A 56,377-nucleotide genomic window follows, 5' to 3' on the forward strand; every position below is an offset into this window, starting at 1 on the left:
CGCCCGGTTACATTCCGAACCCGGAAGCTAAGCCTTACAGCGCCGATGGTACTGCAGGGGGGACCCTGTGGGAGAGTAGGACGCCGCCGAACTAAATGTGAGAGAGACCCCCAACTCTGGTCGTAAGACCTGGAGTTGGGGGTCTCTTGCGTTTGCGTGCCGGACACGGATACCGAATATGGGATGAGGGGTCCGGTGGTCCGGTACTACCGTTGCCTCCATGAGTGTCCAGGTCGGGGATGATTATCTGATCCGGGCCATACGGCCCGATGAATGGGCGACCGTGCGGGGGCTGCGCCTTGAGGCGCTGCGGGATCCCGTTGCCCGGCTTGCCTTTTTGGAGACGTATGAGCAGGCCGTCGGTCGGCCTGACGTCTTCTGGCAGGAGCGGGCGGCTCAGAGCGCCGAGGAGGCGGGCGGGGCGCGGCAGTTCGTGGCCGTGGCAGCGGACGGGGCGTGGGCCGTCTCGCTCACCGTGCTGATGGAGGAGGCCGGCACCACGGACTGGGCCGGAGAGGCCGTGGATCGCCGGCAGGGGCATGTCGTCGGGGTGTTCGTGCGGCCCCGGCACCGTGGACGCGGGCTGATCGAGGCGTTGTTCGCGGTCGGCGTCGAGTGGGCCTGGGAGCGGGGGGCCGAACGGGTGCGGCTGTTCGTGCACGAGGACAACGGGCGGGCCCGGGGTGCTTACCGGAAGGCCGGGTTCGTACCCAGTGGGGTGACCACGGAGATGGTCGAGGGCGAGGGACGAGAGCTGGAACTCGTCGTGGAGCGTGCGGGAGGGCGCGGGTGAGCCTGACCGGCTCGGCTCAGACCGGTAGTTCGTGGTGGGGCCAGCGGGCGCGGCCCTGTTCGCGGGAGCGGAGGAGGGCCAGCGTAGGCAGGCCCTGGGCCGCCCCGGTGGCGAGCAGGTCCGGGAGCTGAGGCAGCGGCGCCACGGCCGCGACGTCGTCGAGGACGAGGGTCAGTGGTGGGTCGAGCCGACCGGAGGATGACCGTTCGGCCATGCGCCGGCCGTGCTCGACCACGCTTGAGACGAGGGCCGTCAGGAGCGGCATCGCGCCCGGAGCGGTCCTGGGGTCCTCGATGGATTCACCGACCACATAGAGCGTGCCCCCTTCGTCGACGAAGGAATCCAGGGCGAGTGCATCACTTCGGTTCGGGGTGCACGACTCGCGGATGTTGACCGTGGAGAGCGCGGCGAGAGCGCGACTCGTCAGTTCCTGGGCCATGTCGCGGCGTTCGGCGTGGGCGGTGAGGGCGGCTTCGAGTTCACCGGCTGCGCCGGGGGCCGCCTTGGGGTTGGTGCGCAGGGTGCGTACCGCGTCCTGGATCTGGGTGCCCTGGGTCCAGCGGTGGACGTGCCGGATGGTGCGGCCGTCGATGGCCGCCGCGTGCAGATAGCTGCGCAGGAGCGTCTCGGCCGTGTCCGCCAGGGCCTGGTCGAGTTTGGCCGTGGGCCTGACCGGGGCGAGCAGGGCGGCGGCCCGTTGCACGGCCGTCTGCTTGTCCTCGCAGCCCGTCGTGGGTGGCCAGTGCAGGCGGGCCGGTGTGTCGCAGCGGTGCGCGGGGTCGTAGAGGTGGGTGGGGCCGAGTTTGGCGCGGACGTCCTTCGTCTCCGACCAGACGGCCGGGTTGGACGTGACCACGAGGACCGGGCCCTCCGCGTCGCGTACGGTCCGGGCGGCGGTGGCCTGGCGGATCGCGGGTTCGGCGTAGAGCACCGGGCCTTCGGTGCGGGGCTGTTGCCACCCGGGGGATTCCGTGCCGACGGCCGCGGGGGCGGGCGCGGGGGTGTCCTGGGGTGTCGGTTCGCTGCGGGGTACGGGGACTTCGTGCCGGGTGTCGGGGGCCGGGACGGGCAGTGGTTCCGGTACCCGTCCCGGTGTGGCGGGCGCGGGAGGTGCGGCGGCGGTGTTCTTGGCTTGGCGGCGCCGGGCGCGGCCCGCCCGCCAGCGGGCCGTGGTGCCGATCACGAAGACGGTGAGGACGAACAGCACCATCAACTGGCCGATGAACAGCCCCCAGAACAGCCCATACCCGGACAACTGCTCGGGTGGTGTGCGGGGCCAGGCGGCGGCGAGGTCGCGCGGCGCGGCGATGAGCTGCCGCATCGCCAGCGGCGTACGGGTGACGGTGACGTCGGACGGCCAGGAGCCGCGGGCGAACAGGCCCGCCAGGCCCGTGGCCGACCACACCAGCACGGTCATGCCGAGGAGGAACGCGAGTATGCCCACCAGCAGGCCGTCGGAGACGCCTCCCTGGCCGTCCCGGCGGCGGTCCGGCTCGTCGCGCTTCATCTCAGTCTCATCTCATGCCACCGTCGATTCGGACGATCCGTCCAGGTCGCCGAGGTGCTGTTCCACGAAGGCCGCCGCTCGCTGCTCCGCCTCCAGTTCGGCGGCGCGCAGCACCTCGTCGTCGGCGATGAGGTCGCTGGACGACTCGGTCATGGCGCGGTCGGTGAAGACCAGGGGGCGTTCCGTCTCCGTGACCAGGTGTTTGACGACCTGGACGTTGCCGTTGACGTCCCAGACCGCGATGCCCGGGGTGAGGGTCGGGATGATCTCCACGGCCCAGCGGGGCAGGCCGAGGACGCGGCCGGTGGCGCGGGCCTCGTCGGCCTTCTGGGCGTAGATGGTGCGGGTCGAGGCCATCTTCAGGATCGCCGCGGCCTCCTTCGCGGCGGCGCCGTCCACGACGTCGGAGAGGTGGTGGACGACCGCGACGAAGGACAGGCCGAGGCGTCGCCCGAACTTGAGCAGCCGTTGGAAGAGCTGCGCGACGAACGGGCTGTTGATGATGTGCCAGGCTTCCTCGACCAGGAAGATGCGTTTCTTCCGGTCGGGGCGGATCCAGGTGTGCTCCAGCCATACGCCGACGATCGCCATGAGGATCGGCATGGCGATGGAGTTGCGGTCGATGTGCGACAGGTCGAAGACGATCAGCGGGGCGTCCAGGTCGATGCCGACCGTGGTGGGGCCGTCGAACATGCCGCGCAGGTCGCCGTCGACCAGTCGGTCGATGACCAGTGCCACGTCCAGGCCCCAGGCCCGTACGTCGTCTATGTCGACGTTCATCGCCTCCGCCGACTCCGGTTCGGGGTGGCGGAGCTGCTCCACGATGTCGGACAGCACCGGCTGGCGTTCGACGATCGTCTCGTTGACGTAGGCGTGGGCGACCTTGAGGGCGAAGCCGGAGCGTTCGTCCAGGCCGTGTCCCATCGCGACTTCGATGATCGTGCGGAGCAGGGCGAGCTGGCCGGTCGTGGTGATCGACGGGTCGAGCGGGTTGAGCCGGATGCCGTGGTCCAGGGCGGCCATCGGGTCCAGCCGGATCGGCGTTATCCCCAGCTCCTGGGCGATGAGGTTCCATTCGCCGACGCCGTCCTCGCCCTGTGCGTCCAGGACGACGACCTGGCGGTCGCGGAACCGGAGCTGGCGCAGGACGTACGTCTTCTCCAGCGCGGACTTGCCGTTGCCGGACTCACCGAGGACCAGCCAGTGCGGGGCGGGGAGCTGTTGGCCGTAGAGCTGGAAGGGGTCGTAGATGTAGCCCTTGCCGGAGTACACCTCGCGGCCGATGATGACGCCGGAGTCGCCGAGGCCGGGGGCGGCGGTCGGGAGGTAGACCGCCTGGGCCTGGCCCGTGGACGTGCGCACCGGGAGTCGGGTCGTCTCGACCTTGCCGAACAGGAAGGCCGTGAAGGCGTCCGTGATGGCGGACATCGGGTCCCGCATCAGTGCATCAGCCCCTACCTTCGGATTCCGGTGGCGAACGGGAGGGTGTTCACGAAGGCCCGGTGGTGCTCGCGATCGCACCACTCCAGCTTCAGGTACGACTTGCCGGCCGAGGCCCTTATGGTGCGCTTGTCGCGGGCGAGGGCTTCGGGGGTGCGGGCGGAGACGGTGATGTAGCCGACCAGGTTGACGCCGGCCGCGCCGCTGGCCAGGTCCTCGCCGCGCTGGTCGAGGCGGTTGTGGGCGGCGATGTCGCGCGGGTCTACCGTGCGGTTCATCTTGGCGGCGCGGCTGGCCTCGGCCTCGTCGTTGGTCTTCTCGGTCAGCATCCGCTCGATGGCGATCTCGGTGGGTTCGAGGTCCATGGTGACCGCGACGGTGCGGATGACGTCCGGGGTGTGGACGAGCAGCGGTGCCAGGAAGTTGACGCCGACCGGGGTCATCGGCCACTCCTTGACCCAGGCGGTGGCGTGGCACCAGGGTTCGCGGGTCGCCGACTCGCGGGTCTTGGCCTTGAGGTGGGTGGGCTCCATGGCGTCCAGTTCGGCCGGCCAGGCGTTGCGTTTCGTCATCGCCTGGAGGTGGTCGATCGGGTGGTCCGGGTCGTACATGGAGTGGACGAGGGAGGCGAGCCGGCCCTGGCCGAGCGGCTGGCGCACCCGGATGTCGGCCTCCTGGAGCCGGGAGCAGATGTCGGTCAGCTCGCGGGCCATGACGACGGCGAGTCCGGCGTCCCGGTCGAGGCGGCGGCCGGCCTGGGGGCGGGCTGCGCGGGCCATGGCGTGGGCCTCGGCGGCCAGTTCGCGGGAGTAGTGCATGCAGGCGACGAGGTAGGCGCGGTGCTGCTCGCTGCTGGTGGAGACCATGGACTGGAGCTGCTCGTAGGAGCGGGTCAGCCAGGGGAGTGCCTTCTCGTCGCCGCGCTGGGCGACGTCCTTGGCGTGCGCGTCCGGGTCGGCGGGCAGGGTGCGGGCGAGCATCTGGAGCCGGGTGACGAAGCCGTCGCCGTTGGCCACGTGCTTGAGCAGTGTGCCGAAGCGGTCGACGAGGGCTTCCTGGTCCTCGGAGTCGCGCAGTCCGACGCCGGGGCCCTCGATCTCGATGGCGGCGGTGACGGTCTTGCGGTCGGCGTGCAGGAGTACGGCGATCTCGTCGGGGCCGAAGGGGGCGGCGAGCCAGTTGATGCGTCCGATGCCGGGGGGCGGGCCGATCTCGACCTCGCGGCCGTCGAGGCGGGTGCCCGCCTCCATGGCGGCGGAGCGGTAGACGGTGCCCTGGCGCAGGGTGCGCTTGTAGCTGCGGTTGATCTCGAACCACTTGTAGAAGGTGCGGTGCTTGTACGGCACGTAGACGGCCCCGAGCGCGAGCAGCGGGAAGCCCATCAGCAGCACGATCCGCAGGGACAGGACGGGGACCAGGAGCCCGCACATCATGCCCAGGAACGCGCCGAAGATGATGAGCGCGATCTCGCCGGTCTCTCGGTTGCGGCCGATGACCGCGTTCGGCCGGGCACGGCCGATGAGATACGTACGGCGGGGCGTGACCGGATGGGACAGGTGGGACTCGGTCGTCAACGCCCTTCACCTCCCGAGCGGTTGTTGCGGTTGTTGCCGGCGTGCGGGGTCTTCGCCGGGCTGGGGGAGCGCGGCGCGGGTGCGGCGGAGGGGACAGATCCGCCGCCACCGTTCGGGGTGCGCGTGCTGTGCGCGGCGACTCCGCCGGAGACCGGGTTGGCCGGGCGGGCGGCGGAGCCGGACTGGCCGCCGGCCCCGCCGCCCCCGTTGCTGTCGGCGCGGGCGCTGTGGGTCCTGATGCCCTGGGCGACCAGGTTCGCGGGGGAGCTGATGACGGCTGCGGCCTTGCCCTCGGCGCCCTGCATGATGCGGTTGTTGCGGGAGGCGGCGATCTCGTCGCCGAAGCCGGGGACGAAGCGGTAGATCATCGCGCTGGCGAAGATGGCGAGCAGGATGATGGCCAGTCCGGAGACGACGGCGGAGAACGCGTCCGGGCCGCCGTCCGCGGAGAGGGCGCCGGCCAGGCCGAGCACGATGACGATGACCGGTTTGACGAGGATGACCGCGATCATGACGCCGGCCCAGCGGCGTACGTGGCCCCACAGGTTCTTGTCGACCAGGCCGGCGTAGACGACGGTGCCGAGGAGGGCGCCGACGTAGAGCAGGGCGGCGCGGATGACCAGTTCCAGCCAGAGGATGCCGGCGGCGAGGATGGAGACCAGGGAGACGACGATCAGCATGATCGGGCCGCCGCCGATGTCGGTGCCCTTGTCCAGGGCGCCGGCGAAGGTGCCGAAGAAGGTGTCGGTCTGGTCGCCGGTGGTCTTCGCCAGGACGTCCGTCACGCCGTCGGCGGCCGAGACGACGGTGTAGAGGATCAGGGGGGTGAAGGCGGAGGCCAGCACGGTGAGCCAGAGGAAGCCGACGGCTTCGGACAGGGCGCTGGTGAGCGGGACGCCGCGGACCGCGCGCTTGGCCACGGCCAGGAGCCACAGCAGGAGGGTGAGGATGGTGGACGCGGCGAAGACGACCGCGTACTGCTGGAGGAACTTGGGGTTGGTGAAGTCGACGTTCGCCGTCTCCTTCACCGCGCCGCCCAGCTTGTTGATGGTCCAGGAGGCGGCGTCGGCGCAGCCCTTGGCGAGGGAGGAGAGGGGGTCGAGGGTGGAGGTGAGGGGGTTGCTTGAGCCGGATCCGCCGGACTTGTCGCCTTGTTCGCAGTAGTCCTTGGCGGGGCCGCGGATCAGGTCGCAGGCGCCGTTCGACGGGCTCGGGTCGGGGCTGGGGGCGGCGACCGCCTGGGTCGCCAGCAGCACCGCGGTGGTCTGTACGGCTGCCAGCGCGGCCGTGACCTTGAGGAAGCGGTGGTTAGCGCGCATACGTGAACCCTCCGTACCCCTCGACAGCCTTCGTCATGTCGTCGGCGGTGGACGCCTTCTGGTCGCGGCCGACCGGGACCGGGCCGTCCTTCTGCTGGAAGTCGGTGACCTTCCAGTCGTCGGCGACCCACTTCAGTTCGTAGGTCGTGGTGTACCAGCTCTCGGACACCGGGTTGGTCGAGGCGCCGCCGGACAGGCCGAAGAGGGACGTGTACCAGACTTCGACGGTGGCGGTGTCGGCACCGGACGACGTGACCTTGGTGCCCACCGGGATGATCCGGGAGACGAAGGTCTCGCCCCGTGGGGCGCTGCCGTCCTTGGTGAGGCCGATGTTGGCCAGGAACGACTCATCGGCGTAGGCGCTGTCCAGGGCGGATTGTCTGCCGGCTGCGATGTCGGGGGCGTAGACGGTGTTGACGATCTCGTGTCGCCGGGCCCTGTCGAACATTTCGGCCGAGCCCAGCGCCACCGCGTAGTTGGCCGCCGCGCTCTGTGCTCCCTGTTCGGTGTGGGGGAAGCCGGTGGGGATGCCGGACGTCTTCGACCGGACCGGGGTGTCGCCCGTCGCCGCGGTCGCGGAGGTGGCCGGTTTGTCGCCGGAGTTGTCGGCCGAGGAGCCGTTCTTGCCGTCGCCGCGGTTCGCGAAGGCGATGGCGGCGATCAGCAGGACGACGACGCCGACGACCGTGACGAGGCCGCGGGAGGAGGAGCGGCCGCTTCGGCGGGCGCCGCCGTAGGGGTCGCTCTCGGGGAGCCGGGTGCGGGTCTGGCCGGTGTCGGCGTAACCGCCGGAGGGGTCGTTCTCGTCTCCGGGACTCATGCCGCGTACGCCCCCTCGATGTCGTACAGGAAACCCTGGTTCCGGACCGCGTGGAAGTACGACGGTAGCCGTGCTGGTTCCCGCGCGGGCGCGGTGTGGTGAGTCGACATCAGGGAAACGCAACCTCAGCCGGTGGGCACTGCGGGCGGGTGGGGTAGGGGGTACCGGGCGCGCCCGGGGCGGACAGGGAGGTGGGACGGGGGGTGTCCGGTCAGACGGCCATGCCGTACACGATCGTGAACAGGGTGCCGAGTGAGCCGATGATGAAGACCCCGGTCAGACCGGCGACGATGAGGCCCTTGCCCTGTTCGGCGCTGAAGGTGTCCCGGAGGGCTGTCGCGCCGATGCGCTGCTTGGCCGCACCCCAGACGGCGATGCCGAGGCAGATCAGAATGGCGACGGCCATCACCACCTGGATCATCGTCTTCGCCTCGTTGCCCAGGCTGCCGAAGGGGCCCCAGTCCGGAGCGATCCCGCCGATGATGGTGTTGATGTCTCCTTTGTCGGCCGCGAAGAGCATGTAAGTCACCGCCCCTGGTGGGTAGTTCCGCTATCCCCTGCGGTGTGCAGAGGTCAGACCTCATTGTCGCCGACGATGACGCTGTCGCATGTCGACTTGACGTCATTGGTTGGCGGGTTTCGTACGAATACCTCGTACGGTCACTCTGTGTATCACGGCAGGTCACGCCGGGCAATGAGGCCTGAGCGGAACCTGTCGTGCAGTTCCCTCGTTGACCCCTTTTACGACCTGGCGCGGTTGGTGACGGCCGGTCGGGTGAGAGGTCGTCACGATGTTCTCACGCGCGGGGAGATGGGCGGGGGCGGCGGCCGGGGTGCGGGCGGGGATGACGGAGGGGCCCCGGCGGGTGCCGGGGCCCCTGGGCGCGGTCGGGTTCAGCCGGTGAAGGCCGAGACGCCCTGCGGGGTGCCCACGCCGGTCGGGCCGTCGTAGCCGGACTGGGCGGTGCACAGGTAGCTGGGGCTGCACGAGCCGTTGTTGCCGCTCGTCACGTCGTTGAGGGCCGAGGTGCCGGCCTTCGCGTACGGGAAGGAGGCGGGGGAGCTGCCGCTGGAGGGGGTGCCGGCGAGGGCGTAGACGCCCGCGATGATCGGCGACGAGGCGCTGGTGCCGCCGAACGTGTACCAGCCGGCGGTGATGCCGTAGGAGTCGTAGACCGAGACGCCGGTGGCGGGGTCGGCCACCGCGGAGACGTCCGAGATCGTGCGCTTGGTGCAGCCGGTGTCGGTCTGCCAGCTCGGCTTGGCGTCGTAGGCGGAGCAGCCGGAGCCGGTCCCCTCGGTGCTGTTGGTCTTCCAGACGGACTCGGTCCAGCCCCGGGTGGTGGAGGACTTCGAGAGGGCGGTGCCGCCGACGGACGTCACGTAGCGGGAGGCGGCGGGGTATTCGGCGCCGTAGCCGCTGTCGCCCGCGCTGACGGTGATGGCGACGCCGGGGTGGTTGAAGTACGAGGAGTCGTACGACGTGTCGGCGGAGGACTCGCCGCCGCCGTAGCTGTTCGACACGTACTTCGCGCCCAGGGTGACGGCGCGGTTCACGGCGGTGCCGAGGTTGGCCATGGTCGGCGTGGTGGCCTCGACGAGCAGGATCTTGCAGTTCGGGCAGATGGCGGAGGCCATGTCGAGGTCGAGGGAGATCTCCTCGGCCCAGCCGGCGTCGGCGGACGGGAGGGAGGTCGTCGAGCCGGTCTGGCTGACCTTCTTGAAGCAGCCGTTGGCGGTGGTGCAGGCGGTCAGGCCGTAGTTCGAGCGGTACTTGGCGAGGTCGGCCTCGGCGTTCGGGTCGTCGTACGCGTCGACGATCGCGATGGTCTCGCCCGCGCCGTTGGAGGCGGCGGCGGAGGTCAGGCCGTAGGCCGACTGGAGGTCGGAGGGGCCGTAGCCGGACGGGGCGGCGGCGTCGACGGCCTGGGGGGTGACGCCGTCCGCCGCCGCCTCGGCCCGCTGGAAGGCGGTGACGCCGCCGGTGACCCGGAGCGCCTTGCAGGCCATCCGGCCCTTCGCGGGGGTGGCGCAGGCGTTCGTCCAGGTGACCTTCGCCTGCGTCGAGGTGCTCGCGGCATCGGCGTGGGCGGCGGTGCCGAGACCGGCGAGGACGAGTCCGACGGCCGCGGCGACCGCGGAACCTGTGCGGCGCCATCTGCCCTGTGCCGCGGCTCTGTTGCCGGGAGTCGTGCGCGGGTGGGTCATTCGCATCGTGCAGCCTCCTGGTGCTTCGGTGTGGGGGTGGAGCAGGAGCGGTACGTGCGGGTGCGGCGCCGCCGGTGCGAGGCGCCGACGGCGGACGGCGGTCCGGTACGACCCTTCCTTGTTGGGTACGCGACAACACCTGACGGTCGGAATCCTGACTTCCGCCATACCGAAGCGGGGGTGCGCGTTACGTCCCGATGGCGCCCGGATGGGACGCGGGTGGTTGCGGCTTTGCGCAACTCACAGGATGAGTGGGGGAGTTACCGGGCGAGGGGGAGGGTCAGCGGGGGCGCAGTCCGTGCATGAGGTGGTGGACGGAGTCGGCGATGCCGGCCAGGGTGGCCTCCGCGTCCAGGGCGCCGATGGCGACCAGCGCGGCGAGGCCGTGCAGGTTCGCGGCGGCGACCAGGCTGAGCCGCTCGGGATCGCCCGGCACGATCTCCCCCCGCTCCTGGGCCTCGGTGAACACCTGGATGAGGGACCCGAAGGACCGCTCGGCGGCGGCGGCGAGCAGGGCCGAGCTGTCGGGGTCGTGCTTGCGGGTGAACATCAGCTCCAGCAGCTCGGGATTGCCGATGGCGAACCCGAGGTAGGCGCGGCCGAGTTCGGCCAGCCGCGGTTCGAGCGCGGGGCCGGGGCGGTCGGCGGCCTCCAGTGCCTGGGCCAGCCGCTCGTATCCGGTGAGCGCCAGGGCGTCCAGCAGGGCTTGCTTGTCCTTGAAGTGCCGGCCCGGTGCGGCGTGGCTGACGCCGGTCTCGCGGGCCAGCTCGCGCAGTGACAGTGCGGCGGCCCCCCTCTCCCGCAGGGTGCGCTCGGCGCTGGTCAGGAGTGCGGCGCGCAGGTCTCCGTGGTGATACGGGCGGGTCGGGGGCATGCCTGCCATCCTAACTCGATGTTGACGATGCCATCTTTGTTGGCGCCGCCACTATTGTTGTCGTTGACATCATTGTTGGCAGTGCCTACTTTGGGGGCATGGCTGAGACGACTGACAAGACCGGATGGGACACGACCCGTCTTCCCGACCTCACCGGCCGGCTGGCCCTCGTCACCGGCGCCAACAGCGGCATCGGGTTCACCGCCGCGGACGCGCTGGCCCGGGCGGGCGCGCACGTGGTGTTCGCCGTCCGGGACGTGGCGCGCGGCCGGGCCGCCGCCGCGCGGGTGCCCGGCCGCACCGAGGTGCGCCGCCTGGACCTGGCCGACCTCGCCTCCGTACGCGAGTTCGGCGCGAATTGGCGGGATCCGATCGATCTGCTGATCAATAACGCCGGCGTGATGATGCTGCCCCCGCAGCGGACCAGGGACGGCTTCGAGATGCAGTTCGGCACGAACCACCTCGGGCACTTCGCGCTGACCAACCTGCTCCTGCCGTACGTCACCGACCGCGTGGTCACCGTCTCTTCCGGCGCCCACCGCTGGGGTCGTGCGCGGATCCGCTTCGACGACCTGAACTTCACCCGCGGCTACACCCCGCGCGGCGCCTACGCCCAGTCCAAGCTGGCGAACCTGTTGTTCACCCTGGAACTCCAGCGCCGCCTCGCCCTTGCGGGCTCCCGGGTCCGCGCCCTCGCGGCCCACCCCGGTTACGCGGCCACCAACCTGCAGAGCCACACGGGGAACCGGTTCATCCACACGTTCCTGCTGGTCGGCAACCGGTTCTTCGCCCAGGACGACAGGGGCGGAGCCCTCCCCACCCTCTACGCCGCCACTCAGGACCTGCCCGGCGCGAGCTACGTCGGTCCGGGCGGGCTCGCCGAGATGCGGGGAGCGCCGACGCTGGTGGGGCGTTCGAGCGCGGCGAGCGATCCGGCCACCGCACGGCGCCTGTGGACGGTGTCGGAGGAACTGACGGGGGTGGAATTTCCGTTGGGGGCCGGGGTGCTGGGGGAGTGATCCGAGGCGGGGGAGTGACCGGCTCCGGGGCGGGCATCCGGGTCGGGCATCCGGGTCGGGCATCCGGGTCGGGCGGGGATGGGTACCGGCACGGGAGACCGCCGCGGGCCGGTCCGGGGAGTGCCGTGCGCAGGGGTACGCACGCGGGCCGCGTACCCCTACGGTCCTGAGGTCGGGTCGGCCCTACGGTCCTGAGGTCGGGTCGGCCCTACGGTCCTGAGGTCGGGTCGGCCCTACGGTCCTGAGGACGGGTCGGCCCTACGGTCCTGAGGACGGGTCGGCCGTACGGTCCTGAGGTCGGAACGGGCCCGGCGGCCGGGCGGCGAGCGGGGGCGGGCCGAAGCTCACAGGAAAAACTGAGCCAAGACGGGGACCGATTCTCACCTTCGTCGGACAAAGTGGGGCCTGATGAAGCGCACCCCTGGCATCTCGTACATCTCACGCATCTCGGGCACCTCCGGCGCGTCGTCCGTGGCTCTGTTCGGAGCCATGGTGCTGCTGGCCGTCATGTCGGCCTCCGCGGCCGCCGTCGACGCCGGGCCCGGGCCCTTCGGCGTGACCGTGACGGCTGCCGCGGACGCGGAGAGCGCGCGGGTCGGGGCGCTGTTTCCGGCCGACCGGGTGTCCCCTCTCGTCAAGGGCCATTACTGCACCGCCTCCGTCGTGCACAGCCCGCAGGAGGACCTCATCGTGACGGCGGCGCACTGCGTGGGCGGGGACAGGTCCGACCTCGTCTTCGCGCCGGGTTACCGGGACGGGAAGGCGCCGTACGGGCTGTGGAAGGTCGGCAGGCGGTACCTGCCGGACCGGTGGTCCCAAGGGCAGGACGAGGACAGCGACGTGGCCTTCGCGGTCGTGGCGGAGCAGGCGGACGGCGAGGGGAAGGGCAAGGAGAAGGCGGACGGGGAGAAAGACGCGGACAAAAGGGACGGGGAGAAGGGGGACGGGACGGGTGCGGGGGAGCGGGTCGAGGCTGTGGTGGGGGCGAACCGGCTGGTGACGGGGATGGCGATCGGAGCGACCGCGGTGACCGTCACCGGCTATCCCGACTCCGGCGAGGTGCCGATAAGTTGCTCCAACCGGCCGTCCGCGCAGAGCCGTACCCAGCAGCGCATAGCGTGTCCCGGCTTCACGGGTGGCACGAGCGGCAGCCCCTGGGTCGACGGGAACCACGAGGTCGTCGGCGTCCTGGGCGGGCACGAGGAGGGGGGCTCCACCCCGGACGTCTCCTACAGCGTGGCCCTGGGGGCGGAGGTGGCGGAGCTGTACCAGGACGCGGTGCGCGGCGGGTGACGCGGGGGCCGCGGGTCGCGGACGCCGACCGCCGCCGACGAGGACGGCGGTACGGCGGCTTCGGTCGTCCGGCCGTGCCGCGGGAGCATCGGCCGTGCCGCGGGACCGGTCGGCCGTGCCGCGGGACCATCGGTCGTACCGCGGACCGTCGGTCGTGGCGGGGCTTGAGGGTGGGCCAACTGGGGGTATTGGTAGGGGTAGTTCAGGGCATTGAGGGCCGGGGCGGGGTGTCGGTCGGCGGTGTCTGGTTTGCTGTGACATGACGGCACGGTTGGCGGAAATGGTCATGAACGGCCGCTGTATGGGGGAGTGTTGACCCGTGCGGAAAGTATGGGTGGTCGGCGGGGCCGCGGTCGGGCTCGGACTGAGCTTTGTCATGCTGCTGGTCGTCGGGGTGTACATGGTGGCCGGGAACCTGGCGGGCGGTGTCGGCGCGGGCAGCATCGGGCTGGCCAAGGGTGCCGTGCCCGCCGCCTACTCGGCACTGGTGCAGCGGTGGGGCAACCTCTGCTCCGCCATCAACCCCGCGTTGCTCGCCGCCCAGCTGTACCAGGAGAGCGGCTGGGACCCGAACGTCGTCAGCGTGGCCGACGCCCGCGGTATCGCGCAGTTCATCCCGAGCACCTGGGCCACGCACGGCATCGACGGCAACGGCGATGGCAAGCGCGACATCTGGGATCCGAACGACGCCATTCCGTCGGCCGCCTCGTACGACTGCGAACTCGCGAAGTACGTCAAGGACGTGCCCGGGAACATCAGCGACAACATGCTCGCCGCGTACAACGCGGGTGCGTACCGGGTGATAGCGGCCAGCGGGGTTCCGGCCATCCGGGAGACCCAGAACTACGTCAAGACGATCCGCACCCTGGAGAAGAGTTTCGCCGCGCCCGTGACCCGGGTCGACCCGTCGCGGCAGGCGGCCGGCGCCATCGCCTACGCGCAGGAGAAGCTCGGCACTCCCTATCTGTGGGGTGGCACCGGCACCGCGCAGCAGGGCGGACGGTTCGACTGCTCGGGGCTTACCCAGGCCGCGTACGACAGTGTGGGGATCAAGCTGCCGCGGGTCGCCAACGACCAGTACAACGCCGGTCCGCACCCGGGGCGGGACGAACTGCTCCCGGGCGACCTGGTGTTCTTCTCGAAGGATCCGACCGATTCCCGTGCCATCCACCACGTGGGGATCTACGTGGGCGGCGGTTACATGATCGACGCGCCGAGGACGGGGGCCGTGATCCGGTTCGACCCGATCGACGGGACGGACTATTTCGGCGCCACCCGGGTCACCGCGGATGGCGCGAAAGCGCTCCCCACGACCGTATGAACCGAGCGTGAACCTACCCCCTGAGCTGCGGCGATGAGTCTCTCTTCGATAACGTCTGCGTGATCATTCGGTGGAGTGTGGAACGTATCAATGAGGGCCGTGCGTTCCTGAAGACGTAGTCGGGCGGACCGCGCGTGCGCACATCTACACACCACGGGGGTGGGCAGCGGCGACGCACGGGACGTGCGTCCGCGAGAGAGACGAAGGGGCCAGCGCACCATGGCTGTACTTGCCGAATCCGGCTCGAACCCCGACGTCGACCTGCTCTACGACATCAACGGACTCGCCAAGGACGCGCCCGGGTGGTTCGACCGGATCGTCGAGTTCGTGGGTGAGTACGGGCTGTTGGTCGCCATGGTGCTGCTGGTGGTGTGGTGCTGGTGGTCCGTGCGCCGGAGTTCCGGCAGCCGGGACGAGGCCGCCTCGTCGGTCGCCGCGCTGGTGTGGGCGCCGCTCGCGGCCGGTGTCGCGGTCCTGGTGAACGTGCCGATCCGGGGGTTCGTGCAGCGGCCCCGCCCCTTCCTCGACCACCGGGGGCTGGACGTCCTGGTCTCCGGCAAGACCGACTACTCGTTCGTGAGCGATCACGCGACGATCACCATGGCGCTCGGGGTCGGGCTGTTCGTGGCCAACCGCAGGTTCGGGATCGCCGGGATCGGGCTGGCTCTGCTCGAAGGTTTCTGCAGGATCTACCTGGGCGTGCACTACCCCACGGACGTCGTCGGCGGTTTCGCGCTCGGCACGGCCGTCGTGCTGCTGCTGTCCCCGCCGGCCACGGCGCTGCTCACGCCGGTGACGAAGGCGGTCGCCCGGTCGTCGTGGGCGGGGTGGCTGATCAGGCGCCGCGGGCCGGTGGCCGACCGGGGCGAGGCGGTGGTCCCGGGCGCCCGCAAGCCGACGCCGTCCGAGGAACGGGACCTCGCCGCCTGACGGACGGCCCCGTACGGCGACTTCGGCGGACGACGACCACGGTGACCGCGGTCAGGCGGTCACAGTGACTGCGGTCAGGCGGTCACAGTGACTGCGGTCAGGCGGTCACAGTGACTGCGGGTACGTGAAGAAGCGGTCCGGGTCGTACTGCTTCTTCACCTGGGCCAGCCGGGTCGCGGCGTCGCCGTAGTACGCCCTGCGCCAGTCCTTCAGGGTCGGGTCCGTGTAGTTCTGGTAGGCCGCGCCGGAGGCGTACGGCTTCATCGCGTCGTGGGCCCGGGTCAGCCAGGACTGGATGGTGGTGCCCGAGGAGCCCGCCGGCCAGGACGCGTAGTACTGGGCCAGCATGCGCGAGCGGCGGTGGACGAAGGCCGTCGCGGTGGGGGCGACCCGGTTGACCGCGCCGCCGAGCGCCGTGAAGGCGATGCTGCCGGGGCCGCCGCGCGCGGCGGCGATCTGGTTCAGGAGCGTTTGGATGCCGGCCGACGAGAGCGACCGGTCGAAGAAGTCCGAGCGGGCGGCGTACGTGTCGCGGCCCAGGGCGCCCTGCGGGGAGCGGCCCGGGGTGGAGCCGGGCAGATGGCACTGGGCCTCGCTGGAGAAGGACGAGCAGCCCGCGTAGATCTCCATCGCCTCCTCGTAGCCGCGGCGGCGCAGGGACACACTCGACGCGTCGGCGCCCACCTGGCCGGCGAGGCGGTCCACGGCGTTCTGGAGTTCGCCGTACGTGCCCAGGGAGAAGGCGGACAGGGACACGGTGAGGGCCCCGTCCGTGGAGCGGTCGAGGTGCAGGGCCGACCAGATCTCGTCGGGCTGGTCGGGGCCCCACTCCTGCCAGGCCCGGAACAGGGCGGCGGCCTTGGACCACGGCCAGGTCAGATAGCCGGAGACGGCCTGGGGCGCGGGGTGGGTGGCGAAGTGCAGTTCGGTGACGACGCCGAAGTTGCCGTTGCCGGCGCCGCGCAGCGCCCAGAAGAGGTCCTTGTTGGTCCGGGCGTCCGCGGTGAGCTGCTTGCCGTCGGCCGTGATCAGGGTGGCCGCGGTCAGGCTGTCGCAGGTCAGGCCGTAGGCACGGGAGACCACTCCGTGGCCGCCGCCGAGGGTGAGGCCGGAGACGCCGACCGTGGGGCACGAACCCGCCGGTATCGTCACGCCCTTGGCGGTCAGGCCGCGGTAGACGTCGATCAGTTTGGCGCCGGCGCCGACGACCGCCTGCCCGCCGCTCACCCGTATCCGGTTCAGTTCGGAGACGTCGATGACGAGGCGCCCGTTGCCGGACGACCAGCCCGCGTAGGAGTGGCCGCCGTTGCGTATCGCCACCCGCAGGCCGCGCGCCCTGGCGTAGGCGAGCGACGTCCGGATGTCGTCCGCGTGGGAGACATAGGCCACCGCGGCGGGCTTCAGCCCGTCGTAGCGGGTGTTGTAGAGGAGGCGGGCCGTGTTCCAGGACGCGTCCCCGGGGCGTACGAGGGGCCCGTCGAGATCGCGGGCGAGGGCGGTCCAGTCGGCGGGCGGTGTTGCGTTGGTGGTCTTCACCGAGGTGAGGGAGGATGTGGAGCCGAGGGGCGTGCGTGACGCGCTCGTCGTAGAACCGGCTGCCGGGGTCCCGGCGCCGGAGCACCCTGCCACCCCGATGGCCGTCGCCACCGCGGCCGCGCTATGTGAAATGAACGTACGCCGTTCCATGCCCCTTGCCCTTCATCGGCTTTCGTGGAGCGAGACGGAGTGCCGACTCGAACAGTTCCACGACCGTCGCAAACGTATGCATGCACGGTACTCGTCCGGTCATGTCCTTGCGTGGGCCACCTTGTACCGATATGGCGTTGGGACCTCGATGTGGCCTCCCCGTAAGCGTTCCGTGACCTTACCGGGCCGATGGCAGGGGTTCACCTTCCATTCATTTATGGCCATCGGCGCCTTCACCTGTTCTGCCTAATTTCGGCCGTACCCGGTGCGGAGTGCGGCATGAGCGCACAAGCGCACCACCACGACCTCGCACGCCGCCGACGGTGGCGGCTCCTCGGAAGGAACTCCCGAAAGTGAAGCTTCAGCGCAAGAACCGGCTGCGCGCCATCTCCCTCGGTGCTGTCGCCGTCTCCGGCGCCCTGGCCCTGACGGCGTGCGGCTCCGACGACACCAGTGGCGGCTCCAGCGACAACTCGTCCTCGTCCTCGGCGTCCGCCAACGCCAGCTCCATCAAGTGTGACGACGCCAAGGGCCAGCTGCTGTCGGACGGCTCCTCGGCGCAGAAGAACGCGATCGACGCCTGGGTGGCCGCGTTCTCGCAGGCGTGCGGTGTGCAGATCAACTACAAGGCGGGCGGCTCCGGTGCCGGTGTCACCTCCTTCAACCAGGGTCAGCTCGCCTTCGCCGGCTCCGACTCGGCGCTGAAGCCCGAAGAGGTCACGGCCTCCAAGAAGGTCTGCTCCGGCGGTCAGGGCATCGACCTGCCGATGGTCGGCGGCCCGATCGCGGTCGGCTACAACCTGGACGGCGTGGACAACCTGGTCCTCGACGCCCCGACGCTCGCCAAGATCTTCGACGGCAAGATCAAGACCTGGGACGACGCGGCCATCAAGAAGCTGAACCCCAGCGCGAAGCTGCCCAGCACGAAGATCCAGGCGTTCCACCGCTCGGACGAGTCCGGCACCACGGACAACTTCACCAAGTACCTGAAGGCCGCCGCCCCGGCGGACTGGAAGTACTCCGGTGGCAAGGCGTGGCAGGCCCCGGGTGGCCAGGCCGCCGCCCAGTCCTCGGGTGTGGCCGCCGGTGTCAAGCAGACCCCCGGTTCCATCGGCTACTTCGAGCTGTCCTACGTCGCCGACGGCATGAAGGCCGTCAGCATCGACACGGGTGCCAGCGCGCCGGTCGTCCCGAGCAGCGACGCCGCCTCCAAGGCGATCGCCGACGCCAAGGTCGTGGGCACGGGCCAGGACCTGTCGCTCGAACTGAACTACAAGACCAAGGCCGACGGCGCCTACCCGATCACCCTGGTCACCTACGAGATCGCCTGCGACAAGGGCAACAAGGCGGACACCCTGCCCGCCACCAAGGCGTTCCTGAACTACATCGCCTCGGAGGAGGGTCAGGGCAAGCTCGCGGGCCTCGGCTACGCCCCGATCCCCGCCGAGATCATCTCCAAGGTCCGCACCACCATCTCGGGCCTCAGCTGATCTGAGTGTGCGGCCCGGCCCGGGTTCTGTCCCGGGCCGGGCCGCACCGTCCGGTGCACCGCCGCCATGAGCCGCATGGCGCATACGGCTTCGTCCAGCCGTATCCCGCGTGCGGTTCCGCAGACCGGAGAATCCGATGGACATAACGACACAAAACGCCACAGACGCCCCTCCCCCCACCCCCCAGCCGACCTCGGGCGCGCAGCAGCGCGGAGCCCGCGGCGCCACCCGACCCGGAGACCGGATCTTCCTCGGCCTCTCCCGTGGGTCGGGCATCCTGCTGCTGGTGATCATGGCCGCCATCGCGGTCTTCCTCACCTACCGCGCGGCCCTCGCCATCGGCAAGGACCACGGCAACTTCCTGACCACCTTCGAGTGGAACACCGGGCTCCAGCCGCCGAGCTTCGGCATCGCCGTCCTGGCCTACGGCACGGTGATCTCCTCGATCATCGCCATGCTCCTCGCCGTCCCGGTCGCGGTCGCCATCGCGCTGTTCCTCACCCACTACGCCCCGCGCAGGATGAGCGGCCCGATCGCCTACGTGATCGACCTGCTCGCCGCCGTGCCGTCGATCGTCTACGGCCTGTGGGGCGCGCTGATCCTCGTACCGCACCTGAACGGCCTCTTCGGCTGGCTGAACGACTACTTCGGCTGGACCGGCCTCTTCTCCTGGGACGAGGGCGCGCCGCGCTCGATGCTCACGGTCGGCATCCTGCTCGCGATCATGATCCTGCCGATCATCACCAACGTGAGCCGCGAGGTCTTCCGCCAGGTCCCGCAGATGCACGAGGAGGCGGCCCTCGCCCTCGGCGCCACGCGCTGGGAGGTCATCCGGATGGCCGTCATCCCCTTCGGCCGCTCCGGCGTGATCTCCGCCTCGATGCTCGGCCTCGGCCGCGCGCTCGGCGAGACCATGGCCGTCGCGACCGTGCTCTCGCCGGACTTCCTCATCCACGCCAGCCTGCTCAACCCGGGCGGCGGCACCTTCGCCCAGAACATCGCCAGCAAGTTCGGCGAGGCGGACGAGTTCGGCCGGGACGCGCTGATCGCCTCCGGTCTGGTCCTGTTCGTCATCACCCTGCTGGTCAACGGCGCGGCCCGCATGATCATCGCGCGCCGTGCGGAGTACTCGGGGGCCAACGCATGAGCAACGCCGCCATCACCGACAAGCGCGCAGGCTCGCTGCGCGGTGCCACCCTGCCGAAGTGGTCGCCCTGGGCGATCGCCGCCGGGTCCATCGTCGTGGCCATCGCCATCTGCCTGGGGGCCGGCTTCGAGAGCAAGATCCAGTGGGGTCTGCTCTCCGGTCTGATCTTCCTGATCGCCACCTACGGCATCGCCGTGCGCGTCGAGGGCCGCCGACAGGCCAAGGACCGCATCGCGACGGGCCTGGTCTGGGTCGCCTTCCTGGTCGCCCTCGTGCCGCTGGTCTCCCTGGTGTGGACGACCGTCTCGCGGGGCGTGAAGGTCCTCGACTTCTACTTCCTGAGCCACTCGATGGGCATCGTCCCCGACTCCCAGCCGGGCGGCGGCATCTACCACGCCATCATCGGCAGCCTGGAGCAGGTCGGCCTCGCCACGGTGATCGCCGCGCCGATCGGCGTCCTCACGGCGATCTACCTGGTCGAGTACGGCGGCCGGGGCAGGCTCTCCCGGGCCGTCACCTTCTTCGTCGACGTCATGACCGGTGTCCCGTCCATCGTCGCGGGCCTGTTCATCCTCAGCATCATGCTGATCTTCAAGATGCAGCCCTTCGGCTTCGCCGGTTCGCTGGCCCTGGCCATCCTGATGATGCCGGTGGTCGTGCGCTCCACCGAGGAGATGCTGAAGCTCGTCCCGAACGAGCTGCGCGAGGCGTCCCTCGCGCTCGGCGTCCCGAAGTGGCGCACCATCCTGAAGGTGGTCCTGCCGACCTCCATCGGCGGCATCACCACCGGTGTCATGCTGGCCATCGCCCGTATCGCGGGTGAGACCGCGCCCGTGCTGCTGCTGGTGTTCGGCAACCGGTTCATCAACAACAACCCGTTCGAGGGTGCGCAGCAGTCGTTGCCGCTGTACATCTACCAGCAGTACGCACAGAGCGCCGGCGCGAACGCGGCCTACGACCGGGCGTGGGCGGCCTCGCTCACGCTGATCGCCTTCGTGATGGTCCTCAACCTCGTGGCCCGCGGCATCGCCCGCTGGAAGGCCCCGAAGTCCGGTCGCTGAGGCGACATCCCCGGCTCCGCCGAGTGGGGCCATACAGCGACCAGATTCCCCCTCGAAAGAAGCAGTGATCTTCATGGCCAAGCGAATTGACGTCAGCGGCCTCAGTGCCTATTACGGTTCCTTCCGCGCCATCGAGGACATCTCGATGACCATCGAGCCCCGTACCGTCACCGCCTTCATCGGCCCGTCCGGCTGCGGCAAGTCCACCTTCCTGCGCACCCTCAACCGGATGCACGAGGTGACGCCGGGCGGCCGGGTCGAGGGCAAGGTCATGCTCGACGACGAGAACCTGTACGGCAACGGGGTCGACCCGGTGGCCGTGCGGCGCGAGGTCGGCATGGTCTTCCAGCGTCCGAACCCGTTCCCGACGATGTCCGTGTACGACAACGTCGCGGCGGGCCTGAAGCTCAACGGCAGCTACAAGAAGAGCGAGCTGAACGACGTCGTCGAGAAGTCGCTCAAGGGCGCGAACCTCTGGAACGAGGTGAAGGACCGCCTGAACAAGCCCGGCTCGGGTCTCTCCGGTGGCCAGCAGCAGCGTCTGTGCATCGCCCGTGCCATCGCGGTGGAGCCGAAGGTGCTGCTCATGGACGAGCCGTGCTCGGCCCTCGACCCGATCTCGACGCTCGCGATCGAGGACCTGATCGGTGAGCTGAAGGACCGCTTCACGATCGTCATCGTGACGCACAACATGCAGCAGGCGGCGCGGGTCTCCGACCGTACGGCGTTCTTCAACCTCGCCGCGGTCGGACAGCCGGGCAAGCTGATCGAGATCGACGAGACGGAGCGCATCTTCTCCAACCCGTCGGTGCAGGCGACCGAGGACTACATCTCCGGCCGCTTCGGCTGATCGACGCCGGCCACAAACCCCTCGCGGTGCTGCATGGCGGTGCCACCGCGAGGACGAAAAGGGCCCGCCCCCGGCTTCCGGGGGCGGGCCCGTTCGCTGTTCCCGGGCGGTCTCGCCCGGGTGACGGGTCCTGGCGCGTGGTCGCACCGGCCGCGTGGGCCGGGCCGCCGCGGGCCGTGCCACCTCGTCGTAAGTGCTCGTTCCCCATCGGGTTCCCCATCAGATGCTCCCTGCGCTTGCTTGCCGGCCCGCCTACAGGAAGGCCAGGTCCACGATCCCGAACGCCGCCGCCGCGACCAGCGCGGCCGCCGGCATCGTGATGAACCAGCCGAGGACGATGTTCTTGGCGATGCCCCACCGGACCGCGTTGAGGCGCTTGGTCGCGCCGACGCCCATGACGGCCGCGGTGACCACATGGGTCGTGGAGATCGGCGCCTTGAACAGGAAGGCCGTGGTGAACATGATCGACGCGCCGGTCGTCTCGGCCGCGAAGCCCTGCGGCGGCTCCAGCTCTATGATCTTGCGGCCCAGGGTGCGCATGATGCGCCAGCCGCCCGCGTAGGTGCCGAGCGACAGCATCACGGCGGACGCGAGCTGGACCCAGACCGGAATCGGATCGTCGTAGGTCTGGTGGCCGGAAATCACCAGGGCCATCACCACGACGCCCATGGTCTTCTGGGCGTCCTGGAGGCCGTGGCCGAGGGCCATGCCGGCCGCCGACACGGCCTGCGCTATCCGGAAACCGCGCTTGGCCTTGTGCGGACTGGTCCGGCGGAACAGCCACATGATGGCCGTCATCAGCAGATAGCCGACGAGCAGGCCGACCAGCGGCGATACGAACATCGGGACGATGACCTTGTCGATCACGCCGTCCCAGATCACCGTGGTGCCGCCCGCCAGCGCCGCCCCCACCAGACCGCCGAACAGGGCGTGGGAGGACGAGGACGGCAGCCCCAGGTACCAGGTGACCAGGTTCCACACGATGGCCCCGAGCAGCGCGGCGAAGAGGATGCCCATGCCCGTCGAGCCCCGGGGCGTCTGGATCAGGCCCTCGCTGACGGTCTTGGCGACACCGCTGCCCAGGAACGCGCCGGCCAGGTTCATCACGGCTGCCATCGCCAGTGCCGCCCGCGGGGTCAGTGCCCGGGTGGAGACCGAGGTGGCGATCGCGTTCGCGGAGTCGTGGAATCCGTTCGTATAGGTGAAGAACAGCGCGACCGTGATGGTCACGACCAGGGCGAAGGTGTCCATCGACGCCTCAGGACTCCTTGACGGCGATGGTCTCCACCGTGTTGGCCACGTGCTCGAAGGCGTCCGCCGCCTCTTCCAGCACATCCACGATCTGCTTGAGCTTCAGGACCTCGATCGCGTCGTACTTGCCGTTGAAGAGGTGCGCGAGAAGTCTTCGGTGGATCTGGTCCGCCTGGTTCTCCAGGCGGTTCACCTCGATCCAGTACTCGGTGAGGTTGTCCATGGTGCGCAGGTTCGGCATCGCCTCGGCCGTCAGCTCCGCCGCCCGCGCCAGCACCTCGATCTGCTGCTCGACGCCCTTCGGCAGTTCCTCGATGTTGTAGAGGACCACCAGGTCGACGGCCTCCTCCATGAAGTCCATGATGTCGTCGAGGGACGACGCGAGGGAGTAGATGTCCTCGCGGTCGAAGGGCGTGATGAACGAGGAGTTCAACTGGTGGAAGATCGCGTGCGTGGCGTCGTCACCGGCGTGCTCCGCGGCCCGCATACGCTCTGCGATCTCCACTCGGGCGGATGCGTCCGCCCCGAGCAGTTCCATCAGGAGTTTCGAGCCCGTGACGATGTTGTCCGCGGATGCGGCGAACATGTCGTAGAAGCTCGTCTCCCTGGGGGTCAGACGAAAGCGCACGTGGGTTCCTCGGGATGCAATGGTTGCGGTCAGGCTGATGCTAAGCACATCATCCGGCCACGGCTAGGCCGCTCCCCAGTGTCGCCCATCAGGCGTGATGATCAGCACGGGGGCGTACCAAGGGCCCTATACCCAGCAAAGTTCGTTACGATATACCCGTCAGGGGTATGTGTCTGGAGGACGCGATGACGACCACCGAGGCCGACGCGACGGTGCCCTCCGAGAGCCCGCTCGGGGACAGCGGCGAGCACGTGACGCACCACGGCTACCACAAACAGAAGGCCGAGCACCTCAAGCGGCTGCGCCGGATCGAGGGGCAGATCCGCGGGTTGCAGCGGATGGTCGACGAGGACGTCTACTGCATCGACATACTCACGCAGGTGTCCGCCTCCACCAAGGCCCTCCAGTCCTTCGCGCTCCAGCTGCTGGAGGAGCACCTGCGGCACTGCGTCGCCACGGCGGCCGTCCAGGGCGGTGACGAGATCGACGCGAAGGTGGAGGAGGCCACGAAGGCGATCGGGCGCCTGCTGCGCACCTGAGCCGGTGTCCGCGGCGCGGGGCCCGGCCCGGGGCCACCCGGTCGGCCGGGGTCCTTCAGAAGGGCCCCGGGGCCCCGCGCTCCTCGGCCACCCGCAGCACCTCGTCGATGCTCTCCAGGCTGAGCCGGTCCTCGGCGGCCGACGCCGCGATGATCAGGTCGCCGCACAGTTCGATCTCGGCGAGGGCCACGTGGTCCTGAACCGTCGTACCACCGCCCGGAGCCACCTGCATCACCTCGTCTCTGCCGTCACCGGCTTCCTAGGGTAGGCAGTGGTCTACACATCGCGCATGGCACGGACGGGCTAGTTCGCGGGCCGGGCGGCTACCGCTCGGGCCGGTCCCCTGGCTGGTTCTCGGCGATCCGGCCCGCGTAGATGTCCTGCGGGCGCGGCAGCCGTACGTCGGTGTCGGTGCCGAAGTCGGACAGCAGCGTCGTCGAGGTGACCGCGACGGCCGTCCCCTGCTGTCCGTTGACGAAGCTGAACCGCTGCCGCAGCTTGCGGATGCGGCCCTGGTCGTCGAGGTAGACGTCGAAGGGGACCTCGGCGGTGGCGAAGCCCTTCGCCGCCGCGGCCAGCGCGGACCGGTTGCCCGCCGAGGCCGCCCGCGCCGCCGCGGTGAGGTCGGCGGTGCCCCGGTAGTGCCGCACCGCGGTGCCGTCCACCTCGGTGCGGCCCACGAGCCGGGCCGTGCGCGTGCCGCGCAGCAGTTCGGCGGCGGCGTACGGGTCGGTCGCGCCGCCCGTCACCAGGTTGCCGTCGGAGAGGGTCGCCGTGTCGACCCGGACCCACTTGTCGGCGGGCACCCCGGCGCCCCGGTTCTTCATGTACAGCGCGCCCGGCGCGAGGAGCTCGGTGATCGGCCGGTGCTCGGTGGCCCCCGTCGGGTCCTGCGGCAGCATGACCGTGAGCTGCCCGAGCTGCCGCCGGTAGTCGTAGACGCCGGTGCCGCTGATGGTGACGCGGGTGCCGCCGGTGGCCATCTCCATGGAGGTGCCGGCCAGGGAGCTGCCCGCGGTGCGCAGGGTGTCGGCGGCGCGGTGCAGAGTGGCCACCGGGTCGGCCGCGCCGTGCCCGTCCTCGGCGGCGGCGCCGCCGACGGCGCATCCCGTGGCACCCGCGCCCGGGGCCACCAGCATGACCATCGCGGCGACCGTGCCGCGCGCCTTCCTGCGCTGTCGCCGATCCATCGCCTGCCTACCCCCGGTACGTCCGTCACGGGCCCCCTGTCGTTCCGGTTAACGACGGGTAGGGGGTGCCGTCACGCGCACCCGCGCGCGGGGAGGCGTGTCGCGGGCCGGGGCGGGCACGCGGGGCGGGTCAGTCCGCCGGGCGCCGGTGATCGAACTGGCGTACGAGGATGTCGACGAGGTCCCGGTCGCGGGGCTGGGTGAGGCGGGCGCGGGCCGCGGCGGGGGACAGCCACAGGATGCGGTCCACCTCCTGGTTCGGTACGAAGCCGCCCGCCGCGGCCTCGGCCGCCCAGTAGCGCACCTGCTTCGGACGGCCGCCCGCCAGATAGTGCAGGGTGGGCAGTTCCGCACCGGGGGCGGCGGCGTAGCCGGTCTCCTCCGCCACCTCGCGCAGCGCGCCGGACAGTGCCTCCTCGCCGCGTTTCAGCTTGCCTTTCGGATGGGACCAGTCGTCGTACTTCGGCCGGTGGACGAGGCAGACCTGCACTTCGCCGTCGACCGGGGAACGGCGCCACAGGACGCAGCCGGCCGCCTGAACGGTGGTGTCATTCGTGCTGGTCACCGGTGTGTGCCCTCCTGGTCCGTGTGCTGCCTCGGTTTCCGGACCGTCGGCGGCGGCCGGTTCGGCGGGTCAGGGCGCGCCGACCGTCTGCCTCTGCCAGGACTGCTGGAACTCGAACCGTGCCGCTTCCACCTCGTGCCGCTGGTCGGCGTGGAGCACGCCGAGCGCGTACGCCGTCGCGGGCGCGATCCGCGGGGTGCGTGCGGCCTGCGCCGCCGCGCCGGCCGCCTCCGCGGCGTCCCGGTGCCGGTCCAGCGCCCGGCCGGCCGCGAGCATCCGCGGATCGGCCGAGGGCGTGCCGAGCCCGCCGCCGGACAGCGCCTCGCGGGCGTAGCGGTGCAGCCGGAGCAGCAGCCGCACCTGGTGCCAGGGGCCGTCCTGCGGGTGCGGGGCGGGGTCCGGGGACAGCCCGTGCACCAGGGCCTCCGCGTTGTACGGGTGCCCGGCGGTGATCAGCGGCAGCGCGGCGATGGCGTCCAGCAGCCGTTCCTCGGCCGCCCCGGCCGGCGGCCGCAGGTCGGTGCTCACGCCGGCCGTGGTGAGCGGCACCTCGCTGGCCAGGACGGCGACCTTGTCGGCCACCGCGTGGAAGCGGGAGGAGCCGAGCGCCTGGAGGGCCGTGGAGTGGGCCCGGGTCCGGGCCAGGGTGAGCTGGCGGTCGAGCAGGGCGCCCGCCTTGGCCGCGCCCACCGTGAGGTTGCCGCGCTCCTGCGCGGCGGGGGCGGAGCCACCGGCGCTCACCTGCTGGGCCGGGAACGGCGACGAGCCGGACAGCCGGTGCAGCGCGAGCAGCAGCCGCTCCAGCCGTGCCTCGTACGCGTGCTCAAGCCCCAGCGTGCCGGAGAGCCAGGCCAGTTCGGGGCGCATCTCCTCCGACCAGTCGGCGTCGAGGAGCGGGCGGAAGGTGTGCAGGCTGCCGCTGATGCGGCGGGCCGAGCGGCGCAGCGCGCGTGCCGCGTCGACGGACTCCTCCGCGCCACCGGACGTACCGGTCTCCCGGTGCATCCGCAGCGCGCGCAGGAACTCCGTGGCCTGGGCGCGCAGGTACACCGCGAGGGCGTCTCCCGTCACCACCCCGGCCGTGGATTCCGTCGGGTCAAGGTGTTGCTGTGCCACGCCGGCGCCTCCGGGCGTCTATGAGCATCTCCTGGACGTTGCGCAGGGGCTGTCCGTCCGCGTCGGTCGCGTGCCGGGTCCACTCGCCGTCGGGGCCCAGGTGCCAGGAGGAAGTGGTGTCGGACATGCCGGTTTCGAGCAGCCTGTTGAGGGCCGCCCGGTGGGCCGGGTCGGTGACCCTGACCAGTGCCTCGATCCGGCGGTCGAGGTTGCGGTGCATCATGTCGGCGCTGCCGATCCACACTTCGGGCTCGCCGGCGTTGCCGAAGACGAACACCCGGGAGTGTTCGAGGAAGCGGCCGAGGATCGAGTGGACCCGGATGTTCTCCGAGAGACCCGCCACACCCGGCCGGAGCGCGCAGATGCCGCGCACCCAGATGTCCACCGGCACGCCTGCCTGGGACGCGCGGTAGAGGGAGTCGATGACGGCTTCGTCCACCATCGAGTTGACCTTGATGCGGATGAAGGCGGGACGGCCCGCACGGTGGTGCTGGACCTCCTTGTCGATCCGCGAGATCAGCCCGTCCCGCAGGGACTTGGGCGCGACCAGCAGTCGGCGGTAGGTCTCCCGGCGCGAGTAGCCGGAGAGGCGGTTGAACAGGTCGGACAGGTCGGCGCCGACCTGCGGGTCCGCGGTCAGCAGCCCCAGGTCCTCGTAGAGCCGGGCGGTCTTGGGGTGGTAGTTGCCCGTGCCGACGTGGCTGTAGCGGCGGAGCGTCTCGCCCTCCTGGCGCACCACCAGGGACAGCTTGCAGTGGGTCTTCAGACCGACCAGGCCGTACACGACGTGGCAGCCGGCCTCCTCCAGCTTGCGCGCCCACTTGATGTTGGCGTGCTCGTCGAAGCGGGCCTTGATCTCGACCAGGACGAGGACCTGCTTGCCGGACTCGGCGGCGTCGATGAGCGCGTCGACTATCGGGGAGTCGCCCGAGGTCCGGTACAGGGTCTGCTTGATGGCGAGGACGGCGGGGTCCTCGGCGGCCTGCTGGAGGAATGCCTGCACCGAGGTCGAGAACGAGTCGTACGGGTGGTGCAGCAGCACGTCCCGGCCGCGCAGCGCGGCGAAGATGTCCGGTTCGGAGGCCGACTCGACCTCGGCGAGGTCGCGGTGGGTGCCGGCGACGAACTTCGGGTACTTCAGCTCGGGGCGGTCGAGGCTGTGGATGCGGAAGAGACCGGTGAGGTCGAGGGGGCCGGGCAGCGGGTAGACCTCGGCCTCGCTGATCTTCAGTTCGCGCACCAGCAGGTCGAGCACCTCGCGGTCGATGGACTCCTCGACCTCAAGGCGCACCGGCGGCCCGAAGCGGCGCCGCATGAGTTCCTTCTCCAGTGCCTGGAGCAGGTTCTCGGCGTCGTCCTCCTCGACCTCCAGGTCCTCGTTGCGGGTCACCCGGAAGGCGTGGTGCTCCAGCACCTCCATGCCCGGGAACAGCTCTTCGAGGTGGGCGGCGATGACGTCTTCGAGCGGGACGTACCGGCCGGGGGCGGCCTCCAGGAAGCGGGAGAGCAGCGGCGGCACCTTCACCCGGGCGAAGTGCCGGTGGCCGCTGACCGGGTTCCGTACCACCACGGCCAGGTTCAGGGACAGGCCGGAGATATAGGGGAAGGGGTGCGCCGGGTCGACCGCCAGGGGGGTCAGGACCGGGAAGATCTGGTGCCGGAACAGCGTGAAGAGGCGGGCCTGCTCCTTCTCGGTCAGCTCGCTCCAGCGGACCAGGTGGATGCCCTCCTCCGCGAGGGCGGGCGCGACGTCCTCGTGGTAGCAGGCGGCGTGCCGGGCCATCAGCTCGCGGGAGCGGGCCCAGATCATCTCCAGCACTTCGCGGGGCTGGAGGCCGGAGGCGGATCGGGTGGCGACGCCCGCCGCGATACGGCGCTTCAGTCCGGCCACCCGGACCATGAAGAACTCGTCCAGGTTGCTGGCGAAGATCGCCAGGAAGTTCGCCCGCTCCAGCAGGGGCGTGTTCGGGTCCTCGGCGAGTTCGAGGACCCGCTCGTTGAACGCGAGCCAGCTGCGTTCCCGGTCGAGGAATCGGCCCTGGGGCAACTGGGGCCCGTCGGTCTGCGACTCCTCGTAGACGTCGAGGTCGGCGTCGAGATCGGGTTCCAGGTCGGACACCGCTGCCGCCGCGACGGGCGAGCGGTGCGCGGCTATGGAGCCCACGGAAGGCTGCGGGTGCTGGACCGGTGCCTGGGTGTCTGACTGGCTCATGACCCCATTGTTCCGCGCGACCAGGGAAAAGGGCGCGTCGGAACGTGCGGGGGGTAGTCTCACGGCCCCGTTCCCCGCGGACCCCTCGGGAGGCGGTGAATGCTCTGGCACGGCGGTCGGCATTCACTGAGGGTCGCAAGTCCGTCTGAATCATTGGTTACGGAGACATGACGTGCGGGATAGCGGGGGGCGGCCCCCCGGCGTCCTGGCGTTCCGGCGGAGCGCGCGACGGCGTGGGCGGGCGGGGCCGTGCCCCGGGTACGGGTGCGGGTGTGAGCGCTTGGCGGGTGTGAGCGCCTGGCGGGGGCGGGCGTCGGGTGGCGGCGGGTGCGGGTGCGGGTGCGGGTGTCGGGTGGCGGCGGGTGTGGGTGCGGGTGTCGGGTGGTGCGTATCGGCGGGTGCGGGTGGTGGGTGGTGCGCCGTGCAGGTGATGGGCCCGTACGCTCCGCCACAGCGGGCGGGCGTACGGGCCCGTCGGTGGGCCGCGCCGCTCAGGCGGTGCGGCGGCGCAGTACCGCGTAGGCGGCCGTGGTCGCGACCGCGGCCACGGCCAGCACGATGCCGGTCTCCACGAGGTGCAGGGGCCAGAAGTGCGACTCGGGGTGGTAGACGGCGAAGGAGCCGTGGGCGTCGTGGCCCGAGCGCAGGTACCAGGAGTGCGCAGGGCCGTGGACCCGGCCGTGCGCGTGGCGCGTGACGGCCGGCCACAGCTGTGACCTGACCCCGGAGAGCACGAGGCTGAGCAGCCACAGCATCGCGACGGCGGTGCCGAGGGCGGCCAGCGCGCGGCGCAGCAGCAGTCCGGCGAGCGCGCCGACGGCGAGGGCGCACAGCGCGTAGGCCACCAGGAGCGGGCCGCGAGCGGTGAACACGTCGGCGGAGGTCCAGTCGTGGCCGAGCAGATCGCGGTCGGCGGCCCAGCTCCAGCGGTACACCAGGACGAGGACCGTGCCGCCCGCGGTGAGCGCGAGCGCGGGCACGGTGAGCTTGGCGGTCAGCCAGCGGAGGGGGGAGAAGCCCTGCATCCAGGCGAGCTGCGCGGTGCCCGACTCCAGCTCCCGGCCGGTCAGCGCGGCGCCCGCGAACGCGGCGACCGCCAGGAAGCCGTGCCCGAGGGCCGTGCCGATCAGCCGGTTCGCGTCGTCGTAGGAGAGCGCGAGGAAGGAGTCGCCGCACCTGCCCGTGGCGCGGCAGACCAGGTCGGCCCTGCGTGTGGCGTCCGCGGTGACCTCGGTCAGCCAGACCAGCGAGCCGGTGACCGCGACGACGAAGGCGGCCCAGACGAGCAGGGCGCGGCGGTGCAGACGCAGTACGGTGCGGGGCAGCCGGCCCAGGGCGAGGCCGCCCGTCCAGCGCATGCCGCCCGTCCCGCGCGCATCGTCTGTCCCGCGCGCATCGCCCGTACCGTGCACGCCGCTTGTCCCGCTCAGGCCGTTGACGCTGTTGGCACCGTTCACGCCGTTCGTGACGCCGTTCATGCTGTTCACGCCGTGGCCCGTTCGGCGGCCCGTGGGGTCGCGGTGCGGCGGTGCGGGGTCGCGGTGCGGCGGCGCAGCAGCCAGAACGCGGCGGCCACGAACAGACCGGCCACGGCCAGCACGAGCGCGCTGGTGGTCAACTGGAGCGGCCAGTAGTGCGAGAGCGGGTGGTACTCGGTGTAGTAGCCGACCGCGCCGAGCTTCTCGAACGCCTGGCCGCAGCCGTCGGGCAGGGCCGCGTAGCACTCGGGCTGGGGGATGTGTCCGCCGCTCGCGGTGACCAGGCCCTGGCCGACCTGGATCCCGGAGTGCTGTCCGTACCCCTGTCCGGGGGTGGTCACCTGGGTGACCGCCGGCCACAGGTGCGGCATCAGCAGCCGCGCCAGGACCCACACCCCGGCGGTCAGCCCGAGGCCGAGCGTCAGCGCGGGCAGGGCGCGGCGCACGACCACGCCCGCGAGGACGCCGGCGGCGAGGCCGGCCAGGGCCAGGGCCACGGTCAGGAGGCCGTTGGTCTCGAACGTCCACAGGTCGTACCACGACTTGGCGGTGTCGATGCGGCCGTGTCCTGCCGTCCACGCCCGGCGGTGGAGGAGGAACAACAGGCTCGCGCCGACGGTGACCACGGCGGCCGGCACGGCCAGGCGCAGGGTCAGCCACCGGGTGGTGGTGACGTTCTGGGCCCAGGCGAGCTGCGCGGTGCCGGACTCCAGCTCGCGCCCGGTGAGCGCGCCCCCGGCCCAGGCGGCCACCAGGAACGGCAGCCCGCCCGCGGCCACCGTGAGGTAGGTGTAGGCGTCCTTGTAATGGAGGATCGAGTCCTGGTCGTAGGAGCACCGCGCGGACATCGCGCAGGCGTTGTACTGCCGCCAGCCCTCCGCCGCCGCGTCGGTGAGCGGCCCGGCGAGCCAGACCAGCAGGGCTGAGCAGAGGAGCACCAGCACCGTCCAGACGACGAGCGCGGGGCGGTGCAGGCGCAGCAGCCAGCGGGTCAGCCGGGGGGCGGCGGGGACGCGCGCGCTGCCGGGCGGGGCGGTGAGGACGGTCACGCGGCGGTCTCCTCGGTCTCCTGGGCCACCTGCATCTCCTGGTCGGTGGTGAGGGCGGGGGCGTCGGGGTTGCGCAGGTGGGCGAGGAGCAGTTCCTCCAGCCTCGGAGCGCCGGTGCGCCAGTCGGCGGGCAGCGGTCCGGCCGGGCGGATCAGCGCCGTGAGCTGGCGGCCCGCGATCCGGGACTCCACGACGGTGTGGGCGCCCAGTTCGGCGGATTCGGGCGCGCTCACCCGGGTGTGCGCGGCCAGCAGTTCGTCGATCCCACCGGCCAGCCGGATCCGGCCGTCGCCGACCAGGAGCAGGTGGTCGCAGGAGTCCTCCAGTTCGGCGATCACGTGCGAGGACATCACGATGGTGGTGCCGTGCTGTGCGGAGTGCCCCATCAGCGTGCCCATCAGCTCGTGCCGGGCCAGCGGGTCGAGGTCGGCCATCGGCTCGTCGAGGAGCAGCAGTTCGGGCTGTTTGCCGAGGGCCAGGGCGAGGGCGACCCGGGTGTGCTGCCCGCCGGACAGGGACCGTACCCGGGCGCCCGGGTCGAGGTCGCCCGCGGCCACGATCCGCTCGGCGGTCGCCGCGTCCCAGTAGCCGGGATTGAGGTCGGCGCCCATGCGCAGCGTCTCGGCGATCGTCAACTGCGGGTACAGCGGCTTGTTCTGGGCGACGTGGCCGACCCGGGGCCGGGCGCGCGCCGGGTCGGTGCCGAGGACGGTGAGGGCGCCCTCGGTCGGGGCGAGCAGTCCGGCGGTAAGGGACAGCAGGGTGGACTTGCCCGCGCCGTTGGGTCCGACGACGGCGCAGACCCGCCCGGGAGGCAGCCGGAACGCGCAGCCACGCAGCGCCCATCCCCCTCGCCGGCCGAAGCGCTTGCCCAGCGCGACCGCCTCTATGGCCGCTGTGGTGTGGGTCGTCATGACGGTGCTCCCTGGAAGTGCTGCTCGGTGCCCGTGCGTCCGGGGCTTTCGCCGTGCGGGGCGGCGGGCCGGTCGGCCGGGTCTTCGGTGTGCCGCTCGGTGTGGTCTCCGGTGTGCCGTGCCGTGTGCCGTGCGGTGTGGTCCGCGGTGCCCTGCTCGGCGGGCAGCCCGGCGGCCCGGTCTCCGGTGCGCTGCCCGTCTTCCGCGCCGTGCTGCCCGAAGTGGTCGCCGTGCTGTCCGAAGTGGTCTTCGAGTACGGCGGTGAAGAGTGCGGCGACGTCGTCGCGGTCGAGACCGGCCTCCCGGGCCCGCCCCGCCCACGCCTCCAGCTCGGTGCGCAGGGGGGACTCGGCCGGGGCGGAGCCCAGCGTGCGCCGGACGAAGGTGCCGAGCCCGCGGCGCGCCTCGACGAGTCCTTCGCGTTCCAGCTCGCGGTACGCCTTGAGGACCGTGTTGGGGTTGATGGCGGTGGCCTCGACGACCTCACGGGCCGTGGGCAACTGGTCGCCGGGCCGCAGCAGGCCCAGCCGGATGGCCTGCTTGGTCTGCTGGACGATCTGCACATAGGTGGCCACGCCGCTGTGCCGGTCGATGCGGTAGTCGACCACGACCACCACCCTTTCACTAATTGAGTAGTGAAAGGGTGGTGTAAGCGGCCCGCCGAAGTCAAGCGAGCGGGTGAAGCGACAGGGTCAGTGAAGCGAGCGGGCCAGTCAGGCGAGCGGGTCAGTCAGGCGAGAGGGGCTCGGTCGGTGGCGAGTCGGGTGCGCAGTGCCTCGTCCAGGGAGCGCGGTGCGCGGCCGAGCAGGTCGGCCAGGGTCGGATCCACGGTGGCGAACTCGCCGGCCCGTGCGGCGGCGAAGATGCCCAGCAATCGGTCGGCCGTGTCGTGGGGAACCCCCTGACCCGTCAGCTCCGCCAGGTACCGGTCGTCGGATGTGGTGGTCCTGGTGAAGATGCGGCCCGTGACCTCGGTGGCGAGGCAGGCGATGTCGTCGAAGCCGAGGGCCTCGGCCCCGGTGAGCGGTGGCGTGGGGCCCTCGAAGCGGCCCTCGTCGGCCAGGACGGCGGCTGCCGCCTCGGCGAGATCGGCGTGCGCGGTCCAGCTGACCGGTCCGTCCGCGGGGAGCGCGATCTTCCCGGACGTGAGGGCGGGTGCGAGGAAGTGCACCGCGCTGCTCGCGTAGAAGCCGTTGCGCAGGGAGGTGAACGGAACGCCGCACGCGCGCAGTGCCTCCTCGGTGGCGGCGTGGTCGCGGCATGCCTGGAAGTGCGAGGTGGCGCTCGCGCCCATCTGGCTGGTGTAGAGGATGCGGCGGGCGCCGGCGGTGACGGCCGCGTCGATGGCCGCCCGGTGCTGCCGTACGCACTCGTCGCCCATCTTGTCGACGGACACGACGAGGACCTGGGTGGCGCCCTCGAAGGCGTGGGCGAGGCCGGCCGGGTCGGTGAAGCTGCCCTGCCGCACCCGCACGCCCCGGTCGGCCAGCGGCCGGGCCTTGAGCGGATCGCGGACGCTGACGCCGATCCGGTCGGCGGGTACGCGGGTCAGCAGGCTCTCGACGATCTGGCGTCCGAGCTGCCCGGTGGCTCCGGTCACGATGATCACGTGCTGCTCCAGGGGTCTGGTTCGGGTGTCGTGATTCCAGCGGAATCGCCATGACGGTAACACTGATAATATCGATGGAACCAGCAGCCGTGTATCGTTGATATATGCCCTCACGATCACGCGCCGGAGACCACTCCGCGGCCACCGGACCCGCGGCTGGATCCGCGCCCGCGGCCGGGTCCGCAGCCGGGTCCGGGTCCGCAGCCGGGTCCGGGTCCGAGCCCGGCTTCCCCTCCGAGCCCGACTCCGACTCCGACTCCAACTCCGACTCCGACTCCGCGTCCACGGCCCGCGCGCAGACCCGCCTGCGCGTGATCGAGGCCGCCGCCGACCTGCTGGAGCGCGAGGGCCGCGACGCGGTCACCACCCGCGCGGTCGCGGTCGCGGCGGGCCTGCAACCCCCGGCCATCTACCGGCTGTTCGGCGACAAGGAGGGGCTTCTCGAAGCGGTGGCCGAGTACGGCTTCGCCCGGTTCGTCGCGAGCAAGCACGTCGACCCCGACCCGCAGGACCCCATCGAGGACCTACGGGCGGGCTGGGACCTGGCGGTCGGGTTCGGCCTGGCCAACCCCGCGCTGTTCGTGCTGATGTACAGCGAGCCCAATCGGGCCACGTCGGCCGCCTTCAAGGCCGGTATGGAGATCCTCATGGGCCGTGTCCGCCGGCTGGCCGCCGCTGGCTGGCTGCGGGTCGACGAGCACCTGGCGGCCATGCTGATCCACGCCACGGCCCGCGGCGCGGTGCTCACCTGGCTGTCGTTCCCCGCGGACCGGCGCGATCCGGACCTGCTGACCATGCTGCGGGAGTCCATGGTGGCGGCCGTCACCAACCAGGAGCCGGCCGTGCAGGACGCGGGACCGGCCGGCGCCGCACGGGCGTTGCGCGCCGCGCTCCCCGAGCAGACGGTGCTCAGCGGCGCGGAGCGGCACCTGCTCGGCGAGTGGCTGGACCGCCTCACGGGCGGGGGGTGATGCCCGGACGCGTGTGTCTTCGGGCATGCGTGATCCAGGTCAGGGATCGCTCGACGGCCCAGCCGCGAGGCAGGACGAAGCCGGGGTGTTCGGCGGTCGGCTGACGGTCTTGAGCGTCCGTCCGAGGCGTGTCCTTGCCCGGTTCACGAGCTTTCCGGCAGAGCCGGAGTCGGCCCAGGCGATGGTGATTTCGGGGTGCATCGGCCGCAGTCGGAAGAGGCTTCCCGAGTGTCCGAATTTGAACCCTGTCCGGGCCCCGTCCGTTGGGGAAGTGCCCGGCCTGACCGGATCGGGTGAGCGGAGTACACGGGCAACAGCGGGCCGGTGGAGGACAGCTCCGGTGACCGTTGCTGGTCTTGGTGGCGACCAAATCGATTACGGAAGGTGGCACGCATGGCAGATGAGGACCGGCCGAACTTTCCCTCGAACAATTCTTATGGGGAAGAGTATCGGCGCCAATGGAATCGGGAGGCGCCAGCAGGACGAACTCCGCTGGGCAGGGGCCCGGTCGACGAAGCGCGCGCGAGAGAATTCATGGCCCAGGAGGCCAGACGGTATCTGGAGCGGACGGGGCAGCCGGATCCGGAACAGGCGCGGCCGGCAGGGCCGGAGCCGACGCTGCCTGCCTACCACGAGGAGGCCGCTACCTGGGAGCGGCCCTCGGACGCCATGGCGGCCGCAGTCGACCAGGCCGCTCAGGAGGAGTTGGACCGGCAATACGGCAGGGGGACGCCTGAAGCGGAAGACCCCAACCGGTGGGACTACGAGACCATGGATGCGGCCCAGGTAGCGGCTGTGGCTGACGGGACATGGCAACAACCGTCGGCCCCGGCTCAGCCTTCGGCGTACCCGCAGAGCTATCAGGGTTATCAGGCCCAGGGGTATACGGGGGGCTACCAACAGCCTCAGTCCCAGGGGTATGCGGGGAGTTACTCACAGGGATACCCGGGGGGCCACCAACAGCCTCAGGCCCAGGGGTATACGGGGGGCCTGACATTCAGTCCGCAACAGGCCGCATATTACGCCCAGCAGGTGGCCCGGCCTCAGCCGTACTCGGCAGACCCGGCCCCGGTGGTGGACGACATGACACGGGTGGCCTACGAGCGGGCCCAGGCACTTTCGGCGGTCGACTTCCCGCTCCAGCCGACCCAGCCCGACGCGGCCCAGTCTCAGGCATACCCGGTCGCCCGGTCCCCCTCACCGAACCAGGGCCAGGACCAGGGCCAGGGCCAGTACCAGCCGCCCCAGAGCCCGCCCACCAATCCTTTTGCCGGTCCCGCCAACGACAGCTTGGCGAACTTCGATCCAGTTGCGGCCATGTCTGCGCCATTGAGGGACTCCGATGCACCAGGGCTGCATCGGAGCTCCGCGAGGAGACTCACCGGTCAGGCAAGGCCGCAGGGACGACGTGCAAGAGGAGGCAGCAGCGGCGGCTGACGTGCAGCCGATATGGGGTCGACGGCCCGGAGCCGTCCGGGCCGTCATGGACGCTCACGTCTCCGAGCGGTACATCAGGTCGGTCTCGTACGTCGTGAATCCGAGCCGTTCGTAGACCGCCACCGCGGCCGTGTTGTCGGCGTCGACGTACAGCATCGCCGTGGGCAGGCCCTGCGCGGCCAGGTGGCGCAGGCCGATGGCCGTCAGGGCCCTGCCGAGGCCGCCGCCCTGGGCGCCGGGTGCCACCCCGAGGACGTACACCTCGCCCAGTTGCTCCTCCGCGTGCACCTTGGTCCAGTGGAAGCCGGCCAGTTTCCCGGCCCGCTCGGCGAGGAAGAAGCCGGCCGGGTCGAACCAGGGCTCGGCCAGGCGGGCGTCGAGGTCGCGCTGGGTCAGCGAGCCCTGTTCCGGGTGGTGCGCGAAGGCCGCCGCGTTCACCGCGAGCCAGGCCGCGTCGTCCTGCCCCGGTACGAACGTACGTACCGTCACGCCTTCCGGCAGCGGAGCCTCGGGCAGGTGAAGCCCGGTCAGCGGCCGTCGCATCTGGCGCAGTTCGCGGAACAGGCTGAGCCCCAGCACCTGCGCGAGGTGCCGGGCGGCGGCGTGCCCGCCGTGCGCCCACACCCGCAGCCGCTTCCCGGACCCGGCGAGCAGCGCCGAGCCGAGCGCCCGGCCGTGCCCGTGGCCCCGGTGCGAGGGGTGCACCACCAGTTCGGCGGCGGGCGCCTCCACCGGGTCGGTGTCCTCCAACTGGGCGTAGCCGACGAGTTCGCCGTCGAGGGTCAGCAGCAGATGGGAGACGCCCGCGCGTGCTCCGCCGCGCAGGTGCAGCCGGCCCTGCTCGGACACCGCCTGCTGCCCGTCGATCCGGGCGGCAGCCGCGAGCAGGTCCAGGACGGCCTCGGCCTGGTCCGGGGAGAGCGCGGAATAGGTCTCGATGGAGCGGGAGGGGAAGGCCGGTGTGGCACCGTCGCTGGTCATGCGTAAGAGGGTAAGGGGCGGTCACCGGAAATACCGGGCGGCCACGGGTAAGCGGTAACGGCGAGGGGCGACGGTAAGGGGCGGCCACCGGAAATACCGGGCGGTCACGGGTAAGCGGTGACGTAAGGGGTGACACGGCCGAACGTAAAGAAGGAGGCAAAGGTAAACCAGGATGTAACCATGAGCCCCCTACCGCGCTACGCGCGTTGACCCTAGGCTGCGGCGCACCGGACACGCTCGTCACAGTCGAACCACAGGGGGGCACATGCCGACCGCATCCCATCCGCACCGCCGCGGCAGACGCCGTACGCAGGCCGTCTTCGCGACCGCCGCCGGTCTCGCCACCGCCGTGGCGCTGGCCGCCGCGCTGCCCGCCCAGGCGCAGGGCGACCACGGCCGCCCCGGCGGTCACGGCGGCCCGAGCCGCTACCAGGACGTCCAACTCCTCTCCTTCAACGACCTGCACGGCAACCTGGAGCCGCCGTCCGGTTCCTCCGGCCGGGTCACCGAGCAGCAGCCGGACGGCACCACGAAGACGGTCGACGCGGGCGGCGTCGAGTACCTGGCCACCCATCTGCGCCAGGCCCGCGCGGGCCACCCGTACTCCGTCACCGCGGCCGGCGGCGACATGGTCGGCGCCTCCCCGCTGATCTCCGGCCTGTTCCACGACGAGCCGACCATCGAGGCGCTCAACGGCCTGGACCTGGACGTGACCTCGGTGGGCAACCACGAGTTCGACGAGGGCCCCGCGGAACTGGCCCGGCTCCAGAACGGCGGCTGCCACCCGACGGACGGCTGCTACGGCGGCGAGAAGTTCCAGGGCGCCGACTTCCCCTACCTCGCGGCCAACGTGCTGAACGAGAAGACGGGCAAGCCGATCCTCAAGCCGTACTGGGTCTGGAAGAAGAAGGACGTCAAGATCGGCTTCATCGGGGTCACCCTGGAGAACACTCCGGGCATCGTCTCCGCGGAGGGCGTCAAGGGCCTCGCGTTCAAGGACGAGGTCGAGACGATCAACAAGTACGCGAAGGAACTCCAGCGCCAGGGCGTCCAGTCGATCGTGGCCCTGGTCCACGAGGGCGGCTTCCCGGCCTCGTCGAACTACAACTACGACTGCGACGCCCCGGGCGCCGGCGCCGGTGTCTCCGGTCCGATCGTCGACATCGCGAAGAACGTCACCCCCGCGGTCGACGCGCTGGTGACCGGCCACACCCACAACGCCTACGTCTGCACGATCCCCGACCCGGCGGGCAACCCGCGGATGGTCACCTCGGCCGCCTCCTACGGCCGCCTGTTCACGGACACCACGCTGACCTACGACCGCCGGACCGGCGACATCGCCCGTACGGCGGTGAAGTCGGCGAACCGCGTGGTCACCCGCACGGTGCCCAAGGCGCCCGACATGACGCGGCTGATCTCCGAGTGGAACACGCTGGCCGCACCCATCGGCAACCGCGCGATCGGCTACATCTCCGGCGACGTGGCCTCCACCGGCACCGAGTCCCCGATGGGCGACCTGATCGCCGACGCGCAACTCGCCTACGGCCGTGAGCTGGACCCGAAGACCTCGCTCGCGCTGATGAACCCGGGCGGCGTGCGGGCCGGGCTGACGTACGCGGCGTCGGGCACCGAGGGCGACGGCGTGGTCACCTACGCCGAGGGCTTCACCGTCCAGCCGTTCGCCAACACCGTGAACCTCCAGGACTTCACCGGCGCCCAGCTGATCCAGGTGCTGAAGGAGCAGGTGAGCGGTGCGAACGAGGCGGCGCCGAAGATCCTCCAGCCGTCGGCCGGACTGACGTACACGCTCGATCTGACGAAGTCGGGCGCGGACCGGGTGGTGACCGACTCGATCCGGCTGAACGGCGCCGCGATCGACCCGGCCGCCACCTACCGGGTCGCGACCAACAGCTTCCTCGCGGGCGGCGGCGACGGCTTCACCACGCTGGGCCAGGGGACCGGCGACCTGGTGGGCGACGACGACCTGACCGCCCTGGCCGGCTATCTGACGGCCAACTCGTCGGCGGGCAGCCCGATCACGCCCCCCGCGGCGGACCGGATCACCATCGTGCGGTGAGCCTTGAGCCATAAGCGGTAAGCGGTGAGCAGCCGGCCGGACGGACGGTCGGCTGCTTCCGTTTCAGGGCCCGGTGCGTACTCCGGTACGTACCGGGCCTCTGCTTTTCCATAAGTCCCGTCCATAAAACCTGGGTGAAGTCTGTAAAACCTGTGTGAGGCATCGCGTTATTCCTCGTTGCACCTGAAAATTTGTCAAGGCTCAATTAACTGAGGTCTCACCGAGGATTGCGTTCTTCCGGATCGGACCGCAGTAGTGTTTTTCGTGTCGAAAGCGAATGACGCGAACGGCAGTCCGAACGAGGAGGGAACATGAGCATCCGCAAGGTCGCCCCGGTCAAGAAGGCGCACAAGTCCGTTCCGGCGGCGAAGAAGAAGGTGGCGAAGAAGGCGACTCCGAAGCGCCGCCCGGTCGGTGGCCAGCACTGATCGAGAATTCACCTGAGTAAATCACAGGGAATTCCACAGGCAGCACAGGTAGTGCAGGCAGTACAGGCAACGTCACAGACAAGAGCACAGACAAGAGGAACGGCGCAATGAGCTTCCACAAGGTCACTCCCGTCAAGAAAGACTGCAAGCCCACCCGCAGGACGACGGAGCGCAGGCGCCCCGAGTCCCGGCGCCGCCCGGTCGGGCACCGGGACTGAGGCCCGCCACGAGGCGGGGCCACCGGTCGAGCACCCTCGCACCGGCGGCCCCGCCTCGGCCGTGTCCGCACCCGCGTCCCGCACCACCTCGGAGCCGACCATGAGACAAGCCCGCGCGGCCTTTTGCCGGTTCTGGCCGCTGACCCGCGGCGACCGCGGATGGCTGGGGGTGATCCTGGCGTGCGTGGTGGTGTCCACGCTCGCCGAGACCGCCTCGATCCTGCTGTTCGCCGACCTCACCGACCACGCCCTGCAAGCCGGTTCGCTCGCCGCCTTCTGGGGCCCGGCCGGCGCCTGGCTGGGCGTCGCCGCGCTCGGCGCGCTCGTCGGCTACCTCGGCAACTCCCTCGCCACCTGGACCGCAGAACGGTTCGTACGGCGGCTGCGCGCCCACGCCTTCCGGCACCTCCAGCAGCTGTCCCCGGACTTCTTCCAGCGGCACCGCCAGGGCGACCTGGTCGAACGGCTCACCGGCGACGTCGAGGCCATCGAACAACTCGTCGTCTCCGGTACGGTCGGCGCCGTCTCCGCGGTCTTCTCCGCCGTCTTCTACGCCGCCGCCGCGTTCTGGCTGCGCTGGGACCTGGCCCTGGTCACCTTCGTGCTCGCGCCCCTCTTCCTGCTCGCCGCGCGCCGCTTCGCCGGCCGCATCAAGAAGGCGTCGCAGGACGAGCGGGTCGCCGACGGCGCGATCACCTCGGTCGTCACCGAGTCGCTGACCAACATCGTCCTCACCCAGGCGTACAACCGCCGCCGCGACGAGGAGGAACGGCTCGACACCGAGGCCCGCGCCTGGCTGCGGGCCAGTGTGCGCGGGGCGCGGCTGAGCGAGCTGTACGAACAGTTCGTCGAGGTCGTCGAGACGCTGTGCGTGCTCACTGTGATCGGCCTCGGCGTGTGGGAGATCTCCGCCGGCCGCATGACCCTGGGCCAACTGCTGGCCTTCGCCGCCTTCCTCGGCTACCTCTACCCGCCGGTGCGCAGCCTCGGCGGGCTCGGCCTCACGGTCGCCGCGGCCACCGCGGGCGCCGAACGCATCGGGGAGATCCTGGACGCCGAGCCCGCCGTCACCGACCCGGCCCGGCCGGTCCCCGCCTGGCCGGTGCGCGGCCGGGTCGGCTTCCACGGCGTCAGCTTCCGCTACCCGGAGGCGTCCAGGGCCGCCCTGCGCGACGTGACGTTCGAGGCGGGCCCCGGCCGGCTCGTGGTGATCACCGGTGCGAGCGGCGCCGGCAAGTCGACCCTCACCGCACTGCTCGCCCGCTTCTACGACCCCACGGCAGGCGTGATCCGTCTGGACGGCGTCCCGCTCACCGACGTACCCCTCGACTTCCTGCGCGAGAACATCGCCCTGCTGCCGCAGCGGACGCTGGTCCTGCGCGGCACCGTCCGCGAGAACATCGGGTGCGGCCGGCCCGGCGCGAGCGACGCGGAGATCGAGCGGGCGGCCCGGGACGCGGCGGCGCACGCGTTCGTCAGCGCGCTCCCCGACGGCTACGACACCCGCATCGCGCCCGGCACCACCGCCCTCTCCGGCGGTCAGGTGCGGCGCCTGGCCATCGCCCGCGCGATGCTGCGCGCCGCCCCGGTCCTCGTCCTCGACGAGCCGACGGCGGGGCTGGACGCGGTGGCGGCCCGGCAGGTGGTCCAGCCGTTGCGCCGGCTGATGTCCGGACGGACCACGATCATGATCACCCACGACCTGACCCTGGCCCCGGACGCCGACCGCATCCTGGTCATGGACCACGGCCGGCTGGTGGAGGAGGGCACCCACACCGAACTGATCGCCCGCGGCGGCGCCTACGCCCGGCTGGCCGCGCCGCTGCCGGAAACCCTGGACCGCCGGGAGATCCCGGACCGCCCGGAGACGCTGAACCGTCCGTAGCCCTTGAACTGCCGTAGCCCCTGAACCGCCGTAGCCTCTGAACCGCCCATGGCCCCTGAACCGCCCATGGCCCCTGGACCTCAGCAGCCTGCCCGCGGCTCATGTGCCGTCCGGCGGTGGCGTCGGGGTGCCGGGCAGGCGGAAGGTGGCCACCGTGCCGCCGCCCTCCGCCGGGGTGAGGGACACCTCGCCCCCCACCTGCTGGACCGTGCGGGCCACGATCGACAGGCCGAGGCCGGAACCCGGCAGGGCCCGCGCGCTCGGCGAACGCCAGAAACGGTCGAAGACGTGCGGCAGTTCCTCGGCGGGGATGCCCGGACCGTGGTCCCGGACGGTGAGCACGCCCCGGTCCAGCGCCACGTCGATCGCACCGCCGTCCGGACTGAACTTCACCGCGTTGTCGAGGACGTTGACGATCGCCCGCTCCAGCGCGGACGGCTCGGCGCGTACGTACCACGGCGCCAGGTCGGCCGTGATCGTCAGCTCGGGACCGCGCAGCCGGGCGCGGCGCAGCGCCGTGGCCACGGTGTCGTGGAACGCGATCACCTGGACGCGTTCACCGCGCTGGCCCTCCGAGCGGGACAGCTCCTGGAGGTCGCCGATCAGCGACGCCAGTTCGGACATCTGCGCCGTCACGGACGCCATCAGCGCCTTGCGGTCCGCCGGCGGGAGCGGCCGGCCGGTCTCCTCGCTGCGGCTGAGCAGTTCCACGTTCGTGCGCAGCGAGGTGAGCGGCGTCCTGAGTTCGTGCCCCGCGTCCGCGATCAGCTGCTGCTGCAACTCGCGCGAGCTGGCCAGCGCGGACGTCATCGAGTTGAACGACCGGGACAGCCGCGCGATCTCGTCGGTGCTGTCCTTCGCCACCGGGATCCGGATGCTCAGGTCCTCGGTCCTGGCGACGTGTTCCACCACCTCGGTGAGCTTGTCGACCGGGCGCAGCCCGGCCCGCGCCACCGCGAGACCCGCGGCGCCGGCCCCGACGACCCCTATCCCCGAGACGAGCAGCAGGACGAGCGCCAGGTCCTTGAGGGTGGTCTCGGTGCCGTCCAGGGGGACGGCCGCCATGAGGCCCGCGTACGTGTTGGTCGGGGCGATGGTCACGGGCATGGTCAGCACCCGCACCCGCTTCCCGTCCACGTCCGTGCCGTTGTGGAAGAGGCCGCGGCCGCTGGACGCGTTCTTGATCACGTCCTCGTCGGCGGTGGTGACCTTGATCTGGCCCTTCGAGCTCTCGAAGAGGCAGACGGTTCCGTCGGCGGTGACCAGCTGGGAGTAGGTGTTGCGGTAGCCGCTGACGGTGGTCTGCGGTGTCCCCACGCAGTTGCTGAGCGTGTTCCGGATGTCGTTGGGGTGCGGGGGACGGCCGAGGACCATCGCCGCCACGGCCTGCTTCAGATCGTTGTCGGTCTGCTCGTACAGTTTGCCCTGCACGATGAACCAGCAGGTCACCGAGACGGCCGCGACCCCGAACGCCACCGCCGCCGCCACCAGCAGCGAGAGCTGCGAGCGGATCGGCAGCGCCCGGAACCGGTTCAGCAGCCGTTTCACTCGGCCCCGCCCTGGCGCAGCACGTATCCCACGCCGCGGACGGTGTGCACGAGCCGCGGTTCGCCGCCCGCCTCGGTCTTGCGGCGCAGGTACATGACGTACACGTCCAGCGAGTTCGACGACGGCTCGAAGTCGAAGCCCCACACCGCCTTCAGGATCTGCTCCCTGGTGAGTACCTGGCGCGGATGGGCCATGAACATCTCCAGCAGCGTGAACTCGGTACGGGTCAGCTCCACCTGCCGGGCGCCGCGCGTGACCTCGCGGGTCGCCAGGTCCATGCGCAGGTCGCCGAAGGTGAGGGCCTCGTCGTCCGCCCCGGTGCCGACCACCGCCGCCGCGTACGAGCTGCGCCGCAGCAGCGCGCGGATCCGGGCGAACAGCTCGTCCAGTTCGAACGGCTTGACCAGGTAGTCGTCGGCGCCGGCGTCGAGGCCGGTGACCCGGTCGCCGACGGTGTCGCGGGCGGTCAGCATCAGTATCGGTGTGGTGTCGCCGGCGCCGCGGATGCGGCGGGCGGCCGTGAGGCCGTCCATGCGGGGCATCTGGATGTCCAGGACGACCAGGTCGGGCCGGTACGCGGTCGCCTTCTGCAAGGCGTCCGCGCCGTCGACCGCGACCTCGGTGTCGTATCCCTCGAACGCCAGGCTGCGCTGGAGCGCTTCTCGTACGGCGGGCTCGTCGTCGACGATCAGGATGCGCTGCGGGTCACGGTCGCCATCGGCGGAGCTCATCGTCGGGTTCCTCGGGGTGCTGTGGGGCGTGGCTGGCTGTCCTTCAGCCTCGCACGTTTCCGGTCCGGCGGGTAAGCACGGGTGACCGTGCCGGGGCGGGGTCAGCCGTGCACCGCGGAGAGCCGCTTCAGCGGAACCTTGTGGCGGTGCGGGCGGGCGGCGGGCAGCCGCAGCCCCATCAGCTCGGGGGTGGCGACCTCGGTGGGCCGGGCGGGCGGCCGGGGCGCGTGGAGTTCGTACGCGACCTCAAGGGCCAGGGCGGTGCGGGCCGGGCCGAAGTCCGTCGTCGGGTGCGAGACCTGCTCGATCGTCCTGATCATGGCGTGCTCCCTAACTCCTGGTGCTCTCTTGCCAGTGCTGTGTGTGACGTGTGCTGTGCGCCCTGTCGTCGTGTCTGTCTTCGTCGTCGTGTCTGTCTTCTTCGTCGTGCCTGTCTTCGGCGTCGTGCTTGTCCTCGGCCGGTCTCGGCGTCCTCAGTTGCCGCCGGAGTTGCCGCCGGCCCGCAGGGTGGACAGGTCGGACTTGACGGTGTCGATGGGGATCGCGAAGCCGAGGCCGACGCTGCCCGCGTCCGTGGACGTGGCGTCGGCGGCCGAGTACATCGCGGAGTTGATGCCGATGACGTTGCCGCTGGCGTCGATGAGCGCGCCGCCGGAGTTGCCCGGGTTGAGGGACGCGTCGGTCTGGAGGGCCTTGTACGTGGTGGTCGAGGAGCCCGTGTCGCCGTTGAACTGCTGGCCGCCGAACTGGAAGGGCCACCCGCCGCCGCCCCGTCCCTGGCCCTGGCCCTGTCCCTGGCCCTGCCCCTGGTTCTCGTCGGTGGAGACGGTGACGTCACGGTTCAGGGCGGAGACGATGCCGCTGGTGACGGTGCCGGTCAGGCCCTCGGGGGAGCCGATCGCCACCACCGTGTCGCCGACCTGGACCGCGGAGGAGTTGCCGAGGGAGGCGGGCTTCAGCCCGGACGCGCCCTGGAGCTTGATCAGGGCGAGGTCCTTGGAGCTGTCGGTGCCGACGACGTCGGCCGTGTACTCCTTGCCGTCGCTGGTCCGCACCTTGACCGACGAGGCACCGGCGATGACGTGGTTGTTGGTGACGATCTCGCCGCCCGAGGTGATCACCACGCCGGAGCCGGTGGACGAGCCGCCCGGGAGCGTCGCGTTCACCTCGACCACGCTCGGGCTGACCGCGGCGGCGATGGCGGCGACGTCGCCCCGCTTGCTGGACGGCACCACGTTGGTGGTGGCGCTGCTGGTCGTGGCGGTGTTCTTGCCGGTCAGCTCCTGGAAGGCGTAGGCCGTGCCACCGCCCACGGCCGCGGCGACGATCGCCACGGCGGCCAGCAGCCCGATGGGGCCGCGGGCGCGCTTCCTGTGCGCGGTGTGCGGGGGCTGCGCGGCGGACCCGTCGCCGTCCGCGGCGGCCGGGAGGAGAGCGGTTCCGCCACCGTGCCCGCCGTCACCACCCTGACCGGTCTCGGTGCCGAACGCGGCGGTCGGCGCGGTGGCCTGCCCGCCCGGCCACACGGTGGTGCCCGGCTCGACGGAGACCGGCTCGGCGGGCCGGTAGGCCGGCGGGGGCGGCCACTCCGGGTCCACCGCGGAGGAAGGGGGCGTGGAGGCGGCGGGCTGCTGCTGGGGGTACGTGCCCTGATAGGTGTCACCCTGGGGGTTCTCGTACGCGCCGCTGCGGCGGAGGCTCTCGGTCATGTCTAGAGCTTGTCCCGCGACCATGAGAGCTTCCTGAGTGCTCCCTGAGAAGCCCGGCAGAACCTCGTTTGCCCGATATAAAGACGGTTCTCGCAGCTCAGCGGCGCCCGCTCAGAAATCTCTCAGAGACGCCTGAAAAAGTTCACGCGCAGCCGCAGGAGCGGCGCAGCACCAGCCGGGACGGGAAGGTCTTCAACCGCTCCCGGCGCGAGCCCGCCACCCGCAGGCCGTCGTCGAGGACCAGGTCCACGGCGGCCCGCGCCATCGCCGACCGGTCCGAGGCGACCGTGGTCAACGGCGGGTCGGCCAGCGCCGCTTCCTTGATGTCGTCGAAACCGGCCACCGCCAGCTCGCCCGGCACGTCCAGGCGCAGCTCGCGCGCGGCCCGCAGCACGCCGATCGCCTGGTCGTCGGTGGAGCAGAAGATCGCGGGCGGCCGGTTCGGCCCGGAGAGGAGGTCCAGCGCGATCCGGTAGGCGTCGTAGCGGTTGTACGGCGCCTCGAAGAGGCGGCCCTCGGTCGGGATGCCGGCCTCGTCCAGCGCACGCCGCCAGCCTTCGACGTGGTCGGAGACCGGGTCGCCGACGGCGGGGGTGTCGGCGGTGCCGCCCATGCAGGCGACGTACTCGTAGCCGTGCTCCAGCAGGTGGCGCACCGCGAGCTGGGCGCCGCCCAGGTCGTCGCAGACGACGGCGACGTCGTCGATCGCCTCGGGCCGCTCGTGCAGCAGCACCACCCGGGCGTCCCAGGCGTCGATCTCGGCGGCGGCGAGGTCGTTGAGCGCGTGGGAGACGAGGATCAGCCCCGAGACCCGCATCCCGAGGAAGGCCCGCAGGTAGTGGACCTCGCGCTCGCCGACGTAGTCGGAGTTGCCGACGAGGACCATCTTTCCGCGCTCGGAGGCGGCCTGCTCGACCGCGTGGGCCATCTCCCCGAAGAAGGGCTGGCGCGCGTCCGGCACGATCAGACCTATCAGGTCGGTGCGGCGTGAGGCCATGGCCTGGGCGACCCGGTCGGGACGGTAGCCCAGCTCCTTGATCGCCGCGAGGACACGTTCGCGCGTTGCCGGGGCGACCGGCCGGGGTCCGTTGTTGATGACATAGCTGACCACGGCGGTCGATGTCCCCGCCAGTCGCGCCACGTCGTCCCGAGTCACCTTGGCCACGCGCGGAGTCTACGCGGAGAGATCCGCTCTGGGCAGGGACTATCGGGCTTCCCTGTGCGGAAGCAATGCCCCGCCGGTGCCGCGGCTATGCCTCGGCCCGGACCTCGATCCCGTCGAGGACGGTCGATGCGTCCGCATCCTCCGGCTTTGGCCGGGCCGCCTTGGCCTTGGCCTCCTCCGGGGCGCGGTCACCCTTCTCGGGGGTAACGAATCGATAACCGACGTTCCGGACGGTTCCGATCAGCGACTCGTGCTCCGGGCCGAGCTTGGCGCGCAGCCGCCGTACGTGCACGTCCACGGTCCGGGTACCGCCGAAGTAGTCGTAGCCCCAGACCTCCTGCAACAGCTGGGCCCGGGTGAAGACGCGGCCCGGGTGCTGCGCGAGGTACTTCAGCAGCTCGAACTCCTTGAAGGTCAGGTCCAGGACCCGGCCCTTGAGCTTGGCGGAGTAGGTCGCCTCGTCGACCGACAGGTCGCCGTTGCGGATCTCCATCGGGGAGTCGTCGCTCGCGAGCTGCTGGCGGCCCATGGCCAGCCGGAGCCGGGCCTCGACCTCGGCGGGGCCGGCCGTGTCCAGCAGGACGTCGTCGATGCCCCAGTCGGCGGTGACGGCGGCGAGGCCGCCCTCGGTGACGACGAGCACGAGCGGACAGCCGGGCCCGGTGGAGCGCAGCAGCTGGCACAGGCTGCGGACCTGGGGGAGGTCGCGCCGTCCGTCGATCAGGATGACGTCGGCACCGGGGGTGTCGACGAGAGCGGGTCCCTCCGCCGGGGCCACGCGCACGTTGTGCAGCAGCAGGCCGAGGGCGGGGAGCACCTCCGCCGACGGCTGGAGGGCGTTGGTCAGGAGCAGCAGAGAACTCATACGTCTGGTTCCTCCTCGGTCCCTGCGAGGACGTGGGCAGTACGGTACTGCTCTGCGATCCCGGGGGCCCCGTACACCTGCGGTTTCCCGCCTCGTATACAACGCTTCCGAAAGCACAAAAGGACCCGGGGGCGTCGCTGCCCGAGTCCTCTGCCCAGCAGAATAGCCGACATGAGCAAGGGTCCGGCAGGTCATGTGGCACGATCCACCGTCCGTCCGCACTCCGAGACGAGCAGACACGCCCCTATACGGACGTTTCTGCACACGGCTGACGGCATTGCGATCGATTCCGTATACAACCCGGGGACGGTCGTATACGACGCCTCGCCGCCACCCTCCCGTGATCTGGTGTTCGTCGTCGCACACGGCTTCACCGGCGACGCGGACCGGCCGCACGTGCGCCGGGTGGCGGCGGCCCTGGCCCGCCACGGCGCGGTCGTCACCTTCTCCTTCCGCGGCCACGGCGCGTCCGGCGGCCGGTCCACGGTCGGCGACCGGGAGGTGCTGGACCTGGCCGCCGCGGTGGAGTGGGCCCGCGGCTTCGGGCACGCGCGCGTCGTCACGGTCGGTTTCTCCATGGGCGGCTCGGTGGTGCTGCGGCACGCGGCGCTGCACCCGGGCGCCGACGCCGTGGTCTCGGTGAGCGCCCCGGCCCGCTGGTACTACCGCGGCACCGCGCCCATGCGCCGCGTGCACTGGCTGGTGACCCGTCCCGCGGGCCGCCTGGTCGGCCGCTACGGCTTCCGCACCCGTATCCACCACCGCGACTGGGACCCGGTCCCGCTGTCCCCGGTGCGGGCGGCAGCCCGGATCGCGCCGACCCCGCTGCTGATCGTGCACGGCGACCAGGACGGCTACTTCCCGCTCGACCACCCCCGGATGCTGGCCGCCGCCTCCGGTGACCACGGCGAACTCTGGCTGGAACCGGGCATGGGCCACGCCGAGCACGCGGCGGGCGCCACCCTGCTGGCCCGCATCGGGGACTGGGCGGCCTCCCGGGCGGGCTAGCCTGGTCCCGACTCTACGTACGGATGATCGGCGTACCGGCATACGGGCGTACGCACGGACTTGAGGACGAGATGGCAAAGGTCACGGTGCGCTATTGGGCCGCCGCGAAGGCCGCGGCCGGGGTCGCCGAGGAGACCTTCGACGCGGCGACCCTCGCTGAGGCGCTGGGCGCGGTGCGCGGGCGACACCCCGGCGAACTGACGCGCGTCCTGCGGCGATGCTCGTTCCTCGTCGACGGTGATCCCGTGGGCACCCGCGAGCATGAGACGGTACGGCTGGCCGAGGGCGGCACGGTCGAGGTGCTCCCGCCGTTCGCAGGAGGGTGAGCGATGACCAATCAGCCGTACGACGGCGGGTCCTACGACGGGTACGACCCCTACGGACACCAGCAACCGCCCCAGGGCGGGCAGCACGCCCCCCACCAGGCCCAGCACCAGGCCCCTCACCAGCACCAGGCCCCTCACCAGCAGCAGGCGCCGCAGGCGTGGCCGGGTCAGCCGGGCCACGGCCAGGCCGGGTACGCCCCCGGCGGGTACGCACAGCCCGGGTACGACCAGTCGTATCCGGACCAGTCGGGGTACCAGCAGTCGGGGCAGTCGGGGTACGACGGGTCCGGGTACGACGGGTCCGGGCACGACAGGTCCGGGTACGACGGGCAGCAGACCCAGCAGTGGCAGGGACAGACCTGGGAGACGCAGGTCCACGCACCGGTCCCGTCGGCCGCCGAGGAGACCGCCTACCTGCCGACGCACGGCTACCCCGTCGGTCCCGCCCCCGCCGCGCCCCCCGCACACCCGGCACCCCAGGCCCAGCCGCCCACCCCGGCCCCGGCCGCGGCCCCGATGCCGGACGCGGCCCCGGACGCCGCGGCCGGTGCCACGTACGGCCCCGCCACCCTCGCCGGCAACGCCCGCGTCACCGACGCCCAGCGGGCCCGCCTGGAGGGCCGTTCCCCGATCATCGAGCCCGGCATGCAGCCCGCGGCGCTCACCGCGCTGCTCGGCCTGCTGCTCGCGGGCGCGGCGGCGATCGGCTCGTACGCGCTGGTCGTCCCCCTGGTCGTGCTCCAGGCCGTGACCGCGGCGGGCTGGTTCCGGCTGAACGGCATGTGGCCCGCCCGGCAGGGCATCGCCCTCGCCTTCGCCGGGGCGCTCACCGCGGACGTGGCGCTGCTGGCGGCGGGCCGCGAGCACGCGCCCGCGGCCATCCTCGGCCCGCTGGGCGTGTGGGTGCTGCTCGCCCTGGTGATGCAGCTGCGCTCGCACGCCGATCCGGACGAGCGGATGTACGGGCTGATGGCGACGGTCGCCGCCACCGCCCTCTCGGTCGTTGCGACCGGCTACCTGGGCGCCGACCCGCACGCCGTCTCGGTCGGCGCCGCCGCGGTCGCCGTGGCGGTCCTCGCCCGCGCGCTGCCGCTGGCCACCCCGGCCTCCGTGGTCGTCTCGCTGCTCGCCGCGACGGGCGCCGGCATCGCGGTCGGCGGGATGACGGGGCTCGGCGCGAAGGGCGCCCTGGTCGGGCTCGCGGCGGCGGTCTGCGCGCTGGTCGGGCACCGGGCCGCCGGCTACGACTATCCGTCCCGCTTCGTGCACTTCACGGCGGGCGTCGCGCTCCCGCTGTCGGCCGCGGCACCCGCGGTGTGGCTCCTGGGCCAGGCCCTGGGCTGACCGGCGGGGCCCCGGCGACCGCCTACGTCACAGGTGATCGACAAAAATCCGGGGCCCGTCCCACCTGGGGTTACGGTGACTGCGTCGGTGACCGCCTAGGTGGGGGAGCGCATGCGCGCGCTGCGAATACTTCTGATCGTCGTTGTGATCTTCGGTGTGCTGTTCGTGATCGTCGACCGCGTCGCGGTCCACTTCGCCCAGAGCGAGGCGGCCGACAAGTTCCGGACCACGGAGAACCTGTCCGCCACCCCGGACGTGTCCATCAACGGCTTCCCCTTCCTCACCCAGCTGGTCGGCGGCTCGCTGGACGACGTGGAGGTCGGGATCAAGGACTACCGGGCGCCCACCGGCTCCGACGGCCAGACGGTCCGCATCGACGACCTGAAGGCGGACATGAAGGACGTCGCGTTCTCCAGCTCCTTCAGCTCCGCCACCGCTAAGACCGCCGAGGGCACCGCGACCATCTCCTACGACGAGCTGCTGAAGGCCGCCAGGTCCGGCACCGCGCAGGTCGCGCCCGGCGTCACCGCCCAGGTGGTCGGCCTCTCGGACGGCGGCAACGGCAAGATCAAGGTCGCGGTGGACGCCACCGTCCTCGGCAAGAAGCTGCCCGAACCGGTGACCGTGCTCAGCACGGTCACCGTCGAGGGCGACTCGGTGCAGGTGCACGCCGACTCACTGCCCCAGATCGGCAGTGTGGACATCTCCGAGGACAGCGTCCGGCAGATCACCGACTTCCAGCAGGCCGTCGACCAGCTGCCCGCCGGGATCAAGCTGGACAAGGTGCAGGCGGCGCCGGACGGCGTCGAGATCACGGTGCGGGGTTCGAACGTCAAGCTGGCCGGGTAGGACGGGACACGCGCCGCGGGACGGCGGCACCGGCGGATCCGGCCGGAGACCGTCCGACAGGCGAGACGAGTGCGTCCGAACCTCAGCTGTCCGCGTGCCGCGCACGGTCCCGTGCGCGGCACGCGGCCGTCCGGGTGGTCTCGTGATCCCGAATGGCGGACGATCGCGTCTCAGCATGCGACATGCCGGTGACATGCCCGGCTGTCCGTCCCTACGATCGAGGCCATGCGGTGCCAGACAAGCGTCCCCCAGTCCCGGGGACGGGCGGACCTCACGAAGCGGCGGGCAGTGGACCTGTGCCGCGTGGCCGCCATGCTCTGTCGCCCTTTCTGATCGGAAGCCCGGCTTCCGCGTTCCCCAGCCGCCCTGCTCAGGGCACCCGTGCGCGCTCCCCCGAGGAGCCCGCGCCGCACGCACCCGCACGTACCCGCACGCCCGCCGTAACTGCCCCGGAGGAGAGACAGCATGAGCCGCAGCGACGTCCTGGTCGATGCCGACTGGTTGCAGGAGCACCTGGACGACGCGGACATCGTCGTCGTCGAGGTGGACGAGGACACGACCGCGTACGAGAAGAACCACATCAGGAACGCGGTCCGGATCGACTGGACGAAGGACCTCCAGGACCCGGTCCGGCGCGACTTCATCGACCAGACCGGTTTCGAGAAGCTGCTGTCGAAGAAGGGCATCGCCAACGACACGCTGGTGATCCTCTACGGCGGCAACAACAACTGGTTCGCGTCGTACGCCTACTGGTACTTCAAGCTCTACGGCCACGACAGCGTCAAGCTCCTCGACGGTGGCCGCAAGAAGTGGGAGCTGGACGCCCGTGAGCTGGTCGACGGCTCCGAGGTGCCCGAGCGCGCCGCGACCGACTACCGGGCCAAGGCCCAGGACACGTCCATCCGCGCGTTCCGCGACGACGTGGTGGCGGCCATCGGCTCGTACAACCTGGTCGACGTCCGTTCCCCCGACGAGTTCTCCGGCAAGCTGCTCGCCCCGGCGCACCTGCCGCAGGAGCAGTCGCAGCGTCCCGGCCACGTGCCGTCGGCCAAGAACATCCCGTGGTCGAAGAACGCCAACGACGACGGCACCTTCAAGTCGGACGACGAGCTGAAGGAGCTGTACGCCGAGGAGGACGTGGACCTGGCCAAGGACACCATCGCCTACTGCCGTATCGGTGAGCGTTCCGCGCTGACCTGGTTCGTGCTGCACGAGCTGCTGGGCGTGCAGAACGTCAAGAACTACGACGGTTCCTGGACCGAGTACGGCTCCCTGGTCGGCGTGCCGATCGAGCTCGGCTCCGGCAAGTGAGCGACCCGACCGCCCTCAGAAACCTCTGACCTCTGGAGAAGCAGCATGTGTGGAGCGAAGGCCGGCGGCCCGGACGCCTCGACGATCAAGCCCGGTGAGACCACGATCCAGGGCCAGGTGACCCGCGACGGCGAGCCGGTCACCGGCTACGTCCGCCTCCTGGACTCGACCGGCGAGTTCACCGCGGAGGTCCCGACCTCCGCCACCGGGCAGTTCCGCTTCTACGCGGCCGGGGGCACCTGGACCGTCCGCGCCCTCGTGCCCGGAGCCACCGCCGACCGCACGGTGGTCGCCCAGCAGGGCGGTCTCGCGGAGGTCGCGATCGCGGTCTGAGAAGCGGTACCACTCGGCGGCCGGAGGGCCGCGCCCCACGGCCGGACGCCTGGGACGCGGCCCTGCGGCCGTTGCGGACCGGACGCCGCACCGGACGCGGGCGCTGAGGCCGGACCGGACGCGGGCCCTGCGGCCGTTGCGGACCTACTCTGGTCTTATGTACGCACGGCGGCGTCACCTGTACTTCGCCATGATGGGCGTCTGCATCGCGCTTTTCGTTCTGGCCTGGGCGGTCGTGCGCATCTGGTCGGTGCCCGCGGCCGTCGCCATGTGCGTGGTGGCCATGGTCATCCCGCCGGTCGCGGCGATGGTCGCCAACCGGCGGGGTCCCGGGGACCGCTGGTGGGACGATCCCTCGGGCGACGCGCAGTCCGACGAGTGGTGGGACGAGCTGGACGGCAAGAAGCGGCATTAGTGCCCCGGCAGGGGCACCGGCTCCGCCGACCGGGTCTCGTCAGTACGTCAGTAGACGAGGGCCTGGGTCTCCTCGCCCAGCGCCTCCTGGACGAAGACCTGCGCGCCCGCGATCCGGACGCCCTCGATGACGTCCTTCTCCGAGATCTCACGCCGGGCGGCGCACTGGGTGCACAGGGTGACCCGGCCGGCCGCCAGCACCGACTCCAGCAGGTCCGGCAGCGGGGCCGCGTGCGGCAGCTCGAACTCCGCTGCCCGGCCCGGCAGCGCGAACCACGAGGACTCGCCCGTCAGCCACAGGGAGACCTCCACCCCGCTGGCCACGGCCACCGCCGCGACCGTGAACGCCTGTGAGCAGCGCTCGGGGGCATCGGCCCCTGCCGTCACCTTGATCACGAGCTTCTTCGCCATGGCCGAATCGTAATCAACTTCCCTACAACGATGCGTGTTTGCCGTGGGTCATCTGTGCGCGCGATGTGGAAGACGCGCTCCACTTCTGTTGGGGGATGTCATGGAAGGTCCGGAAAGACCGGACGAGGCGGCACCGGCCGCCGAAGCGGTCGAGTCGACCGCACTCAGCCTGCCCGGGGCACCCGGGCTGCCCGACCCGGCCGACCCTGCGGGTTCGGCTGATCCCGTCGGTCCCGTCGGTCCCGTCGGTCTGACCGATCCTGTCGATCTGGCCGATCCCGTCGGCCCGGCCCGCCCGCGGCGGCGCGGCCGTACGACCGCGTTGGTCGCTGTCGCCGCCGTGCTCGGCGTCGTCGCCGGCACCTGCACCGGCTATCTCATCCAGGCGGACCGCGAGCCCACCGAGCTGCCCTCGCTCTCGCAGCCCGTCGTCAAGCAGGCCAAGGGCGAGGTCGAGCCGCTGTCGGCGGCGCAGGACCGCCGCGTCAAGACCGACGGCGACCTGCGCAAACTGCTGATCGCGCGGCCCGCGGGGACCCGCGACGGGTTCCTGGAGGGGGTCGACGACGGCTGGCTGGACCAGGCCGCGTACTCGAACTGGTACAAGCACCCGGCCGCCCAGTTCGAAATTCTCACCGACACGCAGTTCCGCCGCGCGGTCGGCACGTCGTGGCGGGTGGGGGACACGTACGAGGTCGAGGTCGTCCTCGCGCAGTACCGCCAGGAACTGGACCTGGCGGCGTCCGAGGCGACCGGGGGCGACCGCTACTGGGCCGAGAGCCAGGACGGCACCCGGAGCTGGCCCGTGCCCGGAACCGGCTCCGGGCAGGCGTACGTGCACGACAAGCCCTACCGGGAGTCGGGCTACGTCCCGGTGTACTCGGCCGAGGCGCACGCCTGGCGCGGCGACATCTCCGTGGAGATCTTCATCCACGACACCAAGCCGGTCTCCAAGGAGAAGATCCTGGACCTGGCCGAGCGGCAGATGGGGAAGCTGTGAGCGAGAAGCCCGAGACTCCTGAGGTCTTTGAGGGTTCTGAGGTCCCTGAGGACAGCGAGGGTGCGAAGAGTGCCGAGAGCGCCGAGATCCTGGGGGCGGTAGAGACGGCCGAGGCACCCAAGGCCCTTGACGCCCTTGGTGTCGTTGATGTCGTTGATAACTCTGAGGCCATTGAGCCGACCGAGGCCGTTGCGGCCTCCGTGACCCCGGAGGCCCCCGCGGCCTCCGCGACCCCCGCGACCCCCGAGAACCCCGAGAACCCCGAGAACCCCGAGAACACCGAGAACACCGAGAACCCCGAGAACCCCGAGAACACCGAGAACACCGAGAACCCCGAGAAGCCCGCCCGCAGGATCCGTCCCCGCCGTATCGCCGCCGTCGCCGCATCCGCGCTGCTGGTCTGCGCCGTGCTCGGCGGTGTCGGCTACACCGCCGTGACCGTGCAGGACGCGGACCGCGACGCCGGCAAGCCCACGTGGACGTTCCCGCCGACGGGCGGCGACGACGCGAAGGACGACCGGCGGAAGGACCGCGAGGGCAAGAAGTCCGCGTCCGGGCTGAGCGGCATGTTCGTGCCGTTCAGCTCCTACGGCTACACCGAGGGGCCGGACCTCGGGAAATTCGGCGTGGACGCCGAGTTCAACGGCGCGCAGGCCACCGACCTGCGCAAGCAGTCCCTGAAGGGGCTGCCCAGCTCCTCGCGCCGGGAGATGGAGAAGCTGGTCGACGAGCAGCACATCCAGGGCATGGCGATGCGCAGCTACCTCATCCCCGGGGGGACCTTCTCCAACGACAACTCCGTCACGCTCTCCGTCACGCTGCTGCGGCTGAAGAACAGTTCCGCCGTACGGCGGATGTCGACGAGCCTCAACACGTTCATCGACAGCGCGGACCTCCTCCGCAAGGGCCCGGAGATCAAGGGGCACAAGGGCACCCGCTGCTATCTGACGCCCAAGGGCAAGAGCGACGAGCTGGGCACGGCGTTCTGTGCCGGGTACGTGGGAGACGTGCTGGTCACCGTGACCGCGGACGGACCGGAACCGATCGACGCGGGCCTCCCCACGCAGTTCTTCACCGAGCAACTCGACCGCATCGACGATCCGGGAATGGCCGTATGACCGAGCAGCCGCAGCCGACGGACGCCGCACAGACACCCCTCGCCCTCGACCGGCCCCCGGCGGACCGGGCCGACCCCGCCGGGACAGTCCCCGCACAGGACGTCCCGGTCGGCACCTCCGCCGCGCAGGCCGCCCCCGTACAGGACGAAGCCGTCGGCACCGCCCCCGGTCAGACCACCTCCATACCGGACGCATCCATACCGGACGCTCCTGGTGCTCCGCCCAAGGACCGCCGCGTCCTGCGTGCCGTCCTGCGCTGGACCGCCGCCGTCGCGGTCTTCGCGGCGGTGGGGACGGGAACGGCGTACGGGATCACCCGGATGGAGCGCACGGACGTACCCGGCCTCGCCACCGAGCAGGACGGG

Annotated in this window: 52 protein-coding genes, 1 rRNA gene and 2 pseudogenes (1 of these 55 cut by a window edge); 25 read left to right on the forward strand and 30 right to left on the reverse strand. The window is 71.1% G+C overall.

Translation table 11 applies throughout. The annotated features are described in order from the left end of the window. Both rrf and ACFC09_RS30045 read left to right on the forward strand, forming a co-directional pair. Positions 1–92 (forward strand): 5S ribosomal RNA (gene rrf / locus ACFC09_RS30040); the annotation flags it as partial. A 128-nt stretch (positions 93–220) separates the two neighbouring features. Next, the gene (locus tag ACFC09_RS30045; protein ID WP_376533482.1) at positions 221–793 is read left to right on the forward strand and encodes a GNAT family N-acetyltransferase; all 573 of its coding nucleotides are present in this window, start codon (positions 221–223) and stop codon (positions 791–793) included. 16 nt (positions 794–809) lie between these two features. On the opposite strand, the gene ACFC09_RS30050 is transcribed toward ACFC09_RS30045, so the two are convergent. The 8 genes from ACFC09_RS30050 to ACFC09_RS30085 form a co-directional block, all read right to left on the reverse strand. Then, a complete protein-coding gene (locus ACFC09_RS30050) occupies positions 810–2,300 on the reverse strand; it encodes a type VI secretion protein (protein ID WP_376533483.1) in 1,491 nt (496 codons plus the stop codon). Between the two features lie 12 nt (positions 2,301–2,312). Continuing rightward, entirely contained in the window at positions 2,313–3,740 is a 1,428-nt protein-coding gene (locus ACFC09_RS30055) for an ATP-binding protein (protein ID WP_376533484.1), read from the reverse strand. 14 nt (positions 3,741–3,754) lie between these two features. After that, positions 3,755–5,314 (reverse strand): SCO6880 family protein, encoded by a 1,560-nt coding sequence (locus ACFC09_RS30060; protein WP_376533485.1) that lies wholly within the window; start codon positions 5,312–5,314, stop codon positions 3,755–3,757. Then, positions 5,311–6,633: a hypothetical protein gene (locus ACFC09_RS30065; protein WP_376533486.1), complete on the reverse strand. Its 1,323-nt coding sequence runs from the start codon at positions 6,631–6,633 to the stop codon at positions 5,311–5,313. The genes ACFC09_RS30060 and ACFC09_RS30065 overlap by 4 nt, the downstream gene beginning before the upstream one ends. Next, positions 6,623–7,453, reverse strand: a complete 831-nt coding sequence (locus ACFC09_RS30070) for a hypothetical protein (RefSeq protein ID WP_376533487.1) — start codon at positions 7,451–7,453, stop codon at positions 6,623–6,625. Before ACFC09_RS30070 ends, ACFC09_RS30065 begins: the two co-directional genes overlap by 11 nt. Positions 7,454–7,664: 211 nt before the next feature. After that, positions 7,665–7,973: a hypothetical protein gene (locus ACFC09_RS30075; RefSeq protein WP_376533573.1), complete on the reverse strand. Its 309-nt coding sequence runs from the start codon at positions 7,971–7,973 to the stop codon at positions 7,665–7,667. 374 nt (positions 7,974–8,347) lie between these two features. After that, complete coding sequence (locus ACFC09_RS30080) at positions 8,348–9,661, reverse strand: peptidase S8 (RefSeq protein ID WP_376533574.1); 1,314 nt, start codon at positions 9,659–9,661, stop codon at positions 8,348–8,350. Between the two features lie 280 nt (positions 9,662–9,941). Beyond that, a complete protein-coding gene (locus ACFC09_RS30085) occupies positions 9,942–10,544 on the reverse strand; it encodes a TetR/AcrR family transcriptional regulator (RefSeq protein ID WP_376533488.1) in 603 nt (200 codons plus the stop codon). 89 nt (positions 10,545–10,633) lie between these two features. Between ACFC09_RS30085 and ACFC09_RS30090 the strand changes: the two genes are divergently transcribed. The 4 genes from ACFC09_RS30090 (at position 10,634) to ACFC09_RS30105 (ending at position 15,098) form a co-directional block, all read left to right on the forward strand. Continuing rightward, complete coding sequence (locus tag ACFC09_RS30090) at positions 10,634–11,554, forward strand: oxidoreductase (RefSeq protein WP_376533489.1); 921 nt, start codon at positions 10,634–10,636, stop codon at positions 11,552–11,554. Between the two features lie 408 nt (positions 11,555–11,962). Beyond that, positions 11,963–12,847, forward strand: coding sequence for a trypsin-like serine peptidase (locus tag ACFC09_RS30095; protein ID WP_376533490.1), 885 nt, complete (start codon positions 11,963–11,965; stop codon positions 12,845–12,847). 376 nt (positions 12,848–13,223) lie between these two features. Beyond that, complete coding sequence (locus tag ACFC09_RS30100; protein WP_376533575.1) at positions 13,224–14,168, forward strand: NlpC/P60 family protein; 945 nt, start codon at positions 13,224–13,226, stop codon at positions 14,166–14,168. A gap of 219 nt (positions 14,169–14,387) precedes the next feature. Beyond that, positions 14,388–15,098 (forward strand): phosphatase PAP2 family protein, encoded by a 711-nt coding sequence (locus ACFC09_RS30105; protein ID WP_376533491.1) that lies wholly within the window; start codon positions 14,388–14,390, stop codon positions 15,096–15,098. 105 nt (positions 15,099–15,203) lie between these two features. Here ACFC09_RS30105 and ACFC09_RS30110 read toward each other — a convergent pair whose 3' ends face one another. Next, on the reverse strand, positions 15,204–16,784 hold the full coding sequence (locus ACFC09_RS30110) for an FAD-binding oxidoreductase (protein ID WP_376533492.1): 1,581 nt from the start codon (positions 16,782–16,784) through the stop codon (positions 15,204–15,206). 353 nt (positions 16,785–17,137) lie between these two features. On the opposite strand from ACFC09_RS30110, the gene pstS reads away from it, so the two are divergent. From pstS to pstB, 4 genes are all read left to right on the forward strand, one after another. Then, complete coding sequence (gene pstS, locus ACFC09_RS30115) at positions 17,138–18,274, forward strand: phosphate ABC transporter substrate-binding protein PstS (RefSeq protein WP_376533493.1); 1,137 nt, start codon at positions 17,138–17,140, stop codon at positions 18,272–18,274. 136 nt (positions 18,275–18,410) lie between these two features. Next, positions 18,411–19,421: a phosphate ABC transporter permease subunit PstC gene (pstC, locus tag ACFC09_RS30120; protein ID WP_376533494.1), complete on the forward strand. Its 1,011-nt coding sequence runs from the start codon at positions 18,411–18,413 to the stop codon at positions 19,419–19,421. Next, entirely contained in the window at positions 19,418–20,482 is a 1,065-nt protein-coding gene (gene pstA, locus ACFC09_RS30125; protein WP_376533495.1) for a phosphate ABC transporter permease PstA, read from the forward strand. Before pstC ends, pstA begins: the two co-directional genes overlap by 4 nt. Before the next feature lie 73 nt (positions 20,483–20,555). Beyond that, positions 20,556–21,332 (forward strand): phosphate ABC transporter ATP-binding protein PstB, encoded by a 777-nt coding sequence (gene pstB, locus ACFC09_RS30130; RefSeq protein WP_376533496.1) that lies wholly within the window; start codon positions 20,556–20,558, stop codon positions 21,330–21,332. A 252-nt stretch (positions 21,333–21,584) separates the two neighbouring features. Here the strand turns inward: pstB and ACFC09_RS30135 are convergent, their stop codons facing one another. Continuing rightward, positions 21,585–22,583 (reverse strand): anion permease, encoded by a 999-nt coding sequence (locus ACFC09_RS30135; protein ID WP_376533497.1) that lies wholly within the window; start codon positions 22,581–22,583, stop codon positions 21,585–21,587. Positions 22,584–22,590: 7 nt separating this feature from the next. Next, positions 22,591–23,211 carry a DUF47 domain-containing protein gene (locus ACFC09_RS30140; RefSeq protein ID WP_376533498.1) on the reverse strand — a complete coding sequence of 207 codons (621 nt, stop codon included), beginning with the start codon at positions 23,209–23,211 and terminating at the stop codon, positions 22,591–22,593. Between the two features lie 185 nt (positions 23,212–23,396). Here ACFC09_RS30140 and ACFC09_RS30145 point away from each other — a divergent pair, with 185 nt between their 5' ends. Beyond that, positions 23,397–23,750: a metal-sensitive transcriptional regulator gene (locus tag ACFC09_RS30145; protein WP_376533499.1), complete on the forward strand. Its 354-nt coding sequence runs from the start codon at positions 23,397–23,399 to the stop codon at positions 23,748–23,750. Between the two features lie 55 nt (positions 23,751–23,805). On the opposite strand, the gene ACFC09_RS30150 is transcribed toward ACFC09_RS30145, so the two are convergent. From ACFC09_RS30150 to ACFC09_RS30195, 10 genes and pseudogenes are all read right to left on the reverse strand, one after another. Beyond that, the gene (locus tag ACFC09_RS30150) at positions 23,806–23,982 is read right to left on the reverse strand and encodes a hypothetical protein (protein WP_376533500.1); all 177 of its coding nucleotides are present in this window, start codon (positions 23,980–23,982) and stop codon (positions 23,806–23,808) included. 91 nt (positions 23,983–24,073) lie between these two features. Beyond that, entirely contained in the window at positions 24,074–24,940 is an 867-nt protein-coding gene (locus ACFC09_RS30155) for a hypothetical protein (RefSeq protein WP_376533501.1), read from the reverse strand. A gap of 130 nt (positions 24,941–25,070) precedes the next feature. Beyond that, positions 25,071–25,505 (reverse strand): NUDIX hydrolase, encoded by a 435-nt coding sequence (locus ACFC09_RS30160; protein WP_376533502.1) that lies wholly within the window; start codon positions 25,503–25,505, stop codon positions 25,071–25,073. Positions 25,506–25,574: 69 nt separating this feature from the next. Further along, positions 25,575–26,621 (reverse strand): CHAD domain-containing protein, encoded by a 1,047-nt coding sequence (locus ACFC09_RS30165; protein ID WP_376533503.1) that lies wholly within the window; start codon positions 26,619–26,621, stop codon positions 25,575–25,577. After that, entirely contained in the window at positions 26,602–28,833 is a 2,232-nt protein-coding gene (locus tag ACFC09_RS30170; protein WP_376533504.1) for an RNA degradosome polyphosphate kinase, read from the reverse strand. Before ACFC09_RS30170 ends, ACFC09_RS30165 begins: the two co-directional genes overlap by 20 nt. Before the next feature lie 491 nt (positions 28,834–29,324). Further along, positions 29,325–30,311 (reverse strand): hypothetical protein, encoded by a 987-nt coding sequence (locus ACFC09_RS30175; protein ID WP_376533505.1) that lies wholly within the window; start codon positions 30,309–30,311, stop codon positions 29,325–29,327. Between the two features lie 5 nt (positions 30,312–30,316). Continuing rightward, positions 30,317–31,360 (reverse strand): ABC transporter permease, encoded by a 1,044-nt coding sequence (locus tag ACFC09_RS30180; protein ID WP_376533506.1) that lies wholly within the window; start codon positions 31,358–31,360, stop codon positions 30,317–30,319. Beyond that, the gene (locus ACFC09_RS30185; RefSeq protein ID WP_376533507.1) at positions 31,357–32,274 is read right to left on the reverse strand and encodes an ABC transporter ATP-binding protein; all 918 of its coding nucleotides are present in this window, start codon (positions 32,272–32,274) and stop codon (positions 31,357–31,359) included. Before ACFC09_RS30185 ends, ACFC09_RS30180 begins: the two co-directional genes overlap by 4 nt. A 239-nt stretch (positions 32,275–32,513) precedes the next feature. After that, positions 32,514–32,882 (reverse strand): annotated as a pseudogene (locus tag ACFC09_RS30190) (GntR family transcriptional regulator); the annotation flags it as partial. A gap of 122 nt (positions 32,883–33,004) precedes the next feature. After that, positions 33,005–33,883 carry an SDR family oxidoreductase gene (locus tag ACFC09_RS30195; protein ID WP_376533508.1) on the reverse strand — a complete coding sequence of 293 codons (879 nt, stop codon included), beginning with the start codon at positions 33,881–33,883 and terminating at the stop codon, positions 33,005–33,007. Positions 33,884–33,987: 104 nt separating this feature from the next. On the opposite strand from ACFC09_RS30195, the gene ACFC09_RS30200 reads away from it, so the two are divergent. Continuing rightward, positions 33,988–34,854 (forward strand): TetR/AcrR family transcriptional regulator, encoded by an 867-nt coding sequence (locus ACFC09_RS30200; RefSeq protein ID WP_376533509.1) that lies wholly within the window; start codon positions 33,988–33,990, stop codon positions 34,852–34,854. 7 nt (positions 34,855–34,861) lie between these two features. On the opposite strand, the pseudogene ACFC09_RS30205 reads toward ACFC09_RS30200, so the two are convergent. Next, positions 34,862–35,073, reverse strand: a pseudogene (locus ACFC09_RS30205) (IS5/IS1182 family transposase); the annotation flags it as partial. A 1,272-nt stretch (positions 35,074–36,345) separates the two neighbouring features. Continuing rightward, positions 36,346–37,272 carry a mycothiol synthase gene (gene mshD / locus ACFC09_RS30210; RefSeq protein ID WP_376533510.1) on the reverse strand — a complete coding sequence of 309 codons (927 nt, stop codon included), beginning with the start codon at positions 37,270–37,272 and terminating at the stop codon, positions 36,346–36,348. 265 nt (positions 37,273–37,537) lie between these two features. Here mshD and ACFC09_RS30215 point away from each other — a divergent pair, with 265 nt between their 5' ends. Together ACFC09_RS30215 and ACFC09_RS30220 are read left to right on the forward strand one after the other, a co-directional pair. Then, the gene (locus ACFC09_RS30215; RefSeq protein WP_376533511.1) at positions 37,538–39,349 is read left to right on the forward strand and encodes a bifunctional metallophosphatase/5'-nucleotidase; all 1,812 of its coding nucleotides are present in this window, start codon (positions 37,538–37,540) and stop codon (positions 39,347–39,349) included. Between the two features lie 746 nt (positions 39,350–40,095). Beyond that, a complete protein-coding gene (locus ACFC09_RS30220) occupies positions 40,096–41,880 on the forward strand; it encodes an ABC transporter ATP-binding protein (protein ID WP_376533512.1) in 1,785 nt (594 codons plus the stop codon). Between the two features lie 99 nt (positions 41,881–41,979). Here ACFC09_RS30220 and ACFC09_RS30225 read toward each other — a convergent pair whose 3' ends face one another. The 6 genes from ACFC09_RS30225 to ACFC09_RS30250 all read right to left on the reverse strand — a co-directional run bounded on the left by ACFC09_RS30225 (position 41,980) and on the right by ACFC09_RS30250 (position 47,898). Then, positions 41,980–43,428 (reverse strand): sensor histidine kinase, encoded by a 1,449-nt coding sequence (locus tag ACFC09_RS30225; protein WP_376533513.1) that lies wholly within the window; start codon positions 43,426–43,428, stop codon positions 41,980–41,982. Beyond that, positions 43,425–44,159: a response regulator transcription factor gene (locus tag ACFC09_RS30230; RefSeq protein WP_376533514.1), complete on the reverse strand. Its 735-nt coding sequence runs from the start codon at positions 44,157–44,159 to the stop codon at positions 43,425–43,427. Before ACFC09_RS30230 ends, ACFC09_RS30225 begins: the two co-directional genes overlap by 4 nt. 101 nt (positions 44,160–44,260) lie before the next feature. Continuing rightward, complete coding sequence (locus ACFC09_RS30235; protein ID WP_376533515.1) at positions 44,261–44,479, reverse strand: hypothetical protein; 219 nt, start codon at positions 44,477–44,479, stop codon at positions 44,261–44,263. Between the two features lie 153 nt (positions 44,480–44,632). Further along, a complete protein-coding gene (locus ACFC09_RS30240) occupies positions 44,633–45,868 on the reverse strand; it encodes a S1C family serine protease (protein ID WP_376533516.1) in 1,236 nt (411 codons plus the stop codon). Positions 45,869–46,010: 142 nt separating this feature from the next. Continuing rightward, complete coding sequence (locus ACFC09_RS30245) at positions 46,011–47,033, reverse strand: LacI family DNA-binding transcriptional regulator (protein ID WP_376533517.1); 1,023 nt, start codon at positions 47,031–47,033, stop codon at positions 46,011–46,013. Positions 47,034–47,118: 85 nt separating this feature from the next. Further along, positions 47,119–47,898 carry a winged-helix domain-containing protein gene (locus ACFC09_RS30250; protein WP_376533518.1) on the reverse strand — a complete coding sequence of 260 codons (780 nt, stop codon included), beginning with the start codon at positions 47,896–47,898 and terminating at the stop codon, positions 47,119–47,121. 171 nt (positions 47,899–48,069) lie between these two features. Here ACFC09_RS30250 and ACFC09_RS30255 point away from each other — a divergent pair, with 171 nt between their 5' ends. The 8 genes from ACFC09_RS30255 (at position 48,070) to ACFC09_RS30290 (ending at position 53,484) form a co-directional block, all read left to right on the forward strand. Further along, positions 48,070–48,906 carry an alpha/beta hydrolase gene (locus ACFC09_RS30255; RefSeq protein ID WP_376533519.1) on the forward strand — a complete coding sequence of 279 codons (837 nt, stop codon included), beginning with the start codon at positions 48,070–48,072 and terminating at the stop codon, positions 48,904–48,906. 71 nt (positions 48,907–48,977) lie between these two features. After that, on the forward strand, positions 48,978–49,232 hold the full coding sequence (locus ACFC09_RS30260) for a MoaD/ThiS family protein (protein ID WP_376533520.1): 255 nt from the start codon (positions 48,978–48,980) through the stop codon (positions 49,230–49,232). Between the two features lie 3 nt (positions 49,233–49,235). Continuing rightward, positions 49,236–50,576, forward strand: coding sequence for a hypothetical protein (locus tag ACFC09_RS30265; protein WP_376533521.1), 1,341 nt, complete (start codon positions 49,236–49,238; stop codon positions 50,574–50,576). 111 nt (positions 50,577–50,687) lie between these two features. Further along, complete coding sequence (locus ACFC09_RS30270; protein WP_376533522.1) at positions 50,688–51,425, forward strand: DUF2993 domain-containing protein; 738 nt, start codon at positions 50,688–50,690, stop codon at positions 51,423–51,425. Between the two features lie 225 nt (positions 51,426–51,650). Beyond that, entirely contained in the window at positions 51,651–51,758 is a 108-nt protein-coding gene (locus ACFC09_RS30275; RefSeq protein WP_376533523.1) for a putative leader peptide, read from the forward strand. A 132-nt stretch (positions 51,759–51,890) separates the two neighbouring features. Then, positions 51,891–52,736, forward strand: a complete 846-nt coding sequence (locus ACFC09_RS30280) for a sulfurtransferase (RefSeq protein ID WP_376533524.1) — start codon at positions 51,891–51,893, stop codon at positions 52,734–52,736. A gap of 45 nt (positions 52,737–52,781) precedes the next feature. After that, positions 52,782–53,069, forward strand: a complete 288-nt coding sequence (locus ACFC09_RS30285) for a DUF1416 domain-containing protein (RefSeq protein WP_376533525.1) — start codon at positions 52,782–52,784, stop codon at positions 53,067–53,069. A 157-nt stretch (positions 53,070–53,226) separates the two neighbouring features. Continuing rightward, positions 53,227–53,484: a DUF3099 domain-containing protein gene (locus ACFC09_RS30290; protein WP_376533526.1), complete on the forward strand. Its 258-nt coding sequence runs from the start codon at positions 53,227–53,229 to the stop codon at positions 53,482–53,484. 47 nt (positions 53,485–53,531) lie between these two features. On the opposite strand, the gene ACFC09_RS30295 is transcribed toward ACFC09_RS30290, so the two are convergent. Continuing rightward, positions 53,532–53,894, reverse strand: coding sequence for a DsrE family protein (locus ACFC09_RS30295; RefSeq protein ID WP_376533527.1), 363 nt, complete (start codon positions 53,892–53,894; stop codon positions 53,532–53,534). 100 nt (positions 53,895–53,994) lie between these two features. Here ACFC09_RS30295 and ACFC09_RS30300 point away from each other — a divergent pair, with 100 nt between their 5' ends. From ACFC09_RS30300 to ACFC09_RS30310, 3 genes are all read left to right on the forward strand, one after another. Continuing rightward, positions 53,995–54,894, forward strand: coding sequence for a hypothetical protein (locus ACFC09_RS30300; protein ID WP_376533528.1), 900 nt, complete (start codon positions 53,995–53,997; stop codon positions 54,892–54,894). Positions 54,895–55,094: 200 nt separating this feature from the next. Beyond that, positions 55,095–56,012 carry a hypothetical protein gene (locus ACFC09_RS30305; protein ID WP_376533529.1) on the forward strand — a complete coding sequence of 306 codons (918 nt, stop codon included), beginning with the start codon at positions 55,095–55,097 and terminating at the stop codon, positions 56,010–56,012. Next, a protein-coding gene (locus tag ACFC09_RS30310) for a hypothetical protein (protein WP_376533530.1) crosses the window boundary here: on the forward strand, positions 56,009–56,377 show its beginning. It continues 621 nt past the right edge of the window; 369 of the gene's 990 nt are visible here — the first part of the coding sequence; the start codon lies at positions 56,009–56,011; its stop codon lies off the right edge, out of view. Before ACFC09_RS30305 ends, ACFC09_RS30310 begins: the two co-directional genes overlap by 4 nt.

The organism is Streptomyces sp. NPDC056161 (assembly GCF_042268025.1).
Taxonomy (GTDB): domain Bacteria; phylum Actinomycetota; class Actinomycetes; order Streptomycetales; family Streptomycetaceae; genus Streptomyces.

Bases quoted from the DNA above. Each gene is read 5' to 3' on its own strand.
- ACFC09_RS30045 (WP_376533482.1), top strand. From the start codon at position 221: ATGAGTGTCCAGGTCGGGGATGATTATCTGATCCGGGCCATACGGCCC.
- ACFC09_RS30050 (WP_376533483.1), bottom strand. From the start codon at position 2,300: ATGAAGCGCGACGAGCCGGACCGCCGCCGGGACGGCCAGGGAGGCGTC.
- ACFC09_RS30055 (WP_376533484.1), bottom strand. From the start codon at position 3,740: ATGCGGGACCCGATGTCCGCCATCACGGACGCCTTCACGGCCTTCCTG.
- ACFC09_RS30065 (WP_376533486.1), bottom strand. From the start codon at position 6,633: ATGCGCGCTAACCACCGCTTCCTCAAGGTCACGGCCGCGCTGGCAGCC.
- ACFC09_RS30070 (WP_376533487.1), bottom strand. From the start codon at position 7,453: ATGAGTCCCGGAGACGAGAACGACCCCTCCGGCGGTTACGCCGACACC.
- ACFC09_RS30075 (WP_376533573.1), bottom strand. From the start codon at position 7,973: ATGCTCTTCGCGGCCGACAAAGGAGACATCAACACCATCATCGGCGGG.
- ACFC09_RS30080 (WP_376533574.1), bottom strand. From the start codon at position 9,661: ATGACCCACCCGCGCACGACTCCCGGCAACAGAGCCGCGGCACAGGGC.
- ACFC09_RS30085 (WP_376533488.1), bottom strand. From the start codon at position 10,544: ATGGCAGGCATGCCCCCGACCCGCCCGTATCACCACGGAGACCTGCGC.
- ACFC09_RS30090 (WP_376533489.1), top strand. From the start codon at position 10,634: ATGGCTGAGACGACTGACAAGACCGGATGGGACACGACCCGTCTTCCC.
- ACFC09_RS30095 (WP_376533490.1), top strand. From the start codon at position 11,963: ATGAAGCGCACCCCTGGCATCTCGTACATCTCACGCATCTCGGGCACC.
- ACFC09_RS30100 (WP_376533575.1), top strand. From the start codon at position 13,224: ATGCTGCTGGTCGTCGGGGTGTACATGGTGGCCGGGAACCTGGCGGGC.
- ACFC09_RS30105 (WP_376533491.1), top strand. From the start codon at position 14,388: ATGGCTGTACTTGCCGAATCCGGCTCGAACCCCGACGTCGACCTGCTC.
- ACFC09_RS30110 (WP_376533492.1), bottom strand. From the start codon at position 16,784: ATGGAACGGCGTACGTTCATTTCACATAGCGCGGCCGCGGTGGCGACG.
- pstC (WP_376533494.1), top strand. From the start codon at position 18,411: ATGGACATAACGACACAAAACGCCACAGACGCCCCTCCCCCCACCCCC.
- pstA (WP_376533495.1), top strand. From the start codon at position 19,418: ATGAGCAACGCCGCCATCACCGACAAGCGCGCAGGCTCGCTGCGCGGT.
- pstB (WP_376533496.1), top strand. From the start codon at position 20,556: ATGGCCAAGCGAATTGACGTCAGCGGCCTCAGTGCCTATTACGGTTCC.
- ACFC09_RS30135 (WP_376533497.1), bottom strand. From the start codon at position 22,583: ATGGACACCTTCGCCCTGGTCGTGACCATCACGGTCGCGCTGTTCTTC.
- ACFC09_RS30145 (WP_376533499.1), top strand. From the start codon at position 23,397: ATGACGACCACCGAGGCCGACGCGACGGTGCCCTCCGAGAGCCCGCTC.
- ACFC09_RS30150 (WP_376533500.1), bottom strand. From the start codon at position 23,982: ATGCAGGTGGCTCCGGGCGGTGGTACGACGGTTCAGGACCACGTGGCC.
- ACFC09_RS30155 (WP_376533501.1), bottom strand. From the start codon at position 24,940: ATGGATCGGCGACAGCGCAGGAAGGCGCGCGGCACGGTCGCCGCGATG.
- ACFC09_RS30170 (WP_376533504.1), bottom strand. From the start codon at position 28,833: ATGAGCCAGTCAGACACCCAGGCACCGGTCCAGCACCCGCAGCCTTCC.
- ACFC09_RS30175 (WP_376533505.1), bottom strand. From the start codon at position 30,311: ATGAACGGCGTCACGAACGGCGTGAACGGTGCCAACAGCGTCAACGGC.
- ACFC09_RS30185 (WP_376533507.1), bottom strand. From the start codon at position 32,274: ATGACGACCCACACCACAGCGGCCATAGAGGCGGTCGCGCTGGGCAAG.
- ACFC09_RS30200 (WP_376533509.1), top strand. From the start codon at position 33,988: ATGCCCTCACGATCACGCGCCGGAGACCACTCCGCGGCCACCGGACCC.
- mshD (WP_376533510.1), bottom strand. From the start codon at position 37,272: ATGACCAGCGACGGTGCCACACCGGCCTTCCCCTCCCGCTCCATCGAG.
- ACFC09_RS30215 (WP_376533511.1), top strand. From the start codon at position 37,538: ATGCCGACCGCATCCCATCCGCACCGCCGCGGCAGACGCCGTACGCAG.
- ACFC09_RS30220 (WP_376533512.1), top strand. From the start codon at position 40,096: ATGAGACAAGCCCGCGCGGCCTTTTGCCGGTTCTGGCCGCTGACCCGC.
- ACFC09_RS30230 (WP_376533514.1), bottom strand. From the start codon at position 44,159: ATGAGCTCCGCCGATGGCGACCGTGACCCGCAGCGCATCCTGATCGTC.
- ACFC09_RS30235 (WP_376533515.1), bottom strand. From the start codon at position 44,479: ATGATCAGGACGATCGAGCAGGTCTCGCACCCGACGACGGACTTCGGC.
- ACFC09_RS30240 (WP_376533516.1), bottom strand. From the start codon at position 45,868: ATGACCGAGAGCCTCCGCCGCAGCGGCGCGTACGAGAACCCCCAGGGT.
- ACFC09_RS30250 (WP_376533518.1), bottom strand. From the start codon at position 47,898: ATGAGTTCTCTGCTGCTCCTGACCAACGCCCTCCAGCCGTCGGCGGAG.
- ACFC09_RS30255 (WP_376533519.1), top strand. From the start codon at position 48,070: ATGAGCAAGGGTCCGGCAGGTCATGTGGCACGATCCACCGTCCGTCCG.
- ACFC09_RS30260 (WP_376533520.1), top strand. From the start codon at position 48,978: ATGGCAAAGGTCACGGTGCGCTATTGGGCCGCCGCGAAGGCCGCGGCC.
- ACFC09_RS30265 (WP_376533521.1), top strand. From the start codon at position 49,236: ATGACCAATCAGCCGTACGACGGCGGGTCCTACGACGGGTACGACCCC.
- ACFC09_RS30270 (WP_376533522.1), top strand. From the start codon at position 50,688: ATGCGCGCGCTGCGAATACTTCTGATCGTCGTTGTGATCTTCGGTGTG.
- ACFC09_RS30275 (WP_376533523.1), top strand. From the start codon at position 51,651: ATGCGGTGCCAGACAAGCGTCCCCCAGTCCCGGGGACGGGCGGACCTC.
- ACFC09_RS30280 (WP_376533524.1), top strand. From the start codon at position 51,891: ATGAGCCGCAGCGACGTCCTGGTCGATGCCGACTGGTTGCAGGAGCAC.
- ACFC09_RS30285 (WP_376533525.1), top strand. From the start codon at position 52,782: ATGTGTGGAGCGAAGGCCGGCGGCCCGGACGCCTCGACGATCAAGCCC.
- ACFC09_RS30290 (WP_376533526.1), top strand. From the start codon at position 53,227: ATGTACGCACGGCGGCGTCACCTGTACTTCGCCATGATGGGCGTCTGC.
- ACFC09_RS30295 (WP_376533527.1), bottom strand. From the start codon at position 53,894: ATGGCGAAGAAGCTCGTGATCAAGGTGACGGCAGGGGCCGATGCCCCC.
- ACFC09_RS30300 (WP_376533528.1), top strand. From the start codon at position 53,995: ATGGAAGGTCCGGAAAGACCGGACGAGGCGGCACCGGCCGCCGAAGCG.